The sequence below is a fragment of the Pseudomonas sp. Teo4 genome (genome assembly GCF_034387475.1).
In the GTDB taxonomy this organism is placed as follows: Bacteria; Pseudomonadota; Gammaproteobacteria; order Pseudomonadales; family Pseudomonadaceae; genus Aquipseudomonas.
On record NZ_JAXCIL010000001.1, the window covers coordinates 1,082,263 to 1,138,041 of the forward strand.

52 protein-coding genes and 1 riboswitch (2 of these 53 cut by a window edge) are annotated in these 55,779 nt (G+C 63.6%); of the genes, 28 read left to right on the plus strand and 24 right to left on the minus strand.

Translation table 11 applies throughout. The annotated features are described in order from the left end of the window. Together PspTeo4_RS05165 and PspTeo4_RS05170 are read right to left on the minus strand one after the other, a co-directional pair. A protein-coding gene (locus PspTeo4_RS05165) for a diguanylate cyclase (protein ID WP_322362668.1) crosses the window boundary here: on the minus strand, positions 1 to 927 show its 5' portion. Its footprint begins 657 nt before the window's first position; the window shows 927 of its 1,584 coding nt (coding positions 1–927); the start codon lies at positions 925 to 927; its stop codon lies beyond the left edge, outside the window. Positions 928 to 1,002: 75 nt separating this feature from the next. Beyond that, complete coding sequence (locus PspTeo4_RS05170; RefSeq protein ID WP_322362669.1) at positions 1,003 to 1,482, minus strand: hypothetical protein; 480 nt, start codon at positions 1,480 to 1,482, stop codon at positions 1,003 to 1,005. A gap of 515 nt (positions 1,483 to 1,997) precedes the next feature. Here PspTeo4_RS05170 and PspTeo4_RS05175 point away from each other — a divergent pair. Further along, complete coding sequence (locus PspTeo4_RS05175; RefSeq protein ID WP_322362636.1) at positions 1,998 to 3,122, plus strand: IS481 family transposase; 1,125 nt, start codon at positions 1,998 to 2,000, stop codon at positions 3,120 to 3,122. A gap of 314 nt (positions 3,123 to 3,436) precedes the next feature. On the opposite strand, the gene PspTeo4_RS05180 is transcribed toward PspTeo4_RS05175, so the two are convergent. Continuing rightward, positions 3,437 to 4,462, minus strand: coding sequence for an IS110 family transposase (locus PspTeo4_RS05180; protein WP_322362670.1), 1,026 nt, complete (start codon positions 4,460 to 4,462; stop codon positions 3,437 to 3,439). 751 nt (positions 4,463 to 5,213) lie between these two features. Here PspTeo4_RS05180 and PspTeo4_RS05185 point away from each other — a divergent pair. Further along, the gene (locus PspTeo4_RS05185) at positions 5,214 to 5,714 is read left to right on the plus strand and encodes a GNAT family N-acetyltransferase (protein ID WP_322364797.1); all 501 of its coding nucleotides are present in this window, start codon (positions 5,214 to 5,216) and stop codon (positions 5,712 to 5,714) included. Between the two features lie 108 nt (positions 5,715 to 5,822). Next, positions 5,823 to 6,122: a hypothetical protein gene (locus tag PspTeo4_RS05190; protein ID WP_322362671.1), complete on the plus strand. Its 300-nt coding sequence runs from the start codon at positions 5,823 to 5,825 to the stop codon at positions 6,120 to 6,122. Between the two features lie 52 nt (positions 6,123 to 6,174). Here PspTeo4_RS05190 and PspTeo4_RS05195 read toward each other — a convergent pair whose 3' ends face one another. From PspTeo4_RS05195 to PspTeo4_RS05215, 5 genes are all read right to left on the minus strand, one after another. Beyond that, positions 6,175 to 7,512: an OprD family porin gene (locus tag PspTeo4_RS05195; RefSeq protein WP_322362672.1), complete on the minus strand. Its 1,338-nt coding sequence runs from the start codon at positions 7,510 to 7,512 to the stop codon at positions 6,175 to 6,177. A gap of 100 nt (positions 7,513 to 7,612) precedes the next feature. Further along, positions 7,613 to 8,401 (minus strand): ABC transporter ATP-binding protein, encoded by a 789-nt coding sequence (locus tag PspTeo4_RS05200; RefSeq protein ID WP_322362673.1) that lies wholly within the window; start codon positions 8,399 to 8,401, stop codon positions 7,613 to 7,615. Next, positions 8,398 to 9,414, minus strand: a complete 1,017-nt coding sequence (locus PspTeo4_RS05205; protein ID WP_322362674.1) for a FecCD family ABC transporter permease — start codon at positions 9,412 to 9,414, stop codon at positions 8,398 to 8,400. The genes PspTeo4_RS05200 and PspTeo4_RS05205 overlap by 4 nt, the downstream gene beginning before the upstream one ends. Next, a complete protein-coding gene (locus tag PspTeo4_RS05210; protein WP_322364799.1) occupies positions 9,414 to 10,421 on the minus strand; it encodes an ABC transporter substrate-binding protein in 1,008 nt (335 codons plus the stop codon). Before PspTeo4_RS05210 ends, PspTeo4_RS05205 begins: the two co-directional genes overlap by 1 nt. Before the next feature lie 116 nt (positions 10,422 to 10,537). Further along, a riboswitch (cobalamin riboswitch) is annotated at positions 10,538 to 10,737 on the minus strand. A gap of 29 nt (positions 10,738 to 10,766) precedes the next feature. Next, positions 10,767 to 11,933 (minus strand): DUF1624 domain-containing protein, encoded by a 1,167-nt coding sequence (locus tag PspTeo4_RS05215; RefSeq protein ID WP_322362675.1) that lies wholly within the window; start codon positions 11,931 to 11,933, stop codon positions 10,767 to 10,769. Positions 11,934 to 12,153: 220 nt separating this feature from the next. On the opposite strand from PspTeo4_RS05215, the gene hemB reads away from it, so the two are divergent. Beyond that, complete coding sequence (gene hemB, locus PspTeo4_RS05220; RefSeq protein WP_322362676.1) at positions 12,154 to 13,128, plus strand: porphobilinogen synthase; 975 nt, start codon at positions 12,154 to 12,156, stop codon at positions 13,126 to 13,128. A gap of 21 nt (positions 13,129 to 13,149) precedes the next feature. On the opposite strand, the gene PspTeo4_RS05225 is transcribed toward hemB, so the two are convergent. The 3 genes from PspTeo4_RS05225 to PspTeo4_RS05235 form a co-directional block, all read right to left on the minus strand. Further along, positions 13,150 to 13,851 carry a YoaK family protein gene (locus tag PspTeo4_RS05225; protein ID WP_322362677.1) on the minus strand — a complete coding sequence of 234 codons (702 nt, stop codon included), beginning with the start codon at positions 13,849 to 13,851 and terminating at the stop codon, positions 13,150 to 13,152. A 9-nt stretch (positions 13,852 to 13,860) separates the two neighbouring features. After that, positions 13,861 to 14,490: a riboflavin synthase subunit alpha gene (locus PspTeo4_RS05230; protein ID WP_322362678.1), complete on the minus strand. Its 630-nt coding sequence runs from the start codon at positions 14,488 to 14,490 to the stop codon at positions 13,861 to 13,863. Between the two features lie 393 nt (positions 14,491 to 14,883). Further along, positions 14,884 to 15,810 (minus strand): LysR substrate-binding domain-containing protein, encoded by a 927-nt coding sequence (locus tag PspTeo4_RS05235; protein WP_322362679.1) that lies wholly within the window; start codon positions 15,808 to 15,810, stop codon positions 14,884 to 14,886. Between the two features lie 138 nt (positions 15,811 to 15,948). On the opposite strand from PspTeo4_RS05235, the gene gtdA reads away from it, so the two are divergent. The 5 genes from gtdA (at position 15,949) to PspTeo4_RS05260 (ending at position 21,047) form a co-directional block, all read left to right on the plus strand. Further along, a complete protein-coding gene (gtdA, locus tag PspTeo4_RS05240; RefSeq protein ID WP_322362680.1) occupies positions 15,949 to 17,004 on the plus strand; it encodes a gentisate 1,2-dioxygenase in 1,056 nt (351 codons plus the stop codon). A 17-nt stretch (positions 17,005 to 17,021) separates the two neighbouring features. Then, entirely contained in the window at positions 17,022 to 17,720 is a 699-nt protein-coding gene (locus PspTeo4_RS05245) for a fumarylacetoacetate hydrolase family protein (protein ID WP_322362681.1), read from the plus strand. An 82-nt stretch (positions 17,721 to 17,802) separates the two neighbouring features. Further along, a complete protein-coding gene (locus PspTeo4_RS05250; RefSeq protein ID WP_322362682.1) occupies positions 17,803 to 19,155 on the plus strand; it encodes an aromatic acid/H+ symport family MFS transporter in 1,353 nt (450 codons plus the stop codon). An 18-nt stretch (positions 19,156 to 19,173) separates the two neighbouring features. Next, positions 19,174 to 19,815: a maleylacetoacetate isomerase gene (gene maiA / locus PspTeo4_RS05255; protein WP_322362683.1), complete on the plus strand. Its 642-nt coding sequence runs from the start codon at positions 19,174 to 19,176 to the stop codon at positions 19,813 to 19,815. A 38-nt stretch (positions 19,816 to 19,853) separates the two neighbouring features. Next, positions 19,854 to 21,047: a 3-hydroxybenzoate 6-monooxygenase gene (locus tag PspTeo4_RS05260; protein WP_322362684.1), complete on the plus strand. Its 1,194-nt coding sequence runs from the start codon at positions 19,854 to 19,856 to the stop codon at positions 21,045 to 21,047. A 123-nt stretch (positions 21,048 to 21,170) separates the two neighbouring features. Here PspTeo4_RS05260 and PspTeo4_RS05265 read toward each other — a convergent pair whose 3' ends face one another. Further along, positions 21,171 to 21,965 (minus strand): DNA-binding transcriptional regulator, encoded by a 795-nt coding sequence (locus tag PspTeo4_RS05265; protein WP_322362685.1) that lies wholly within the window; start codon positions 21,963 to 21,965, stop codon positions 21,171 to 21,173. Positions 21,966 to 22,279: 314 nt separating this feature from the next. Here PspTeo4_RS05265 and PspTeo4_RS05270 point away from each other — a divergent pair, with 314 nt between their 5' ends. From PspTeo4_RS05270 to PspTeo4_RS05305, 8 genes are all read left to right on the plus strand, one after another. Next, positions 22,280 to 23,947 carry a bifunctional 3-(3-hydroxy-phenyl)propionate/3-hydroxycinnamic acid hydroxylase gene (locus PspTeo4_RS05270; RefSeq protein WP_322362686.1) on the plus strand — a complete coding sequence of 556 codons (1,668 nt, stop codon included), beginning with the start codon at positions 22,280 to 22,282 and terminating at the stop codon, positions 23,945 to 23,947. A 1-nt stretch (position 23,948) separates the two neighbouring features. Next, entirely contained in the window at positions 23,949 to 24,893 is a 945-nt protein-coding gene (gene mhpB / locus PspTeo4_RS05275) for a 3-carboxyethylcatechol 2,3-dioxygenase (protein WP_322362687.1), read from the plus strand. 19 nt (positions 24,894 to 24,912) lie between these two features. After that, positions 24,913 to 25,776, plus strand: a complete 864-nt coding sequence (locus PspTeo4_RS05280) for an alpha/beta fold hydrolase (protein WP_322362688.1) — start codon at positions 24,913 to 24,915, stop codon at positions 25,774 to 25,776. Between the two features lie 15 nt (positions 25,777 to 25,791). Continuing rightward, positions 25,792 to 26,586: a 2-keto-4-pentenoate hydratase gene (gene mhpD / locus PspTeo4_RS05285; RefSeq protein ID WP_322362689.1), complete on the plus strand. Its 795-nt coding sequence runs from the start codon at positions 25,792 to 25,794 to the stop codon at positions 26,584 to 26,586. An 11-nt stretch (positions 26,587 to 26,597) separates the two neighbouring features. Then, positions 26,598 to 27,539, plus strand: a complete 942-nt coding sequence (locus tag PspTeo4_RS05290; RefSeq protein ID WP_322362690.1) for an acetaldehyde dehydrogenase (acetylating) — start codon at positions 26,598 to 26,600, stop codon at positions 27,537 to 27,539. Further along, positions 27,536 to 28,546, plus strand: coding sequence for a 4-hydroxy-2-oxovalerate aldolase (gene mhpE, locus PspTeo4_RS05295; protein WP_322362691.1), 1,011 nt, complete (start codon positions 27,536 to 27,538; stop codon positions 28,544 to 28,546). The genes PspTeo4_RS05290 and mhpE overlap by 4 nt, the downstream gene beginning before the upstream one ends. 121 nt (positions 28,547 to 28,667) lie before the next feature. Then, complete coding sequence (mhpT, locus tag PspTeo4_RS05300) at positions 28,668 to 29,852, plus strand: 3-(3-hydroxy-phenyl)propionate transporter MhpT (RefSeq protein ID WP_322362692.1); 1,185 nt, start codon at positions 28,668 to 28,670, stop codon at positions 29,850 to 29,852. Between the two features lie 82 nt (positions 29,853 to 29,934). After that, positions 29,935 to 31,206 (plus strand): OprD family porin, encoded by a 1,272-nt coding sequence (locus tag PspTeo4_RS05305; protein ID WP_322362693.1) that lies wholly within the window; start codon positions 29,935 to 29,937, stop codon positions 31,204 to 31,206. A 150-nt stretch (positions 31,207 to 31,356) separates the two neighbouring features. Here PspTeo4_RS05305 and PspTeo4_RS05310 read toward each other — a convergent pair whose 3' ends face one another. After that, the gene (locus PspTeo4_RS05310; protein WP_322362694.1) at positions 31,357 to 32,274 is read right to left on the minus strand and encodes a LysR family transcriptional regulator; all 918 of its coding nucleotides are present in this window, start codon (positions 32,272 to 32,274) and stop codon (positions 31,357 to 31,359) included. A 120-nt stretch (positions 32,275 to 32,394) separates the two neighbouring features. On the opposite strand from PspTeo4_RS05310, the gene PspTeo4_RS05315 reads away from it, so the two are divergent. From PspTeo4_RS05315 to PspTeo4_RS05325, 3 genes are all read left to right on the plus strand, one after another. After that, positions 32,395 to 33,153 carry a 5-oxoprolinase subunit PxpA gene (locus PspTeo4_RS05315; RefSeq protein ID WP_322362695.1) on the plus strand — a complete coding sequence of 253 codons (759 nt, stop codon included), beginning with the start codon at positions 32,395 to 32,397 and terminating at the stop codon, positions 33,151 to 33,153. 90 nt (positions 33,154 to 33,243) lie between these two features. Continuing rightward, entirely contained in the window at positions 33,244 to 34,131 is an 888-nt protein-coding gene (locus PspTeo4_RS05320; RefSeq protein WP_322362696.1) for an allophanate hydrolase subunit 1, read from the plus strand. Next, entirely contained in the window at positions 34,128 to 35,102 is a 975-nt protein-coding gene (locus PspTeo4_RS05325; protein WP_322362697.1) for a biotin-dependent carboxyltransferase family protein, read from the plus strand. Before PspTeo4_RS05320 ends, PspTeo4_RS05325 begins: the two co-directional genes overlap by 4 nt. A gap of 3 nt (positions 35,103 to 35,105) precedes the next feature. Here PspTeo4_RS05325 and PspTeo4_RS05330 read toward each other — a convergent pair whose 3' ends face one another. Then, positions 35,106 to 35,951 carry a TIGR03915 family putative DNA repair protein gene (locus PspTeo4_RS05330; RefSeq protein ID WP_322362698.1) on the minus strand — a complete coding sequence of 282 codons (846 nt, stop codon included), beginning with the start codon at positions 35,949 to 35,951 and terminating at the stop codon, positions 35,106 to 35,108. Then, on the minus strand, positions 35,942 to 37,162 hold the full coding sequence (locus PspTeo4_RS05335; RefSeq protein WP_322362699.1) for a putative DNA modification/repair radical SAM protein: 1,221 nt from the start codon (positions 37,160 to 37,162) through the stop codon (positions 35,942 to 35,944). The genes PspTeo4_RS05330 and PspTeo4_RS05335 overlap by 10 nt, the downstream gene beginning before the upstream one ends. Positions 37,163 to 37,359: 197 nt before the next feature. Between PspTeo4_RS05335 and mqo the strand changes: the two genes are divergently transcribed. After that, positions 37,360 to 38,937 carry a malate dehydrogenase (quinone) gene (gene mqo, locus PspTeo4_RS05340; RefSeq protein WP_322362700.1) on the plus strand — a complete coding sequence of 526 codons (1,578 nt, stop codon included), beginning with the start codon at positions 37,360 to 37,362 and terminating at the stop codon, positions 38,935 to 38,937. 3 nt (positions 38,938 to 38,940) lie between these two features. On the opposite strand, the gene PspTeo4_RS05345 is transcribed toward mqo, so the two are convergent. After that, a complete protein-coding gene (locus tag PspTeo4_RS05345) occupies positions 38,941 to 39,849 on the minus strand; it encodes a LysR family transcriptional regulator (RefSeq protein ID WP_322362701.1) in 909 nt (302 codons plus the stop codon). A 94-nt stretch (positions 39,850 to 39,943) separates the two neighbouring features. Here PspTeo4_RS05345 and PspTeo4_RS05350 point away from each other — a divergent pair, with 94 nt between their 5' ends. Beyond that, the gene (locus PspTeo4_RS05350; RefSeq protein ID WP_322362702.1) at positions 39,944 to 40,795 is read left to right on the plus strand and encodes a type 1 glutamine amidotransferase domain-containing protein; all 852 of its coding nucleotides are present in this window, start codon (positions 39,944 to 39,946) and stop codon (positions 40,793 to 40,795) included. A gap of 43 nt (positions 40,796 to 40,838) precedes the next feature. Here PspTeo4_RS05350 and PspTeo4_RS05355 read toward each other — a convergent pair whose 3' ends face one another. Together PspTeo4_RS05355 and PspTeo4_RS05360 are read right to left on the minus strand one after the other, a co-directional pair. Continuing rightward, on the minus strand, positions 40,839 to 41,036 hold the full coding sequence (locus PspTeo4_RS05355; protein WP_322362703.1) for a hypothetical protein: 198 nt from the start codon (positions 41,034 to 41,036) through the stop codon (positions 40,839 to 40,841). Beyond that, a complete protein-coding gene (locus tag PspTeo4_RS05360; RefSeq protein ID WP_322362704.1) occupies positions 41,026 to 41,586 on the minus strand; it encodes a hypothetical protein in 561 nt (186 codons plus the stop codon). The genes PspTeo4_RS05355 and PspTeo4_RS05360 overlap by 11 nt, the downstream gene beginning before the upstream one ends. Positions 41,587 to 41,826: 240 nt before the next feature. Here PspTeo4_RS05360 and PspTeo4_RS05365 point away from each other — a divergent pair, with 240 nt between their 5' ends. Further along, complete coding sequence (locus PspTeo4_RS05365) at positions 41,827 to 42,873, plus strand: class I SAM-dependent methyltransferase (RefSeq protein WP_322362705.1); 1,047 nt, start codon at positions 41,827 to 41,829, stop codon at positions 42,871 to 42,873. A 160-nt stretch (positions 42,874 to 43,033) separates the two neighbouring features. On the opposite strand, the gene PspTeo4_RS05370 is transcribed toward PspTeo4_RS05365, so the two are convergent. From PspTeo4_RS05370 to PspTeo4_RS05390, 5 genes are all read right to left on the minus strand, one after another. Continuing rightward, positions 43,034 to 44,278: a saccharopine dehydrogenase family protein gene (locus PspTeo4_RS05370; RefSeq protein ID WP_322362706.1), complete on the minus strand. Its 1,245-nt coding sequence runs from the start codon at positions 44,276 to 44,278 to the stop codon at positions 43,034 to 43,036. 31 nt (positions 44,279 to 44,309) lie between these two features. Next, positions 44,310 to 45,407 (minus strand): carboxynorspermidine decarboxylase, encoded by a 1,098-nt coding sequence (locus tag PspTeo4_RS05375; protein WP_322362707.1) that lies wholly within the window; start codon positions 45,405 to 45,407, stop codon positions 44,310 to 44,312. A gap of 245 nt (positions 45,408 to 45,652) precedes the next feature. Then, positions 45,653 to 46,570, minus strand: coding sequence for a pyridoxal-phosphate dependent enzyme (locus tag PspTeo4_RS05380; RefSeq protein ID WP_322362708.1), 918 nt, complete (start codon positions 46,568 to 46,570; stop codon positions 45,653 to 45,655). A 15-nt stretch (positions 46,571 to 46,585) separates the two neighbouring features. Next, complete coding sequence (locus tag PspTeo4_RS05385) at positions 46,586 to 47,287, minus strand: helix-turn-helix transcriptional regulator (RefSeq protein WP_416196901.1); 702 nt, start codon at positions 47,285 to 47,287, stop codon at positions 46,586 to 46,588. A 61-nt stretch (positions 47,288 to 47,348) separates the two neighbouring features. Next, positions 47,349 to 48,218 (minus strand): LysR family transcriptional regulator, encoded by an 870-nt coding sequence (locus tag PspTeo4_RS05390; protein ID WP_322362709.1) that lies wholly within the window; start codon positions 48,216 to 48,218, stop codon positions 47,349 to 47,351. Between the two features lie 246 nt (positions 48,219 to 48,464). Here PspTeo4_RS05390 and PspTeo4_RS05395 point away from each other — a divergent pair, with 246 nt between their 5' ends. The 5 genes from PspTeo4_RS05395 (at position 48,465) to PspTeo4_RS05415 (ending at position 54,739) form a co-directional block, all read left to right on the plus strand. Then, a complete protein-coding gene (locus tag PspTeo4_RS05395) occupies positions 48,465 to 49,781 on the plus strand; it encodes an MFS transporter (protein ID WP_322362710.1) in 1,317 nt (438 codons plus the stop codon). Positions 49,782 to 49,794: 13 nt separating this feature from the next. Beyond that, complete coding sequence (locus PspTeo4_RS05400; protein ID WP_322362711.1) at positions 49,795 to 51,186, plus strand: FAD-dependent oxidoreductase; 1,392 nt, start codon at positions 49,795 to 49,797, stop codon at positions 51,184 to 51,186. A gap of 95 nt (positions 51,187 to 51,281) precedes the next feature. Then, complete coding sequence (locus PspTeo4_RS05405) at positions 51,282 to 51,992, plus strand: YebC/PmpR family DNA-binding transcriptional regulator (protein WP_322362712.1); 711 nt, start codon at positions 51,282 to 51,284, stop codon at positions 51,990 to 51,992. Positions 51,993 to 52,180: 188 nt separating this feature from the next. Beyond that, the gene (locus PspTeo4_RS05410) at positions 52,181 to 53,125 is read left to right on the plus strand and encodes a LysR family transcriptional regulator (RefSeq protein ID WP_322362713.1); all 945 of its coding nucleotides are present in this window, start codon (positions 52,181 to 52,183) and stop codon (positions 53,123 to 53,125) included. Positions 53,126 to 53,326: 201 nt separating this feature from the next. Further along, entirely contained in the window at positions 53,327 to 54,739 is a 1,413-nt protein-coding gene (locus tag PspTeo4_RS05415; protein WP_322362714.1) for a DOPA decarboxylase, read from the plus strand. Between the two features lie 35 nt (positions 54,740 to 54,774). Here the strand turns inward: PspTeo4_RS05415 and PspTeo4_RS05420 are convergent, their stop codons facing one another. After that, on the minus strand, positions 54,775 to 55,779 hold the 3' portion of the coding sequence (locus PspTeo4_RS05420) for an MFS transporter (protein ID WP_322362715.1). Its footprint extends 369 nt past the window's final position; 1,005 of the gene's 1,374 nt are visible here — the last part of the coding sequence; its start codon lies off the right edge, out of view; it ends in the stop codon at positions 54,775 to 54,777.

Sequence of the window (55,779 nt, forward strand, 5' to 3'; positions counted from 1 at the left end):
GGTCAGCGCCAGCCACCACAGCAGCACGCAGCCGAGCAATGCCAGCGGGGCGGAAATGCCCACCACACTGAGTATCAGGTGGCTCAGTGGGGCAACCGTTTGCGCCAGCGGCTGCTGGGCCACCACGCCCCAGCCCGCGCTAGGCACCGTGGCGAACCCGGCCAGCATCTCGATGCCGAGGCTGTTGGTCACCTGACGGGTGCCTTTGGGCACGGTCGCCAGCTGGTTCACCAGGGCATTGCTGTCCACCACCGTGCCGACACGCTGTGCATCGGGGTGGTAGAGCAGCCGGCGATTGCGATCGACCACGTAGAGGTACGAGCCGTCCTTGTAGAAGTGTTCACCCAATAGGCTGTTGAGGATGTTGCGCTCGCGCAGGTACAGGCTGCCGCCGACATAACCCAGGTAGCGGCCGTTGCCATCGAAAATGGGCTGCGACAGTGCCACCACCAGGTTGTTGGCTGCCGAAACGAATGGCGTCGATACCAGCGCTCGTCGTTCGCGCAGCGCCTCCTTGGCGCCGGGCGAATCGACATGGGTGCCGATGTACTGGCGCAGCGACGCAGGCGAAATGGCGCGCAGAATGCCGTCGGCATCGACCAGGAATGTGGAGTTGAAGGCCATGCTCTGCTGCAGCAAACGATCGGTTTCCGCAGCCGTGGCGCCGGCATCGCCCAACTGGCGTCCCTGTACGCTTGCGCTGAACGACAGCTGTTGCAGGGCATTGCTGATGAATGTCTCGGTGATGGCTGCCAGCTTTGCCGCATACACCCGGTTGGCTTCCAGGGCGTGGTCGATCAGCAACTGGCGTTGCACCCGATAGCTGGCGAAATAGCTGGTGCACAGCATCACCAGGGCGGTGAGGGCACAAAGGATGAGGATGAGCGTGCGCAGGTCCAGGCGCAGTCCATGCTTGGCGTGTGGCAATCCTGACCTCACTGACGCGGAAAAGGGAATAACCTTACTCGTTATGTGTATGAACGGCTATAGCGGGCCGGTGTTTCAGGAGCCGGCCTTTTCCAGCGCGCTCAGTTCATCCTCCACTTGCTGCATGCGTTGCTTGGCCAATGCCTGAACCTTTTCATCGCGGGCGGACTCACGCATCAAGGCGGTCAGCTTGCTGCTCAGTCGCTGGCCTTCCTCGGTCTCTTCCAGTGCCCTGGCCTTGGCCGGATCGCGGGTGGCCTCGACGATGGTGCTGAACTCGGCGTCGCTGAAGTTCTTTTCGCTGTAGAGCTTGTACAGGTCCTGGCGTTGGTCCTCGACGGTCAGGTGCTTGCGCAGTACGTCCCTGATGGTGGTTTCGGCCAGTTGTGGGTGGGTGCGGGTGAGCAGCGATGCCATGCGGTCGATGTTGTGTTCGTAGGCCTCCTGCAGGGGCAGGTTGGCCAGTATCTGCTCGTTACGGCTGGGCTTCTGGTCGCAGGCGGCGAGGGCGGCGGTGAACAGCAGGGGCAGCAGGAGCTTGGGGAAGCGGGGCATGGACTGGCCTTGGGCGCGGGGTATGGGGGAATTATAACGATGTCGGTGTGTCGGCGACGATAGCTTCGGCCGGAAGATCTGGAGTGGTTGCGTCAGCGCTGGTCAACCAGAAACTGGCGTCTCTCGCTCTCGCTCTCGCTCTCGCTCTCGCTCTCGCTCTCGCTCTCGCTCTCGCTCTCGCTCTCGCTCTCGCTCTCGCTCTGCTTTTGCTTCTAGCGCGCGATAGTTCAGACGCAGCAAATTGCGACTTCAGGAGGCCGAGTGTAGGTCTTGCGGAGGGAGGTGACGGGCATGGATGCCCGTCAAGCGCTGCGGCCCAGGATGGGCCGTACAGCGCGGTCCTCCCGGGAGCAAGACCGGAGCGAGGGGACCCCGGAGCGCAGCGTAGGGGCCGGATGTAGGAGCCGACGGTTTTGGTTACTTTGGCCACGATGTATAGACCGGACACATGGTGGACACGTGTACGGGGACATGGTTGACACTTTCCGGCGAGCTCACTTTGCCGGATTGCCATCATGCCCTGGAATACGAGAGATGCCATGAGCCTGAAAGAAGAGTTTATTGCCCTGGCGCGGCAACCCGGCAGCAACAAACGCCAACTGTGCCGGCTATTCGGTATCAGCCCTCAAACCGCCTACAAATGGCTCGAGCGCTATGAGGCTCAAGGCCGGTCAGGCCTTCAGGAGAAGTCCCGACGCCCCTTCAATAGTCCGAAACTGACTGAAGCCGCCTTGGAGGCAGAAGTCATAGCGCTTCGGCAAGAACATCCGGCATGGGGAGGACGCACGATCAGTAACCTGCTGCACAACCGTGTCGCGCCCAGCACCGTTACCAATATCCTCCGCCGCCATGGCCTGATTCTGCCTGCTCAAACGACGCGTGAGGCCATGCTGAGGTTTGAGCATGATGCTCCTAATGATCTATGGCAGATGGACTTCAAAGGACATTTCCCGACGCAACAAGGCCGATGCCATCCTTTGACCGTGCTGGATGACCATTCTCGCTTCAGCCTGGCCATACAGGCCTGTGACAGCGAACGGGGTGCGACGGTCAAGGAGAAGATGGTGGAAGTCTTCCAGCACTATGGTTTGCCGGCGCGAATCAACGTCGATAACGGTGCACCGTGGGGCTCACCGCGCAATCCTGGAGAGGTCACAGAGCTAAGTATCTGGCTGATTCAACTGGGGATCCGAATAAGTTTCAGTCGTCCCTATCATCCTCAAACCAATGGCAAGCTCGAGCGCTTCCATCGTTCTCTCAAAGCTGAGGTGCTCGATGGGCGCCAGTTTTCCACGCTGATGGAGGCTCAAGCTGCGTTTGATCGATGGCGCGATATCTATAACCTCCAACGGCCTCATCAAGCCTTGGGATACCAGGTGCCTATAGACCGATACCGCACCAGTACTTGGGCCTATCCGCAGCAGTTGAAGGCGTTTGAGTACGGGCCTGACGATGTAGTGGCCAAGGTCTATCACAGCCGGTTCCGTTTCCAGAAACGTTACTTCAGTATTGCGAAAGGCCTGGCTGGGCATGAAATTGCTATACGTCCTAATGCTGAAGGCGGGGGCTTGTTCAATGTCTACTTCTGCCATCATTTCCTGCGGACAATCGACGTGACCAAGCCGGATTACGGTTCATAATCTGTCAACCATGTCTCCGCACACGTGTCCACCATGTGTCCGGTCCGTACACCACGACCAATCTATGGTCACCCCGTTTTTTGCAATACTGTTCATTGGATGAAATGGATGGCTTGCTTCAATCTATCCGGCGTCTATTGGGCTGGTATCCCGCGCCACGATGAGTGTTCGCGCCTGGCGGTCCTAACAAAGTAAGCGGCTTCCAAGAGCCAATTGGTCGTTCAGGATCATCGCTAGGCCGACCGGCCGTTTATTTCATCTGTTGTTCAGCTATCGCAAAACCTGATGGTGAAACACGGTGCAGCACAACGGGGTCAGACGTTCATAGCGTCTGGCTCCGTTCTATATTGCGTGTGTCGAGTAGCAATGGCCCAAGCGATGCGGGCCAGTTTGTTGGCCAACGCGCAGGCCACCACGTTGGAGTGGCGTCGCGCTGACAGGGAACGTACCCAGTCGGCCATTGGGCCTTTCTGATACTTCAGGCGAAGCATGTAGACCCGGGCGCAGAGCACCAGCAAATGCCGAAGGTTCTTGTCGCCACGTTTGCTGATCCCCAGCAGAGCCGGTCTACCGCCAGTGCTGTATTGCCTGGGAACCAAGCCTACGGCGGCTGCAAAATCACGGCTGCTGCCGTACTGCTGAGCGTCTCCCATTTCTACAGCCAGCAGGCTGGCGGTGATCGGCCCGACACACGGGATACTCAGCAAACGGCTACCTAGATCATCGTCAGCAAGCTGGCTCTCAAGCTCTTTGTCCAACAACTTGATCTGCTCACTCAGGTAGGCGAAGTGATCATGCAGGCGCTGTAGCAATGCGACGAGGCGTACAGGCAAGTCGTGCTCTTCAAGCACTGAAGCGAGCCGTTTTATCACCGCCAGCCCTGTCGGTAGGCTGATGCCGAACTCGAGCAGAAATCCATGCATCTGATTCACCGTCTTGGTCCGATCGCGGATCAATGACTCACGCATCCTGTGAGAAACAGAAAGTGTTTGCTGGTCAGGCGATTTGGGCGTCACAAAGCGCATGGAAGGCCGGGAAGCGGCTTCGCAGATGGCCTGCGCATCGACGAAGTCATTTTTGTTGGTCTTGACGAAAGGTTTAACGAACTGAGGTGAGATCAGTTTGGCCTCATGCCCCATCGCCTTGAGTTGACGGGCCAGATAGTGCGAGCCGGCACAGGCCTCCATCACTACCGTGCAAGGGGGATGATTGGCGAGAAGCCGCATCATCTGCTGCCTTGAGCATTTTTTGCGCGACACCTCTTTGCCGAACTTGTCTTGGGCATGCAGATGGAAGGTATGTTTGCCGATGTCGATGCCGATCAAGGTCACGGTACTCATGATGACGGTCTCCGAAGTAAAAACACCCTGCGAAAGCGTACGCCTCGCAGGGTGCCGGGGTGACCATCTCATTAAGTAACCCGCCGGAAGGGCGGAAAGGTGAATAAGCGCCTCCATGGCAAATGGATATTCACGCGGTATAAATGCCAACGCTCAATTGTGTTTTTGTGTTTTTTTGTTTTTTGTTTTTTGTTTTGAAGTTGGTTTTTAAATTTGCAAGCAAATCCATTTGCCAAGGCGACGCTTAATCACCTTTCCGCTCTTACAGCGGGTCCCTTTTTGTCGTGGCTGTACGGACCGGACAGTCGTGGCAAAAAGGAACCAAAAACCGTCGGCTCCTACATCCGGCCCCTGCGCTCCGCTCCGGGGTTCCCTCGCTACGGTCTTGCTCCCGGGAGGACCGCGCTGTACGGCCCATCCTGGGCCGCAGCGCTTGACGGGCATCCATGCCCGTCACCTCCCTCCGCAAAACCTCCACTCGGCCTCCTGACGTCGCAATTCGCTGTGTCTGAACTAACGCGCACCTAGAAGCAAAAGCAGAGCAAAGAACAAACAGCAAACAGCAAACAGCAAACAGCAAACAGCAAACAGCAAACAGCAAACAGCAAACAGCAAACAGCAAACAGCAAACAGCAAGTGTCGACGACGATAGCTGATGGGGCTGCATTACGGCCCATCGCAGACAAGCCTTGTGCCGCTGGCCACACTCAAGTACAACCCTGGTCGCCCCAGCCATTGCCACCTGCTGCCCATGCCAGATTGGACCCTCCACACCCCCAGCCACGACGCCATCGCCGAAGTCGTCACCTTCGTCGACGCCGCACGCCGCGAGCTGTTTCCCATGCTCGCCAACGCGCCCTTGCCAAACGACCTTGCCCGCTTCGCTGAAACCTACCTGGAGGGCGCGGGGCACTTTCTCGTGGCCCGCGACGGGGGCCGGCTAGTCGCCGCCATTGGCTACCTGCCGTACGACCATCGCTTTCCCCAGCTCGACTACCAAGGCGTTCGCGTGGTCGAGGTGGTACGCCTGTTCGTGCTTCCCGAGTATCGCCGGCATGGGCTGGCTCGAACCTTGTTCTCGGCTCTGCGCGAGCAGGCCATGAACGCAGGTGTTGAATGCCTGTACCTGCACACCCATCCCTTCCTGCCCGGCGCGATCGCATTCTGGGAGCGGCAAGGTTTCACGGTGGTCGATGTCGAGGATGACCCTGTGTGGCACACCACCCATATGCAGCAATGGCAAGGTGCCTAGGAAAGCGCCTACATAGGCTGCCTGGTTAGGGCCATCACGTTCATTTCAATCCTGCGCTGCATTCCTTACCTTCCCGTCCCGTATCAACAAGACGAGGGAGCAACGTCCATGGCACACATGGCCCTTTACAAACTCAATCTGCTGGATCAATTCGAAAACCGTAGGGACGCCTGGACCTTCGCAGATTTCGAGAAAAGCTTGGTGGACGCATGGCGTGGGGTGGTACGCCAGGATGCCAAAAGCATCATCAACGCCGCGCACCAGGAAAAAAAATGGCCGAAGACGGTAAAGCGCTACCTGCTGACGAATTACAAGGCATTTGGCAATGTCAGTTCGGAGTTCGACAAGACGTTTGCCGATGTCGTGGCATCGATGAGCCCGCAGGAGAGGGCTACCTGGGGTCTATAGGCCGTTAGCTGAAAGGTGGTGGGCGCCGTTTGGCCCCGCCATCGAGGCAGGATCAGAACCCACCCGCCAACGGCCACTCCACCGCCAACCGTATCTGGTCCCCATCCAATTCCGCCTGGGCCGTGTTGCCCCGATGCACGTTATGCCGCAGGGAAAACGCAGTGCCCTTGGCCTTGCCACTCTGCACCACATACCGCGCTTCCAGGTCTCGCTCCCAGTGCTTGCCACCTTTGCCGTAGCCCAGGTAGGCATACCCGCCATTGGGGTCCACATGCGACCCGTCGATATCGAACCCGCGCACGTACAGCGCCGTCAGGTTCAAGCCAGGCACCCCGTAAGCGCCCATGTTCAGGTCGTACCGCGCCTGCCATGACTTTTCGTTGGGGGCATTGAAGTCGGACATCTGCACCGCGTTGGCAATGAAAATCGCCCCACGGGTGACGTAGTCGAACGGCGTGTTGCCGTCTACCTGTTGCCAGCCCAGGCTGAAACTGTGCGGGCCCTGGCTGTAGCGCGAGACCAGGCTCCAGGTGGTGTTGTCGATGTGCCCGGACAGCGCCTTGCCGGTGTCGGTGGTGCGATACAGGTTGAGGTCCAGGCTCAGGCTGCGGCGGTCGTCCAGGGCCTGGGTGAGGGTGCTGCCCAGATAGTGCTGGTTCCAAGTGTCTTCATAACGTGAGGTGTACAAGCTACCGCTGAACGCGGTGCCAGGGTTCCACACCACGCCGGCGAGGTCGAAGCTGTTGCCCTGGCGAGCATTGGAGTAGTTGACCACGAAGCCCTGGTCGTGGCTCGACGCGTTGCGGTCGGTGCTCTCGTTGAAATGGCCAGCCACCAGCTTGAGCGTGGCGAATTCGTTGCTGGTGAGGAAGAAGCCAGTGGCTGTTTCAGGCAGCAAGCGGCTGTCGGAAGAGCTGAACACTGGGGTCTTCACCCGCTGTTCGCCATAGGACAGCACCGTGTTGGAAACGCGCAGCTTGAGCGCAGCGCCCCCCCGGCTGTACTCGTTTTTCGGGTGGCCATCGTTGTCCACGCCAAGCAGGCGTGCCTTGCCGGCGCGTCCACCGCCACTGTCCAGTTGCACACCAAGATAGGCGTGCGCATCGACACCCACGCCGACCAGGCCTTGGCTAAAGCCGGAGGTGAACGTGCCCATCAGTCCGTAGGCCCATTCCTCGGCAAGCCCGTTGCGCTCGTCGCGAGGTTTGTAGGCATTGCGGGCGCTGCCGTTGCGGCCGCCATGCTTGTAGTCGCGTTGATCGTAGACCGTGCGGTTGAGCAGGTTCCAGGTGCTGTCCTCGATGAACCCGTTGCTCTGCGACTGCGCGGAATCGGCCACCGCGAAGGGGGCAAGGCCCAGCACTAGCGGGGCCAGCAGGAGGCGGTTCATCGTGTGGCCTCCGGCTTGTGCATCTGCGCCGCAAAGCGGTGTTGGGCGCTGGCGAGCAGCAGGGTGAGAGGGCGCAACGGCATGGTAGGAACTTCCTGGTTCAGGGGGCGCGCAAACGCAGGATGCGCGCGCCGTCGAAGGGGTCGGTGAGGTAATGGGCCTGTACACCGAAGGTGGTCAGCAGGCGCTCCGGGGTCAGCACGTCCAGCGGTTTGCCGAGGGCGACCAGGCGGCCTTTATCCAGCACGGCGACACGGTCGCAGGTGAGTGCCTGGTTAAGGTCGTGCAGGGCGATCAGGGTGGTGATCGGCAGGGCCTGAACCTGGCGCAGCAAGCTCAGTTGGTGCTGGATATCCAGGTGGTTGGTCGGCTCGTCGAGCAGCAGTACCTGTGGGCGTTGGGCCAGGGCGCGGGCGATGTGCACCCGCTGGCGCTCGCCACCGGACAGCGAACCCCAGATGCGCGTGCGCAGGTGTTCGGCGTCGAGGTCGGCCAGGGCCTGTTCGACGATGGCCCGGTCGGTGCCGGAGAACGGGGCCAGGGCCGACAACCAGGGGGTGCGCCCCAGGGCCACGGCGTCGAACACGCTGATGGCGTCGAGGGTGTCGGCCTGCTGTTCGACCAGCGCCAGGGCCTGGGCGATACGCCGCCGCGGAAGACGGGCCAGGGGTTCGCCGAGCAAGTGGACACTGCCGCTGGCCGGTGCGCGCAGCCCGGCCAGCACCTTGAGCAAAGACGACTTGCCGGAGCCATTGGGGCCGACGATACCCAGCGTTTCGCCGCTGACCAGCGTCAGGTTTATCTCGCTCAGCACGCGGTTGCCCGCAAGTCGAAGCTCCAGCCCCTGGCAGGCGAGGGGCGAGATTTGCAGTTGGCTCATGAGGGTCATGGGCGCCCCCGTCGGCTGACCAGAATCAGGGCGAACACGGGCGCGCCGATCAGTGCGGTGACCACGCCCACTGGAATCACCTGGCCAGGGATCAACGTGCGCGAAAGCACATCGGCGGCAATCAGAAACAGCGCGCCGCCCAGGGCGCTGGCTGGCAGCAGTTGGCTATGGCCGGGGCCGAGCAGCAAGCGCAGGGCGTGGGGAATCACCAGCCCGACGAAACCGATGGCACCGACGATGGACACCATCACCGCTGTCACCAATGCGGCGCAGCTGATCAGCAGCAACTGCGTGCGACGCACCGCGATGCCCAGTGACGCCGCCGAGTCGACGCCGAAGGTGAAGGCGTCCAGCGTACGCCGGTGCCACAGGCATACCACCAGTCCGAACAGCGCCACCGGCACCGCCAGCCATACCGATGGCCAGCGCACGCCACTGAGGTTGCCCAGCAGCCAGAACAGGATGCCGCGTGCCTGCTCGGCGGTGGCTGACTTGGTAATCAGGAAGGCGGTAAGGGCATTGAACAGCTGCGAACCGGCAATGCCCGCCAGAATCACCTGGGCGTTGTTGCCACTGGGGCCGCTGGCGCGGGCCAGCACCAGCACCAGCGCGAAGGCGGCGAGCGCACCCAGGAAGGCCCCCGCCGACATGCTCAGCGCCATGCCGCCAAGGCCCAGCAGCCCCACCAGCACCGCGCCGGTCGAGGCACCCGCCGACAGCCCAAGCAGGTACGGCTCGGCCAGTGGGTTGCGCAGCAATGCCTGCAGAATCACCCCACAGGTCGCCAGCCCGGCGCCACAGGCGGCCGCCACCAGGGTGCGAGTGAGGCGGTAGTTCCAGACGATGCCAGCATCGATTGGGTCGACCGGGTAACCGGCTTGCCACAAGTGGTTGGCCAGCACCTGATAAACCACACGGGGGGACAGATTGGCTTCACCGATGGCGGTACCCGCCAGAAGGGCGGCAAGCAGGGCGGCCAGAGCCACGATGCTCAAGGGCAACAAACGCTTCATCACTGTGCTGCTTTACCGCTGGCGAAGGCTGCGGACAAAGTCTGCAGGCCCCGGAACAGGCGAATGCCGGCCTGCATGGCATCGGCGTCGAGGATGATGATGCGGTTGTTCTTCACCGCGTCCATGTTGCGGGTCACCGGGTCGCTGTGCAGGAAGTCGAGTTTTTTCTGGTAGTCGTCGGCCGGGAAGCGGCGGCGGTCCATGCGGGCGATGATCAGCCAGGTCGGGTTGGCCTTGGCCAGGGTCTCCCAGCCCAGGGTTGGCCATTCCTCGTTGGACTCGACCACATTGCGCACGCCGAGGGTGCGTAGCATGAAGTCGGCCACACCCTGGCGACCGGCCACGTAAGGGTCAATCTGAAGGTCGGCGCTGGAGAACCAGAACAGCGCGTTGGTGTTGGACAGGTCCTTGCCAGCAAGTTGTTGCCTGGCGCTGTCCAGGCGTGCCTTGAGGTCGGCGTTCAATGCAGCACCACGGTCCTGCACGTCGAAGATTTCGGCCAGCTGGCTGACGCTCTTGTAGATGCTCTGGACCTGGAACGCCTGCAGGCGGGTACCGTCGGCGCCGACCAGGTTGTCCTTGCCTTCGCAGTCCGAAGGCAGCAGGTAGGTGGGAATCTGCAGCTCAGCGAACTGCTCGCGGGTGCCCACGACGCCCTGGGCGCCAACCATCCATTCGAACTGCACCGCCACCAGTTGCGGGCGCTTGCCTACCACCGCTTCGAAGCTGGGCTCATTGTCGGCCAGGCGCTCGACCTTGTCGTTCACCGCCTTGTACTCGGGCAGCACGTTGTTGAACCACAGCGAAGTCCCGGCCACTTTGTCACCCAACCCCAGGGCATAGAGAATCTCGGTACCCGCCTGGCCGATGGTGACGGCGCGCTCGGGGGCCTGGGTGAAGGTCTGCGGCATGCCACAGTTGTCGATGGTGAGCGGGTAGTGGGTGGCGGCCTGGGCCAGGCCAGTAAGGCTCAGGCCTGCGAACAGGATGGCGAAGCGCAGCAGCATGGTCGGGCGATCTCCTATCGGTCGGTTCACGGCATGAACGCACGGACAGGCATCGCCAAGCCCCTTGCGCACGGCGCGGGGCAGCACCCTGAAACGGGTGGAGATGGCCATCCCGGACACCCCGCCGGTGGGCCGGCAGGTCTCCTGACTGGTGCGTCCTGGCCCAGCTCCGGCCTTCCCGGGTCGGCAGACCCAGTGGCGTGGTTGGAGCGGGCTCGGCACCTACAGTTGCGGGGGCAGTTCCGTTTGGCCTGTGCAGACAGGCCCGGGATTCCCTATTAATTCCGTGGTGGAAACCGGCGGGCCGCATGGTAGACCATTCGGCCGCCGGGTGAAAACGTCATTTCAGAAGTACTTAAGCCAGCTGATGTCTCGGCGGCGCGCCTTCAGCCGGCCGAACGCACGCACCGGCAGGTACAGCGCCACCGCCAGCAGCACGGCCACCAGCCACACTGCACCAATGCCGTCGAAGCCGAAATAGTCGCCATGGTTCAAGCCGAACAGGGCAACGCAGGCCAGGTACAGCAGCTTCAGCACATATAGATGCAACAGGTAGAAGAACATGGGGGCTGCGCCGAACACGGCCAGGGCAGTAATCCAGCGCGCTTGGCCGGCGCGTTCGAAGGTGCGCAATAGCAGCAGGCCGCAGCCTAGGGTCAGCGCCAGGAACAGCAGCGAAGGCGGGTACTTGGTGATGTTGAAGAAGCTCATCAAGGTTTGGCTCAGGGTCGGATAGCCGCTCCAGGGCGCCTCGCCGTAACCGTTGAGCATGCGCAGCACGACAAAGCCCAGCAGGACGAACACGCCGGTCATCAACAGGCGGTGCTGGCGTTGCCCAGCCTCGCTGGCGCGGGCGAACCATGGGCCGATGCCATAGCCCAGGGCGATCACCCCGATCCATGGCAGCACCGGGTACGACGTGCGCAGGCGCAGGCTGTCGGAGAACTCAAGCCAGCCACGGTCATGCAGGATGGCCCACGGCACATGCAGGGCCGACTCCGGGCCAAAGTGCAGGCCATCGAGCAAGTTGTGGCCGGCCACCAGGGCCGCACCCAGGGCAAGCAGGGCAGGGCGTGGCAGCCACACCAACAGCGACAGCGCAATCATGCTGACGCCGATGGCCCAGATCACCTGCAGGTAGATCACGGTGGGCGGGAACTGGAAGGTCCAGGCGAAGTTCACCAGGGTGAACTCCAGCGCCACCAGGAACAGACCGCGCTTGAACAGGAACGCCGACACATCACTGCGGCCCTGGTGCTTTTCACCGTAAAGCCAGGCCGAAAGGCCAGTAAGCAGCACGAACACGGGCGCACACAGGTGCGCCAGCGTGCGGCTGACGAACAGCGACGGCTCGGTGGTGTCGATGCTCATCGGGTCGCTGACCTGGCGGTGCAGGAAGAAGGTTTCGCGGACGTGATCCAGCAACATGAACACGATCACCAGGCCGCGCAGGGCATCGATGCTGTGCAGGCGCTGGGTGAGCAGGGCGGGGGTGGCGGAGGCGCTTGTCATGGGTTATCGCAGGCAGGAATTATTATCAAGTGAAACGTTATCTTATAACTATTTAATGAGGCGTGAACAGGCCTTTTCTGCCGGGTGACGTTTTGTCGCGCCCAGGCCAGCCCTGATTAATCGTTATTGCCCGGCACGCAAGAGACAATCTCGTCATTTCGGCTTTTCAGTCACGCACGACAGGCTTATGGTGTAGGTCGTCAAATTCCCCGGAGCTTCCATGTCCAACCGTTTTCCCGCCGTTCGCCCTCGTCGCCTGCGCCAGAACGAGTCCCTGCGTACCCTGTTCCAGGAGACGGAGTTCCGCCTCGAAGACCTGATCCTGCCGATCTTCGTCGAGGAAGGCATCGATGATTTCGTCCCGATAACCAGCATGCCTGGCGTCAATCGCATCCCGGAAAAACTGCTTGCCCAGGAAATCGAGCGTTACGCCCGTGCCGGTATCAAGTCGGTGATGACCTTCGGCGTCTCCCACCACCTGGACGAAACCGGCAGCGACACCTGGAACGAGAACGGCCTGGTCGCACGCATGGCCCGCATCTGCAAGGACACCGTGCCGGAAATGGTGGTCATGTCCGACACCTGCTTCTGTGAATACACCAGCCACGGCCACTGCGGCGTGCTGCACAACCACGGCGTGGACAACGACGCCACCCTGGTCAACCTTGGCAAACAGGCGGTGATTGCCGCTGCGGCAGGCGCCGACTTCATTGCACCTTCGGCTGCAATGGACGGCCAGGTCCAGGCGATTCGCAGCGCGCTCGATGGCGCAGGCTTCCATGACACCGCCATCATGGCCTACTCGACCAAGTTCGCCTCGTCGCTTTACGGCCCGTTCCGTGAAGCCGGTGGCACCGCGCTCAAGGGCGACCGCAAGAGCTACCAGATGAACCCGATGAACCGCCGCGAAGCCGTGCGCGAATCGTTGCTCGACGAGCAGGAAGGCGCTGACGTGCTGATGGTCAAGCCGGCCGGTGCCTATCTGGACGTGATCGCCGACATTCGCGCGGCCTCGCGCCTGCCGCTGGCGGCCTACCAGGTCAGCGGCGAGTACGCGATGATCAAGTTCGGCGGCCTGGCCGGTGCCATCGATGAAGGGCGTGTGGTGCGCGAAAGCATTGGCGCCATCAAGCGTGCCGGTGCCGACCTGATCCTCACCTACTTCGCCATGGACCTGGCCCGCGAAGGCATCTGAGGTTCGCCACCCGCCAACGGCTCAGCGGGGCATGTAGCCCCGTTGCCATGAGCGCGGAATGAACCGCGTCACCAGGGCCAGCAGGCAGGCCAGGGCACAACTGCCCGCCAGTGCCTGCAGGCCCAGGTGATGTTGCAACCAACCGCCCAGCGCGGCGCCCAGCAGCATCCCGCTCCACGGCACCAGCTGCACCCGCCAGCCGTTGCGCCGTTCACCCAGCAACCAGCGCCCCAGGCCGCGACCGAAACGCGACAGCGCGCCGGTCACGTAAGTCAGGCCGATCGGCAGGCCATTCACCTGTTCGACCACCGCATTGATCATGCCCATGGCCAGGATCGCCGCGATCAGTGGCGGCCAGGTCGTAGCCCCGACCCAGGCTGCCGCCAGGGCAAGCAAGGCGGCGACCACCACCAGCACAGGCCAGGCACGTTGCCTGAAACCACGGGCCAGCACGATCCCCAGGGCATTGCCGAGCACAAAGCTGAGAATGGCGCCGCTCAGGCGTAGCACCATGGCCAGGTCCGCCTGGCTGATAGCCACGGCCAGGCGGGTGGTGTTGCCGCTCATGAACGAGACGAAATCACCCAGCGCCAACAAGCCGATGGCATCGGTCATGCCCGCCAGTACCGACAGGCCGGCGACCAGGCCCAGGCCGACCCGGCCACGCAATATCTGCAGCCTCAGCCGCCTGGCACTGCGCGAGGGCAGGGCATTGGGCAACATGTCAGTGGCTCAGGGCAGCAGTTTTTCGCGGGCCAGGGTGCCCTTCAAGGTGCGTTCGACCACATCGACCAGCACCATGGTCTGGTGGTCCACCTCGATGTTGATCAGGTCACCGGCCTTGTAGGTGGCGAAGGTGGTCTGGCGCAGGGTTTCGGGGATCAGGTTGATGGTGATGACCGTGTCTTCGACATCGGCGACCGTCAGGCTGCAGCCGTTGACGCCGAGGAACCCACGAGGGAACACGTATTTGGCCCACTCCGGCGGCATGCGGAACTTGATGAAGGCGCCGGTTTCCTTGATCGACAGCTCGACGATCTCGGCGGTGCTGGCGATGTGGCCAGCCATCAGGTGGCCGCCGATTTCGGCGTTCATCTTCGCCGAACGTTCGATGTTCACGCCCTGGCCGGCCCTGAAGTAGCGCAGGTTGGTGCGTTCGAGGGTGGCGGTCATGGCGTCGAACTTCACCTGGCTGCCGTTGATTTCAGTGACTGACAGGCAGGTGCCTTCGACGCTGACGCTGGCGCCGATCTTGAGTTCGTCGAGCAACTCGGGGGTGAGGTCGATGGTGAACTGGTTGTGGCCCGGGTAGCTGGTCACATCAAGCAGAGGGCGAACGGCCTGGACGATGCCGGTGTACATGGAGGTGCTCCTGGGCACGGAAAATGAAAACCCCTTCCCGGAATGCTGGGGAAGAGGCCTGACTTGGGCTTTGAGGTGGTGCGTAAATCGAGCGCCGCCCGCGCGGCGCATCGCGAGCAAGGCTCGCTCCTACGTTTGTTTACGGCCAGTAACGCCTGTGGCAGGCGCGCGCGACCGCCTTGTGTTGACGACGCGATATCGCGCCATGCGCAAAGAACGGTCGCGCGAAAATCTCACAGGAACAATTGGCCTGAAACAAACGTAGGAGCGAGCCTTGCTCGCGATGCGCCGCGCGGGCGGCGCTCGATCTGCCAAGCGCCAAAAAATGTGTGGCAAGCCCAAAAAATAAAACCCCCTGAAACCTATGCCCGTGGAGCGGTAAAAGCAAGCCTGTCAGGGTTTGCGAATCGGCTCGCGCGCCGCCTTGCGCAGGCTCTCCAGCAGGTCCAGCACCGCCCCTTCGATATGCGGCTCGTCCCGCCAGCACATGCCGATAGAGCCTTCCGCCTCCAGCTCGAAGTCCAGCCGCCGCAGCAAGCCGCGCCCGTGGAAGTGCTCGGCCACCCGCCCGGAGGCCACCGACAGCATGTCGCTGTTCTGCATCAGCCACAGGTTGGCCATCAGCGATGACGACTCGATCCGGCAGGGCAGCGGCTTGCGCCCGGCGTTGCTCAAGGCGGTGTCCAGGCGGTTGCGGATGGGTGTCGCCGGCGGCCACAACACCCAGTCGTACTGGTACAGGTCGTCCCAGCCAAGGCCGCTGCGTTGGGCCAAGGGGTGGTCGGGCCGGGCCACCACCTGCATCGGTTCGCGAAACAGCATCTCGCTGTTCAGGGCCTGGCTCGGCTGGTAGTTGTCGACGCGCCCGACCACCACATCCAGCTGGCCCAGCCGCAGGCGTTCGAGCAGCACGTTCATGGTGCTTTCCTGCAGGGAAATCTGCGCTTTGGGGTGCTGCTCCAGGTAATACAGGATGGCATCGGGCACCAGGCTGGGCGCCGAAGCGGGTGAGGTGCCGATGGCCACATTGGGCGTGTTGCCTTCGCGCAGGGCGTCGAGGCTGCCCTGTGCGCGCTCCATTTCGCTGAGGATGCGCCGCGCGTGGTTGATCAGCAGGGTGCCTTCGGCGGTCGGACGCAGGCCGCGGGCATGGCGTTCGAACAGCAGGGCGCCGGCGTCTTCTTCGAGGTCCTTGAGGAATTTCGACAGCCCCGGCTGGGTGGTGTAGGCCAGCCGTGCGGTGTCACTGAGGTTACCGGTTTCGGCCAGCATCACCAGCAGTTGCAAGTGGCGCGGGCGCAGGCGGCGGGTCCAGTGCATGGCGGGGTCTCCCATCATCTTTCAGGTATGAGTGCATAAGAAAATATCATTTTTTCTGTATGGCTTGTGGGCGTTTAATCGAGTGGACAACGGGGGCTGCCACCGCCACCCCTTTCACAGCCCACCACAGGTGAAGCGATGAATAACAACGACAACATCGGCAAGGCCCGCGCCGACTTCTATCAACGGATCGACAACCAGGCGCTGTTCCCGCTGTGGGAGCAACTGCACAACCTGGTGCCGGCCAAGCCCACCACCGAGTGCGTGCCCGCGCTCTGGCGCTTCAGCGAAGTGCGGCCGTACCTGATGGAAGCCGGTCAGCTGATCAGCGCCGAAGAGGCCGTGCGCCGCGTGCTGGTGCTGGAGAACCCTGGCATCCGTGGCCAAGCCTCGATCACCCCGAGCCTGTACGCCGGCCTGCAGCTGATTCTGCCGGGCGAGATCGCCCCCAGCCATCGCCACAGCCAGTCTGCCCTGCGTTTCGTCGTCGATGGCCGCGGCGCCTACACCGCGGTGGACGGCGAGCGCACCACCATGCAGCCGGGCGACTTCATCATCACCCCGTCCTGGACTTGGCACGACCATGGCAACCCGAGCGAAGCCGAAGGAGGCGAGCCGGTGATCTGGCTCGACGGGCTGGACATTCCCACCGTGCGTTTCTACGGCGCAGGCTTTGCCGAGAACTACCCCGAAGCGGTACAGCCGGTCAGCCGCCCGGAAGGCAACAGCCTGGCCCGTTACGGCGCCAACATGCTGCCGCTGCGCCATGAAGTGCATGACGCCACGTCGCCGATCTTCAGCTACCCCTACGAGCGCACCCGCGAAGCGCTGGCAACCCTGGAGCGCCACGGCGAAGTGGATGCCTGGGATGGCGTGAAGCTGCGCTACGTCAACCCGGCCACTGGCGGCTGGGCGATGCCAACCATCGGCACCTGCATGCAACTGCTGCCGCGCGGCTTCGTCGGCAAGACCGCCCGCTGCACCGACGCCACCGTGTACTCGGTGGTCGAAGGGCGGGGCCGCGCCATCATCGGTGGGCAAACCTTCCATTTCGAGCCCAAGGACACCTTCGTGGTGCCGAGCTGGGCTGGGTTGAGCCTGCAAGCCGACGACGAGTGCGTGCTGTTCAGCTATTCCGACCGGCCCGTCCAGCAAGCCCTGGGGCTGCTGCGTGAAGCCCGCGAAAACCATTGATCCAAGGAACCCCTGCCATGACTTACCTGTTCGAACCTGCCGCCACCACTTGCCTGCCGATTGCCGGTAGCGACCAGCAATTCCCTGTCCGCCGCGTGTACTGCGTGGGCCGCAACTACGCCGCCCATGCCCGTGAGATGGGCTTCGACCCTGACCGCGAGCCGCCGTTCTTCTTCTGCAAACCGGCCGATGCAGTGGTCGCGGTGGGCGACGGCCAGACCCTGGAGCTGCCGTACCCGGCCGAGACCAGCAACTACCACTACGAGATCGAACTGGTTGCCGCTATCGGCAAGGGCGGCCGTGACATTCCTCTGGAACAGGCCAACGAGCACGTCTTCGGTTATGCCGTCGGCCTGGACATGACCCGCCGCGACCTGCAGATGAAGATGCGCGAGATGGGCCGCCCATGGGAAATCGGCAAGGCGTTCGACGCTTCCGCGCCAATTGCCCCGCTGTACCCGGCCAGCCAGGTCGGCCACCCCGCGCAGGCCGGTATCTGGCTGCAGGTCGAAGGCCAGGACCGTCAGCGCAGCGACATCGACAAGCTGATCTGGTCGGTGCCGGAAACCATCGCCTACCTGTCGCGCTTCTTCGAGTTGCAGCCAGGTGACCTGATCATGACCGGCACGCCCGAAGGGGTCGGCCCGGTGGTGGCCGGCGAGCTGATGGTTGGCGGCGTCGATGGCCTGGGCGAGATTCGCGTGCGCGTCATCTGATTGGCCAGGGCCGGCGCATCCGGCCCTTGCTCCCGGTTTTACACGAGGCCTGCGCCTGTGCGCCGGTCCGGAGGTTTCGCCCATGTCTTCCACCGACAAAAACAACACAGTGGATGTACAAGCTTTCATCGACAGCCAGCCAGTCAGTGCCTTCCAGTGGCGCATCCTGCTGTTGTGTTTTCTGGTCACGGCCATCGACGGCCTGGACACCGCTGCCATCGGTTTCATCGCCCCGGCCTTGCGTGAGAGCTGGCAGATCGGCGCCGCCGACCTCGCCCCGGTGCTGGGGGCGGCACTGATCGGCCTGATGCTCGGCGCGTTCATGGCAGGCCCCTTGGCCGACCGCTTTGGTCGCAAGCGTGTGCTGCTGCTGTCGGTTGCCTGTTTCGGCACTTTCAGCCTGGCCGCCGCATTCGCCCAGGACCTGCACAGCCTCGCCCTGTTGCGCTTGCTGACCGGCCTGGGCCTGGGTGGTGCGATGCCCAACGCCATCACCCTGACGTCCGAATACTGCCCGCAACGTCGCCGCTCGCTGATGGTCACCGGCATGTTCTGCGGTTTCACCCTGGGCTCGGCCTTGGGCGGTGTGGTGGCGGCGCAGTTACTGCCGTTGTTCGGCTGGCGCAGCGTGTTGCTGCTGGGCGGGTTGCTGCCGTTGGTGTTGTTGCCGGTGCTGATGCTGTTGCTGCCCGAGTCGGTGCGCTTCTGGGCGCGGCGCGACCCGCGTGATCCGCGTGCGCTGGCGACCCTGCAACGCATTGGCAGCTTGCCGGCAGGCTGCCAGGGGCTGCGTCTCGAAGAGACGGTCGAGGGGCACTCGCCTGTACGGCAGATTCTTTCCGCGCCCCTGCGTCGCGGCACCCTGGCACTGTGGCTGGCGTTCTTCATGAGCCTGCTGATCATCTACGGCATGACCAACTGGCTGCCGCTGCTGGTCAAGGACACCGGGCTGAGCTTGAGCCAGGCAGCGCTGATCAGCGCACTGTTCCAGATCGGCGGCACCGTCGGCGCCCTGTGCCTGGGGGCGGCCATGGATCGCTTCGAACCGCACCGGGTGCTGGTACTGGCCTTGCTGGGTGGCGCGGCCTGCCTGTACGCCATCGGCCAGAGCCACGGCGACTACCTGTGGCTGGGGCTGAGCGTGGCCGGCATGGGCTTTTGCATCAGTGGCTCGCAAGTCGGCGCCAATGCCCTGGCCGCGGCGTACTACCCCACCAGCAGCCGCGCCACGGGCGTGAGCTGGGCCCATGGGGTAGGGCGCATTGGTTCGGTCTGCGGCACGTTCGGCGGCGCACTGCTGATGGATGCCGGGCTGTCCTTCGAGGCGCTGTTCGCTGTGCTGATGCTGCCCGCCGTGCTGGCCGCCGCAGCGATCTTCTTCAAACGTGCACGGCAGGCCAGCGCGCTGCCCGCCAACACCCACATCACGCTCTGATCGAGCAGGAAATCCGCCATGCAGCTCTACAGTTTCTTCAACAGTTCCACCTCGTACCGGGTGCGTATCGCCCTGGCGCTCAAGGGCCTGGAGGTGGACTACCACGGCGTCAACCTGCGCGCCGGCGAGCAGCGCCAGCCCCAGCACCGTGAACTCAGCCCGATTGGCGGCGTGCCGGTGCTGGTGCGTGACGATGGCATCAGCCTGACCCAGTCGCTGGCCATCATCGATTACCTGGACGGCCTGTACCCCCAGGCTCCGCTGCTGCCCAGCGAGCCGCTGCTGCGGGCGCGGGTGCTGGAAGTGGCCCAGTTGATCGCCTGCGATATTCACCCGCTGAACAACGTGCGCGTGCTCGGTTACCTGCAGCGGGTGCTGGAAGTCAGCGCCGAGGAAAAAGACCGTTGGTACGCGCACTGGGTCGCCGAAGGCCTGGCGGCGCTGGAAGCCCTGCTGCAGCGTCATCGCTACGGCCCGTATTGCTTCGGCGACACGCCAACGCTTGCCGACTGCTGCCTGGTGCCTCAGGTGGCCAATGCCGAACGCATGGGCTGCGACCTGACGGCGTATCCGAGGGTCATGGCGGTGTACGACCACTGCCAGTCGCAACCCGCTTTCCAGCGCGCCGCCCCAGGCCGCCAACCCGATTTCATTCAATAAGAAACGCAGGCCCCCGTACCTGCACGGAGATCCAGACCATGACTGCCCAACAACAAAAAATCATCATCGTCGGTGGTGGCATTGGCGGCCTTGCAGCCGCCCAGGCCCTGACTGCCCAAGGCATCCAGGTGCTGCTGCTGGAACAGGCCGACCATATCGGCGAGATCGGCGCCGGCATCCAGCTTGGCCCGAACGCCTATGCGGCGCTCGATGCGCTGGGCGTCGGTGAAGCAGCGCGCAACCGTTCGGTGTTCACCGACCACCTGATCATGATGGACGCCATCGACGCCCATGAAGTGGCGCGGATCGAAGTTGGCGAGCGTTTCCGTCAGCGCTTTGGCAACCCCTATGGGGTGATTCACCGTGCCGACATCCACCTGTCGATTCTCGAGGCAGTTCAGCAGAACCCGTTGATCCGCTTCCAGACCTCCACCCATATCGCCAGCATGGAAATGGATGACCAGGGTGTGACGCTGACCGACAGCAAGGGCAACCAGTACCAGGCCGATGCGGTGATTGGCTGCGACGGGGTCAAGTCGGTAGTCCGCGAGCGCATGATCGGTGACGCGGCGCGGGTGACCGGGCATGTGGTGTACCGCGCGGTGGTGGATGCCGAAAACATGCCCGAAGACCTGCGCGTCAATGCGCCTATGCTGTGGGCCGGCCCGCGTTGCCACCTGGTGCACTACCCGCTGCGCGGTGGCAAGCAGTACAACCTGGTGGTGACCTTCCACAGCCGCAACGAAGAGCAGTGGGGCGTGACCGAAGGCAGCAAGGAGGAAGTGCTGTCGTACTTCGAAGGCATCCACGAGCGCCCACGGCAGATGCTCGATCGGCCAACCTCCTGGCGCCGCTGGGCCACGGCCGACCGTGACCCGGTGGAGCACTGGGGAGAAGGGCGGGCAACGCTGCTTGGCGATGCTGCCCACCCGATGACCCAGTACCTGGCCCAGGGTGCCTGTATGGCGTTGGAAGATGCTGTGGTGCTGGGGCAGGCAGTGAAGGCCTGTGAGCATGACCTGCAGGCAGCGTTCCGCCTCTACGAGTCGATTCGCATACCACGCACCGCGCGGGTGCTGTGGTCGGCCCGCGAGATGGGTCGTCTGTACCATGCCAAAGGGGTTGAACGCCTGGTGCGCAACCAGCTGTGGGAAGGGCGTGGCCAGGAGCAGTTCTATGATGCGGTGCAGTGGTTGTACGGCTGGAACATCGACAACTGCATGAAGCGCTGAGGCAGTACCGGCCGCTTCGCGGGCAAACCCGCCCTTACAGGTATCTCGCTACCTTCAATGGCAACGCAGCACCTGTGGGAGCGGGTTTACCCGCGAAGAGGCCAGACCTGCCAGGGCATCCTCTCAAGCGTCGACCCCCAACAGTTCATCGATCTTCCCGGCGAAGCGCTGCAACGCCGGCAAGTACTTCTGCGCGGCCTGCTCGATGCTCATCGCTTTGCCCACATAGACCAGGTTCAAGCACCCCAGCAGGCGCTCGCCCGCGTGCAACGGCACGGCGATGGATGCTGTCTTCTCTTCCTGGTTCCAGCCCATGAAATTCTCCGCATAACCCCTGTGGCGCACTTTGCGCAGCAGGTTGTCGAGCGTCACCGGGTCCCGTGCCAGGCGGTACTCGGGCCCCTCACGGCTGGCTAGCAGGGCAATTACCTGCTCACGCTCGGCATCGGCGCAAAATGCCAGGTAAGCCAGCCCGGTGGCCGTTTCCAGCAACGGCAGGCGGCGCCCGACCATGGAGCGGTGGAACGACAGGCGGCTGAAGCGGTGGGTGGTTTCGCGCACCACCATGGCATCGACATCGAATGTGCTGATATCGGTCGGCCACACCACTTCCTGCAACAGCTCGGCCAGCAATGGCGCGGCGGTGGCGCTGATCCACTGCTCGTCGCGGAACCCTTCGCTCAGCTCGCGCACCTTGAGGGTCAGGCGGAAGCTGTCGTCGGAGTCGCTGCGCCTTACGTAGCCTTCCTCCTGCAGCGTTTCCAGCAGCCGACGCACGGTGGTGCGATGCAGCCCTGTAAGTTCTGCCAGGCGAGTGGGGCTGGCGCCGCCGTCCAGGCGGTTCAGGGCATTGAGCAGCGCCAGGCCACGGGTCAGGCCGCGCACGGTCTTGTAATCGGAGTCACGGTCAATGTTCATAAAAACCTTTATAAAACAATGATGTGCACATAGTGCGCGGTGCGGCGGTTTTTCATTGTAGGGCAATCGGCGCCATTCCTATACTCGGCGCAACAACTACAAATGCCCTGACAGGGGAACACAAAATGCACCATGCCTGCCTGCCGTCCTTACCCAGTACCTGCGTCTTCTCACCCCGAAGCGTAGCGACGCTCCGCTAGACCCCGAACCAGCCAAAACGCCCATTCACCGACTTGCGCCTGCCTGCGCGAGGACGGCATCGGCTTGCCTGCAGGTTTCCCGGGCGCCGTCGGGCCGTGTCGAGGATTACAACAATGAACACGCCACATCCAGATCACATTCAGGCCGACTACACCGCAGACGTGGTGGTCATCGGTGCCGGCCCGGTAGGCCTTGCGATTGCCAATTACCTGGGCCAGGCCGGTGTGCAGGTCTTGCAGATCGAGAAGCTCGACCAGCTGATCGACTACCCACGCGCCATCGGCATCGATGACGAATCGCTGCGCACCGTGCAGGCCATTGGCCTGGTCGAACAGGTACTGCCACACACCACGCCGTGGCATGCCATGCGCTTTCTGACCCCCAAGGGCCGCTGCTTCGCCGACATCCAGCCGATGACCGACGAGTTCGGTTGGTCGCGGCGCAACGCGTTCATCCAGCCCCAGGTCGATGCCGTGCTGTACAAGGGCCTGGCGCGCTTTGCCAATGTGCGCACGCTGTTCTCCCGCGATGTGGTGGAGTTCCGCCAGGACGAGCAGGGCGTAAGCCTGCGCATGACCGCAGCCGAGGGCCGCGAAGAAACCGTGCGGGCGCGCTACCTGGTGGCGTGCGACGGCGGCAACAGCCTGATTCGCCGCACCCTGGGCGTGAGCTTCGAAGGCAAGACCGCGCCCAACCAGTGGATCGTCATCGACATCGCCAACGACCCGCTCGGCACCCCCAACGTGTACCTGTGCTGCGACCCGGTGCGCCCCTATGTGTCCGCCGCGCTGCCCCATGGCGTACGCCGCTTCGAGTTCATGGTGATGCCGGGCGAAACCGAAGAGGAACTGGGCAAGCCCGAGAACATGCGCAAGCTGCTGGCCAAGGTGCTGCCGGACCCGGACCGCGTCGAGCTGATCCGCAAGCGTGTGTACACCCACAACGCCCGCCTGGCCGGGCAGTTCCGGGTCAAGCGCGTGCTGTTGGCTGGCGATGCGGCGCACATCATGCCGGTGTGGCAGGGCCAGGGTTACAACAGCGGCATGCGCGATGCCAGCAACCTGGGTTGGAAACTGGCCCTGGTGGCCAAGGGGCTGGCCGGCGAGGCGCTGCTCGACACCTACGAGCAGGAACGCCGCGACCATGCCAAGGCGATGATCGACCTGTCGGTGCTAGCTGGCCATGTGCTGGCACCGCCCAAGCGTTGGCAGGGCGCGTTGCGTGACGGTGTGTCCTGGGCGCTGAACTACCTGCCGGCGGTCAAGCGTTACTTTCTCGAAATGCGCTTCAAGCCGATGCCGCAGTACGCCAAGGGTGCTCTGGTGGCCGAGGAAGGCGTCAAGGCCTCGCCGGTGGGGCGCATGTTCATCCAGCCCAAGGTGATTACCGAAACCGGCCAGACCCAGCTGCTGGACGACGTGATTGGCAGCCACTTCGCCTTCATTGCCTGGGGCAACGACCCGCTGTGGGGCTTGAGCGCTGCTCAGGTCGAGGCGTGGCGCGCGTTGGGCGCACGTTTCATTCAGGTGCTGCCTGAAGTGCAGCTCAAGGCTGGCCGCGAAGTGCCGGACGGAGTGATCCGCGTGGGCGACAGCACCGGCCGCCTGAAGGAATGGTTTGGCCGTTACCCCGTGTCCATCGCCGTGTTGCGGCCAGACCGCTTCGTCGGTGCCGTGGCCATCCCGCAGACCATCGGCAAGGCCAGCGACGCACTGCTCAGGGCGCTTGCCGCCCAGCCGCAGGCCAACCAGCAGGCGCCGCTGGCGTCCAAGGTGGCCTGAGATGAGTGCCTACCTGCACTGCCTGTCGCACACACCGCTGGTGGGTTATGTCGACCCACCGCAAGCGTTGCTGGATGAAGTGGACGAAGTGGTCGCCGCCGCCCGGGCGCGCATCGAAGCCTTCGACCCCGAGCTGGTGGTCCTGTTCGCCCCAGACCACTACAACGGTTTTTTCTACGATGTGATGCCGTCGTTCTGCATCGGCATGTCGGCCACCGCCATCGGCGACTTCCAGAGCGCCGCTGGCCCATTCGATGTGCCGCGTGATCTCGCCGAAGCTTGCGCCGACGCGGTGCTCGAAGCGGGCGTGGACGCCGCCGTGTCGTACCGCATGCAGGTCGACCATGGCTTCGCCCAGCCGCTGGAGCTGTTGCTCGGTGGCCTCGACGCCAAGCCGGTGATCCCGGTGTTCATCAACAGCGTCGCCGTGCCGCTGCCGGGCTTTGCCCGCGCCCGTCTGCTGGGCGAAGCCATTGGCCGATTCGCCCGTGGCACCGGCAAGCGAGTGCTGTTTCTTGGCTCTGGCGGGCTTTCGCACCAACCGCCGGTGCCGGAGCTGGCCCATGTCGATGCGCGCATGGCCGACCGCCTGATGGGCAGCGGTCGCAACCTGCCGGCCAACGAGCGCCAGGCCCGCCAGCAGCGGGTGATTTGCGCCGCCGAAGGCTTCGTCCGCGACCAGAACACCCTGCACCCGCTCAACCCCGCCTGGGACAACCACTTCCTCGACCTGCTGGTGCAGCGCCGTTTCGGCGAGCTCGACGGCATGGCCAATGCCGAGCTGTCGGCGCTGGCCGGCAAGTCGACCCACGAGGTTAAAACCTGGGTGGCCGCCTTCGCCGCGCTGAGTGCGTTCGGCGACTACCAGGCCAGCGCGCGTTACTACCGGCCGATCCCTGAGTGGATCGCCGGGTTCGGCTCGCTCAGCGCCCAATCCCTAATTTGATGACCGGAGGATTCACGCCATGACCGCTACCCCCATCAGCGAAACCGCAAGCAGCCGTTTTGCCCGTATCCGTGAAGGCGAGCTTGACCTGCAACTGCACTACAACGACCTCGGTGACGGCGCCGAAACCGTGGTCATGCTCCACGGCTCCGGCCCAGGTGCCAGTGGCTGGGCCAACTTCAACCGCAACCTCGAACCGTTGCTGGTCGCCGGTTACCGCGTGGTGCTCATGGACTGCCCGGGCTGGAGCAAGAGCGACCCGATTGTCTGCCGTGGCTCACGTTCCGACCTCAATGCCACCGCGCTCAAAGGCTTGCTGGATGTCCTGAGCCTTGAGCGGGTGCACATTCTGGGCAATTCCATGGGCGGCCACAGCGCCGTGGCCTTTGCCCTCAACTACCCCGAGCGTGTCGGCAAACTGGTGTTGATGGGCGGCGGTACAGGTGGCGCCAGCCCGTTCGTGCCAATGCCCACCGAGGGCATCAAGCTGCTCAACGGCCTGTACCGCGAACCGACCATCGACAACCTGAAGAAGATGATGAACGTCTTCGTCTATGACCCGAGCGACCTGACCGAGGCACTGTTCCAGACCCGCCTGGACAACATGCTCAGCCGCCGCGATCACCTGGACAACTTCGTCGCCAGCCTTGCCGCCAACCCTCGCCAGTTCCCTGACTTTGGCCCGCGCCTGCACGAAATCCGCGCGCGCAGCCTGATCATCTGGGGCCGCAACGACCGCTTCGTGCCGATGGATGCCGGCCTGCGCCTGCTGGCCGGTATTCCGGATTCCTCCCTGCACGTGTTCAACAACTGTGGCCACTGGGCCCAGTGGGAACACGCCGACACCTTCAACCGCCTGGTGCTGGATTTCCTGCAGCACTGACCTGAGGTAGCCCTAATGACCATCGATTCGCAAACCCTCGAACGCCTGGCCGCCGACCTGCGTCGCGCCCAGCAGCAAGGCGAAGCCATCGCCCCGCTGCGTGACGTCATCGGTGCCGAGAATGGCGAGGCGGCCTATGCCATCCAGCGCTTGAACGTTGCCCACGCCCTGGCCGACGGCCGTCGCCTGGTGGGCCGCAAGATCGGCCTGACCAACCCCAAGGTGCAGGCCCAGCTGGGCGTTGACCAACCCGACTTCGGCAGCCTGTTCGCTGACATGTGCTTCGGCGACAACGAAACCGTGCCCTACGCCAGCGTGATGCAACCGAAGATCGAGGCCGAGATCGCCCTGGTGCTGGCCCGCGACCTGCCCAGCGCGCAGACCACCTTCGCCGATGTGCTGGCCGCCACCGGTTACGTGTTGCCAGCGCTGGAAATCGTCGGCAGCCGCGTGCAGGGCTGGAACATCCGTTTCGCCGACACCGTGGCTGACAACGCCTCCAGCGGCTGCTTCGTGCTTGGCGGCCCGGCGCGCCAGCTCACGGACCTCGACCTGCGCGGCGCCGCCATGCGCATGACCCGCAACGGCGAGCTGGCCTCCAGCGGCAGCGGCGCCGAGTGCCTGGGCCACCCGCTGAACGCGGCGGTGTGGCTGGCACGCACCATGGCACGCCTGGGCGAGCCGCTGCGTGCGGGCGACATCATCCTCACCGGCGCCCTGGGGCCGATGGTGGCGGTGGCGCCTGGCGACCATTTCGAAGCCGAAATAGACGGCCTGGGCCGCGTCGGCGTGACCTTCAGCGGCGAATGATGGAGAGCCCCATGAGCCATAAACGCAAAGTCGCCATCATCGGTTCCGGCAACATCGGCACCGACTTGATGATCAAGATCCTGCGCAACTCGCAGCACCTGGAGATGGCCGCGATGGTCGGCATCGACCCAGCCTCCGATGGCCTGGCGCGGGCGGCGCGAATGGGCGTTGTCACGACTCACGAAGGCGTGGAAGGCCTGACCCGCCTGCCGGTATTCAGCGAGATCGACTTCGTCTTCGACGCCACCAGTGCCGGCGCCCATGTGAAGAACGACGCCTTTCTGCGCCAGCACAAGCCTGGCCTGCGCATCATCGACCTGACCCCGGCTGCCATCGGCCCTTACTGTGTGCCGGTGGTCAACCTCGAGCAGCACCTGCAGGCGCTGAACGTGAACATGGTCACCTGCGGCGGCCAGGCCACCATCCCGATGGTGGCGGCGGTGTCACGGGTGGCCAAGGTGCATTACGCCGAGATCATCGCCTCCATCGCCTCGAAATCGGCCGGCCCCGGCACCCGCGCCAACATCGACGAGTTCACCGAAACCACCAGCAAGGCCATCGAAGTGATCGGCGGCGCGGCCAAGGGCAAGGCGATCATCGTCATGAACCCGGCCGAGCCGCCGCTGATGATGCGCGACACCGTGTATGTACTGTCGGAAGCGGCCGACCAAGCTGAAGTCGAAGCCTCCATTCTGGAAATGGCCGTCGCCGTGCAGGCCTACGTGCCGGGCTATCGCCTCAAACAGCACGTGCAGTTCGACCTGATCCCAGAAGACGCGCCACTGAACATTCCCGGCCACGGCCGCTTCAGCGGGCTGAAGACTTCGGTGTTCCTCGAAGTCGAAGGCGCCGCCCACTACCTGCCGGCCTACGCCGGCAACCTCGACATCATGACCTCCGCCGCGCTGGCCACCGCCGAGCGCATGGCACGGGCGATGGGAGCACAGGCATGAACGGCAAGAAACTCTATATTTCCGACGTGACCCTGCGCGATGGCATGCACGCCATCCGCCACCAGTATTCGCTGGACGACGTGCAGGCCATCGCCCGTGCGCTGGACCTCGCCAAGGTCGACTCCATCGAAGTCGCCCACGGTGATGGCCTGCAGGGTTCGAGCTTCAACTACGGTTTCGGTGCCCATACCGACCTCGAATGGATCGAAGCAGCCGCCGATGCGGTCAGCCACGCCCAGATCGCCACGCTGCTGCTGCCAGGGATCGGCACCCTCCATGACCTCAAGGCCGCCTACAACGCCGGTGCCCGCATCGTGCGGGTGGCCACCCACTGCACCGAGGCGGACGTGTCGCGCCAGCACATCGAGTACGCCCGTGAGCTGGGCATGGACACGGTGGGCTTCCTGATGATGAGCCATATGCAAACGCCCGAAGGCCTGGCCCAACAGGCCAAGCTGATGGAAGGCTACGGCGCCACCTGCATCTATGTAGTGGACTCGGGCGGGGCGATGAACATGGATGACATCCGTGCCCGTTTCCGTGCGGTGAAGGCGGTGCTTGACCCCGCCACCCACACTGGCATTCACGCCCACCACAACCTCAGCCTCGGCGTGGCCAACTCCATCGCCGCGGTGGAGGAGGGTTGCGACCGCATCGATGCCAGCCTCTCTGGCATGGGCGCCGGTGCGGGTAACGCGCCGCTGGAAGTGTTCATCGCCGCCGCCGACAAGCTGGGCTGGAACCACGGCACCGACCTGTATGCGCTGATGGACGCTGCCGACGATTTGGTGCGCCCACTGCAGGACCGCCCGGTACGGGTCGACCGTGAAACCCTGGCGCTGGGCTATGCGGGCGTGTACTCGAGCTTTTTGCGCCATGCCGAAGTGGCCTCGGCCAAGTACGGCATCAAGGCGGTGGACATCCTCGTCGAGCTGGGCAAGCGGCGCATGGTCGGTGGCCAGGAAGACATGATCGTCGATGTGGCGCTGGACCTGCTAAAGCGCTAAGTCCACCACTGGCTCCATCGCCGGCAAGCCGGCTCCCACAAAGGATTGCGCCGCGATACGTGTGGGAGCCGGCTTGCCGGCGATGGGGCACCCCATTACAAAAACAATACGGGTGAATCCCATGACTACTTCCGCACACAACCCGCCGCGCGTCGCCCTTACCATCGGCTTGTGCTTTCTCGTCGCCCTGCTCGAAGGCCTTGACCTGCAAGCCGCCGGTATCGCCGCCCCCGGTATGGCCGCTGCCTTCGGCCTGGACAAACTGCAAATGGGCTGGGTGTTCAGCGCCGGCATCCTCGGCCTGCTGCCCGGAGCCCTGGTCGGCGGCTGGCTGGCCGACCGTTTGGGCCGCAAGCGCGTGCTGATCGGCTCGGTGGCGTTGTTCGGCCTGTTCTCCCTGGCGACGGCCCATGCCTGGAGCCTGCCCAGCCTGTTGCTGGCCCGCCTGCTCACCGGCGTGGGCCTGGGCGCCGCGCTGCCCAACCTGATCGCGCTCACTTCCGAGGCCGCCGGCCAGCGCCTGCGCGGCAGTGCGGTCAGCCTCATGTACTGCGGCGTGCCGCTGGGCGCAGCGATAGCCGCGGGTATCGGTATCGCGGGTTACAGCGGCGACTGGCAGCGGGCCTTCCATGTGGGGGGAGCCGGGCCGCTGCTGATTCTGCCGCTGCTGGCGCTGTACCTGCCGGAGTCCGCGCAGTTCGGGCAACCGGCTCAGGACGGCGCACGCGTCAGCCTGCGCCGTGAGCTGTTTGGCCAGGGTGCCACCTGGCTGCTATGGCTCAGCTACTTCTTCACCTTGATGGTGGTGTACATCCTGATCAACTGGCTGCCGAGCCTGTTGGTGGGCCAGGGCTTCAGCAGCGCTGATGCCAGCTGGGTGATGTTCGCCCTGCAGATCGGCGCCGCCATCGGCACCCTGGCGCTGGGCCTGGTGCTGGAGCGGTTGCCTGCCTGGGCCACCGCTGCACTGGTTTACCTGGGCATCCTGGTGGCCCTGGGTGGGCTGGGGCTGGCCAGCGACCTGCGGAGCATGCTGGTGGCCGGGTTTGCCGCCGGCTTCTTCGCCACCGGTGGGCAGGGCGTGCTGTATGCCCTGGCACCGCATTTCTACCCCGTGCAAGTGCGTGCCACCGGCGTGGGCGCTGCCGTTGCGGTAGGGCGCCTGGGGGCCATGAGTGGGCCTTTGGTTGCCGGGCAGATGTTGGCCTTGGGCGCAGGTTCCGCCGGGGTACTGCTGGCCTCGGCCCCCGGTGTGGTGATTGCCGCCCTGGCGCTGTTCCGCCTGATCGGCCGCCGCCCCGCATAAACCCGGCTGCTGTTTCCCCTTGCTTGCTCCCTGCTGCCTGGCGCGGCAGGGCTTCCTACAACTACAAGAAAGTGAAGACCTCATGCACAAGGCCCCTAATACCTGCCTGGCCCTGGCCGTTTGCCTGCTCTGCAGTGGCCCTGCCTCAGCGGCAGGCTTCGTCGACGACAGCCATGCTGAGCTGGTACTGCGCAACTACTACTTCGACCGCAATTACCTGGGCGAGACACCGCAGGCAGCTGCTCGGGAATGGGCTCAGGGTTTCATCCTGAATGTGAGCTCCGGGTTCACCGAGGGGCCCATCGGCTTCGGCCTGGATGCCAAGGGCATGCTCGGGGTGAAACTGGACTCCTCGCCGGACCGTGCCGGCACCGGCTTGCTGCCGTTCGACCGGACCACGCGGGAGCCGGCCGATGAGTATTCCGAGCTGGGCCTGACCGGCAAGGTCAAGGTCTCGCGCACCGAGCTGCAGGGCGGCACCATCAGTACCTTCCTGCCCATCGCCTTCGCCAGCCCCACGCGCTTGCTGCCGCAAACCTTCCGTGGCGCCTACCTGCGCTCCACCGACATCGACCGCTTGAGCCTGCATGCCGGCTGGCTCGACCGGATCAACCTGCGTGACTCCACCGACTACCAGAAAATGAGCATCGGTGCGCCCAATGGCCGCTTCAACGCGGCTGCAACATCCGACCGTTTCACCTTCCTGGGGGGCGACTATGCCTGGTCCGACGCCTTGACCCTGCGCTACTACCACGCCGAACTGGACCAGCTGTACCGCAAGGACTACTTCGGCTTCGTCGACGAGCGCAAGGTGGGGGCAGGGCGGTTGAAAAGCGATTTTCGCCTGTTCGTCACCGGTGAAGATGGCGCCGCCAAGGCGGGCAAGGTCGACAACCGCAACACCGCGCTGATGCTCACCTATGCCTGGGCCAGCCACAGCCTGGGTGTGGGCTACATGCGCCTGGATGGCGATACGGCGATGCCTTACCTGTATGGCACCGAGCCGCTGGTGATCACCGAGGGCACCTTGAGCTCGGAGTTTCTCAACCCGAAGGAGCGCAGCTGGCAGGTCAAGTTCGACCAGGACTTTGCGCCATTCGGGGTACCGGGGCTCAAGGGCATGTTGCGCTATGTGCGCGGCGACAACATCGAACTGGCCAAGTTTGGCGGCACTGGCCTGAACGAGAGCGAGAAGGATGTGGAGCTGTCGTACACGGTGCAGCAAGGCACGTTCAAGGGCGTGGCGCTGCGCCTGCGTCATGCCTGGTACCGCAATGACTTTGCGGCGGGGGCGAGCCACCGGGATGACAACGAGCTACGGGTGAATGTGGATTACACCGTCAAGCTGTGGTGAGTTTTGCGGGATTAGTTGTTGTTGATTCAGTGAAATTCCCTGTGGGAGCGGGTTTACCCGCGAATGGGTCGCTGAGCCCGCCGCCGCATTTGCGGGTAAACCCGCTCCCACAGGGGCTCATCCAAACCGGATGGGCGATGTGCTTTTCCATCACCGCCGAGCCGACAGCTGCTGCGGTGCCAGAAACGCCCCATGGAAGTAGTTGCGCACCGCCTGCATCGCTGGGCTGAATGCCCGCCCACGGTGCCAGGCCAGCCCCACGCTCATGGGCGTGACCGGGTCGCTGATGGTGACGGTTTCGATCCGCTTGCCCTCCAGTGACCAGGGACGATGCACCAGGTCGGACAAGATCGCCACACCGCTACCGTTGGCCACCATGCTGCGCACTGCTTCGACCGAGCTGGTGCGCACACGCACGCGTGGCCGCTGCCCAGCCTGCTCCCAATACCGCAGGGCACTTTGCTCGGCTTCGTCCACGGTCAGCTGGATGTACGGCTCGTCAGCCACATCCGCCAGGCTCACCGCCGAGCGCTCGCACAACGGGTGATGGCTGGGCAGCCACAGCCGGCGCTCGGAGTTGAACAGGGTCTCGGACACGATGTCCGGGTGGGTGAGGTTGGCGGTCAGCACCACAGCCATGTCGAAGTCACCCTCCAGCAAGCCTTGTTCGATGGCGCTGCGCTCTTGCTCGTGCACTTCCAGCGTCACGTCCGGATGCCAATGCTCCAGGCGCTGCAGGTGGTGTGGCAGGAAGTAGCCAATCACCGTGTAGCTGGCGGCCAGGCGCAATACCCCGCTGGCGCGCAGGTCGGGCAGCGGGCTGTTCAGCGCGTCATCGACGCTGCGCAAAATTACATAGGCGCGGTTGAGAAAATGCCGGCCCGCCTCGGTCAGCGTCATGCCCTGGGCCGAGCGCTGGAACAACAGCGCACCGAGCATTGCCTCCAGCTCCTTGATAGCGGTGGTTACCGCAGACTGGGAGATGTTGAGGTGGATCGCCGCCTGGGAAATCTGGCCGATTTCGGCAGTGGCGACGAAGTAGCGAACCTGGCGCAGGGTCAGTGACACGACGTGCTCCTGTTGTATCTGTTTTTCAGAAGACACCCTATCTGTTTATAAATCTTCCCAAGGGGTCAGGGAGAATCTAACGTGGCTGGCATGCAGTCACAAGCGCCAGGAGAACAGGGTATGCATGCGGTGGATTTCAACTCTGACATGGGGGAAGGCTTTGGCCCGTGGACCATCGGCGACGGTGTCGACAACGAGCTGATGGCGTTTATCAGTTCGGCCAACATCGCCACCGGCTTCCATGCTGGCGACCCCAGTACCATGCGTCGCACCGTGGCGCGGGCCAAGGCATTGGGTGTGGCGGTCGGTGCCCACCCAGGCTTTCGTGACCTTGTGGGCTTCGGCCGCCGCCACATCAACGCGCCGGCTCAGGAGTTGGTCGACGACATGCTCTACCAACTGGGTGCGCTACGTGAAATTGCCCGTGCCCAGGGCGTAACCTTGCAGCACATCAAGCCCCATGGCGCGCTGTACATGCACCTTGCCCGTGACGAAGAGGCTGCGCGCCTGCTGGTCGAAAACCTCCAGGTGATCGAGCCTGAGTTGTTGCTGTATTGCATGCCCGGCTCGGTGATCTGCCGTATCGCCCAGGACCTCGGGCAGCCGGTGGTGCGTGAGTTCTACGCTGATCGTGAATACGACATGAGTGGCTCCATCGTGTTTACCCGCCATGTGCGCGGCTATGAGCCCCAGCGGGTCGCCGAGCGGGTCCTGCGGGCCTGCCAGGAAGGCGTGGTGCGCACGGTCGAAGGCCAGGACCTGGCTATCAGTTTCGATTCCATTTGCCTGCACAGCGACACGCCCGGCGCCCTTGACCTGGTCGAGGCCACCCGCAAGGCACTGGACGGGGCCGGCATCACGGTGCGTGCACCGCGCTGAGCACTGCGGTACCCGGCGCCGACAAGCCGGGGCCGCCCGAAGCACTGAATTTCGCCTGCCTTTGTATAAAGATTCCAAAAAGGAACAGAGATGGCCGAGCCGCATGCAACTTCCCCGATTCGCTACAGCTTTGGTGCCGACGAGCACTTGTTTGCCGAGGTCAGTGACAGCATGTCGCTGGAGGCTTTCTTCAAGGGCATGGCCGTCACCCGTGCGGTGGAGCGCCTGGCGCTCGACGGTGTGCTCGACGTGTGCCTGGCCAACGCCTCGTTCCAGGTCCGCTTCGACCCCGACCGCATAGCCCCGCAGGCGCTGCTGGAGGCGGTACGTGGTGCCGAGGCCGAAGCGGTGGCCGAGCGCTCGCTGCACACGCGGATCATCGAGATTCCAGTGCTGTACAACGACCCCTGGACCCACGAAACCCTGATGCGCTTTCGTGACCGTCACCAGGACCCGAACAGCACCGACCTTGAGTATGCGGCGCGGGTCAACGGCCTGGCCGATGTCGAGGCATTCATCGCCGCGCACAGCGGCGCGCCCTGGTTCGTGTCCATGGTCGGCTTCGTTGCCGGTTTGCCGTTCATGTTCCAGATGGTCGAGCGCGAACGGCAGTTGCAGGTGCCCAAGTACCTGCGTCCGCGCACCGATACGCCGAAGCTGACCCTCGGCCATGGCGGGTGTTTCGGCTGCATCTACTCGGTGCGCGGGGCAGGGGGCTACCAGATGTTCGGTGTGACTCCGGCGCCGATCTATGACCCGCAGCAAAGCCTGGCCTACCTCAAGGAGCACATGGTGTTCTTCCGTCCAGGCGACATCGTGCAGTTCAAGCCCATCGATCGGGCCACTTACGACCAGGCGGTGTCCGATGTAGAGGAAGGGCGCTTCAACCTGCGCATCCGGCCCGTGGAGTTTTCCCTTGATGCCTTCCTGGCCGACCCGGTGGGCTACCCCAAATCGCTGCAGGAGGTGCTGGCATGATCAAGGTGCTCAAACCTGGCCTGGCCACTTCAGTACAGGACCTTGGCCGTGAGGGTTACTACCATCTGGGCATCCCGCCCTCCGGCGCGCTGGACCAGTATGCCCTGAGCGCAGTCAACCACCTGGTCGGCAACCCGGCAGGTGCCGCGGGGCTTGAGTGTGCCCTGGTGGGGCCGGAGCTGGAGTTCCAGCACGATGCTCTGGTGGCGGTGTGTGGGGCGCAGATGCCGGTGCTGCTGGATGGCCGCCTGCAGCCCCCAGACACGGCGTTCGCGGTCCGCGCCGGGCAGGTGCTGCGGTTCGGCTTCCCCACGGCGGGTGCGCGCGCTTACCTGGCGGTGGCGGGCGGTATCCAGGTGCCCGAGGTGCTTGGCAGCCGCTCGACTTACGCATTGGGGGCGCTGGGCGGCTTTCACGGTCGCAAGCTGCTCGCCGGCGATGTGCTGCCGGTCGGCGTACCCAGTGGCAAATCCAGGGCGGGTGCGAGCTTGCCCATGGCGCTGCGTCAGTCGCTGGGTGGCGAGGTGGTGCTGAGGGTGGTGCCGGGGCTGTACTTCCACCGTCTGACCGAGGCGGCGGCGAAGAGCTTCTTCACCGATGCCTGGACAGTGGGTTCCGAGGCCGACCGTATCGGTTACCGCTACAAAGGCGGGAGTGCGCTGAGCTTCCAGCCGCGTGAGCAACCTTTTGGCGCCGGGTCGGACCCATCGAATATCGTCGACAGCTGCTACCCCATTGGCTCGATCCAGGTGCCGGCGGGGCTGGAACCGATCATTCTGCACCGGGACGCGGTGTCAGGTGGCGGGTACGCCATGATTGGCACGGTCATCAGCGCCGACCTCGACCTGATCGGGCAGATGCAGCCGAACCAGCAGGCACGCTTCCTGGCTGTCAGCCTTGAAGATGCATTGGAGGCGCGGCGCTCTTACAAGAAGAAACTTGCCTGCCTGGGTCGATTGTTTGGCGGCTGAGTTCTATTTGCTGGACGCGGGGTTGATCTGCTTGCCCCGCTGTCCCGCTACTTCCTGCGCCTGACCATCCCGCTGCTTGCCCTGGCGTGCCAGGCCCTCCAACTGCGGAATCAGCATCCCCTCCGGCAAATGCCGCCAGAACCGCCCCGGCATGTGCATGCGCAAGGCATCGGGGTTCAGCCGCGCAGGGTTGAAGGTGTGACGGTAATAGGTGCGCCACAGTTCGGCGTCCGGGTCATCGGCGTTGCGCGCCCACTGCTGCCAGTCCGGTGGGCAACGGCGTTGGTAGTCGAAGTGCTGGCCGTCGAAACGAATGCCATCCTGGGGCGTTGCGATCAGCCAGCGTTGGCGACCCAGGCGGTCGGCGAAGTGCGCACTGGCAGTTTCAAGAATATCGTGTGCCGGCTCATGGTAAGCCACCAGGTCCAGTTGCAACTGCGCGGCCAGCGTTTCGGGCAACGGCACGAAACGCACGAAGGCATGCAGGTGATGCGCTTCACGACTGACTTGCTTGATCCGACGGTGCAATTCGCTGCCCAGACGGTCGCCCGCAAGCATGGCAGTGCGGTCGCCGTGGGCCACGCGCCAGAGCACTTCGTAGAGCAGATTCCAGCGTTGCTCGCCGCGGTAGCGAGCGGCTTGTTTAAGCTGTGTCAGCAGCTCGGGCGGTACCCGTGCGCGAAACGGGCCGGGGCCTTCGGGCAGGGGTGTCGGTAGCGCCAGCAGGTCACCCATCGGCCCCTGGGCCCAGGTCACCTCGGCCGGGTCGATGCCATGGCCAAGCAGGGTTCGGGCCTGGCCGCGCCAGGTGGCGAAGTGGTTGTCGCAGTCGAGCGCGATCATCCCCACAACCCCATCTGCACCGGTGCCTGGGGTTCACGCAGGCGAGCCCGCAGCAGGCCACTGCGCAACTCGGCCTGCGCGGGCCGGTAGTCGCTGGTGACGATGAACGGCCGCGCCTTGTCCAGCACGCAGCGCAGCTGGATCAGGTCGTCGTAGCGGATGCGCCGCTCCCGGCGCAGCGCCACCAGCCGTTGCACGCTGCGCAGGCCAATGCCGGGAATGCGTGCCAGCAGGGCCGGTTCAGCGCGGTTCACATCCAGCGGGAACACCTCGCGGTTGGCCAGCGCCCAGGCCAGCTTGGGGTCGATGTCCAGCGCCAGGTTGGCGTCCTGGCCCAGCAGTTCGCCGGCCTTGTAACCGTAACCTCTGAGCAGAAAGTCGGCCTGGTACAGGCGATGCTCGCGCAGCAGTGGTGGCGCCGCCAGCGGCACGCTGTTGGGGCTGTCCGGAATCGGGCTGAACGCCGAGTAATACACGCGCTTGAGTCCATAACCCTGGTAGAGCGCCTCGGCGTTGCGCAGCAAGGTGCTGTCGTCGGTGGCATCGGCGCCGACGATCACCTGGGTGCTTTGCCCGGCCGGGGTGAAGCGCGGGGCCTTGGGTTCGTTGGCCACGGCCTGTTGCCCCTGATGGATCACCCCCATCGCCTGGCGGATGGTATGCGCGTGTTTTTCCGGTGCCAGGCGTTTGAGGCTGGCGTCGGTGGGCAGCTCGATATTGACGCTCAGGCGGTCGGCCAGGCGTCCGGCTTCCTCGATCAGCAGAGGGTCGGCATCGGGGATGGTCTTGAGGTGGATGTAACCACGGAAGTTATGCGTTTCCCGCAGTAGCCGGGCCACTCGGATCAGCTGCTCCATGGTGTAGTCGGCCGAGCGGATGATGCCCGAGCTCAGGAACAGGCCGCTGATGCAATTACGCCGGTAGAAGTCCAGGGTCAGGCGCACCACTTCCTCAGGCGTGAAACGGGCACGGGGAACGTTGCTGGAGCGGCGATTGACGCAGTACTGGCAGTCATACAGGCAAAAATTGGTCAGCAGCACCTTGAGCAGCGAAACGCAGCGTCCATCGGGGGTAAAGCTGTGGCAGATACCCGTGCCATTGGTTGCCCCCAGGCCATCGCCGCCACGCGAATTGCGCTTGGGCGCACCGCTGCTGGCGCAGGAGGCGTCGTACTTGGCGGCGTCGGCGAGGATGCCGAGTTTGGCGATGAGTTGCATGGCGCTGTTCTCGTGATACTGAGTATTCATACAGTATTTTGAGAATGCCCGGTTTGCAAGTGATGCCCGACTAAAACCCTCAGCTAAGCTTGTGCAGGACTTCAGGCGACGGACCGACCCCAGGATGCTGGTGTCGGTAAACGGAAAGGAAACCCTACGGATCACAGCAAGGTGTGTACGGCCTTGCGGGAGCGAACATGAAGATCACGATCAAGTCGAGATGGCTGATTGCCGGCCTGACGCTGGCCTGCGGCATGCTAGGTGCCCAGGCCGCCGAGACCAAGCGGGTCGACGTGCTGTTGGTGGGTGGCGGCATCATGAGTTCGACCTTGGCCATCTGGCTCAACGAACTGGAGCCGGGCTGGTCGATGGAGATGGTCGAGCGCCTGGACAAGGTGGCCGAGGAAAGCTCCAACGGCTGGAACAACGCTGGCACTGGGCATTCGGCCCTGGCCGAACTGAACTACACCCCGGAGAAAGACGGCAAGATCGACATCAGCAAGGCGGTGGAGATCAATGAATCGTTCCAGATCACCCGGCAGTTTCTGGCCTGGCAGGTCAAGCAGGGGGTGCTGAAGAACCCGCATTCGTTCATCAACACCACGCCGCACATGAGCTTTGTCTGGGGCGACGATAACATCCGTTTCCTGAAGAAACGCTACGAAGCGCTGCAGGCCAGCCCTCTGTTCAAGCCCATGCAGTATTCCGAGGACCACGAGCAGATCCGCAAGTGGGTGCCGCTGATGATGGAGGGGCGCGACCCCAATCAGAAGCTGGCCGTCACCTGGACGCCTATCGGCACGGACGTCAATTTTGGCGAGATCACCCGGCAATACGTGGGCTACCTGAAAACCCGCCCGAATTTCGACCTCAAGCTGTCGACCGAAGTGGAGAGCATCACGCGCAACGAAGATGGCTCCTGGCACGTCGAGTACAAGAACCTCAAGGATGGCAGCTCCGCGGCCACCGACACCAAGTTCCTGTTCATCGGCGCCGGTGGTGCCGCGTTGCCGCTGCTGCAGAAATCGGGCATCGACGAAGCCAAGGATTATGCAGGCTTCCCGGTGGGGGGCTCGTTCCTGGTGACCGACAACCCAGCCCTCGCCCAGCGCCACATGGCCAAGGCCTATGGCATTGCCGCGACCGGCGCTCCGCCGATGTCGGTGCCGCACCTGGACACCCGGGTGCTCGACGGCAAGCGCATGATCCTGTTCGGGCCGTTCGCGACGTTCTCCACCAAGTTCCTCAAGCAGGGCTCATTGCTTGACCTGTTCGCCAGCGTCAGCGTGCACAACACCTGGCCGATGGTGCGGGTGGGCGTGCGTGAATTCGACCTGGTGCAATACCTGATTGGCCAGGTGCTGCAATCGGACGATGACCGTTTCGAGGCGCTGCGCACCTACTTCCCTGAAGCGAAGAAGGAGGACTGGCGCCTGTGGCAGGCCGGCCAGCGGGTGCAGATCATCAAGAAGGACGAGAACCAGGGCGGCGTGCTCAAGCTCGGTACCGAGATCGTCACCTCCAAGGATGGCAGCATCGCTGGGCTGCTGGGGGCATCGCCGGGCGCTTCGACCGCGCCGCCGATCATGCTCGATCTGCTGAACAAGGTATTCAAGGACAAGGTTGCCTCCGCGCCGTGGCAGAAGAAGATCAAGCAGATCATTCCGTCGTACGGCATTCGCCTGAATGACCATCCGGACAAGGTGCTGGAGGAATGGAGCTACACCAACGAAGTGTTGCAGCTCGACCCGCCATCCGCTGCCGGTACGCCTTGAGCCTCAGGGTTGGGCCGCGGCCCACACCTGCTGGCGAAACCAGCGCCGCATCGGGTCTGCATGGGTCCGCTCGTGCCAGATCTGCATCACCTCCACCTGCGGCAGCGCCAATGGTAGCGGGTGAAAGCACAGGTCCTGATCGCGCTCGGTGGCTTCCTCTGCCACCGAGCGCAGGCAGGTGAGCAGCAGGTCGGTACCCCGTACGAGCCTTGCCGGCGCCAGGAAACTGGAAAGCCCCGCCACCACCTTGCGGCTGCGCCCCTGGGCGTGCAAGGCGCGGTCGACCAGGCCGTCGAGGTCGCCTGTCAGCGTAGTCAGCAGGTGATCGCAGCGCAGAAACCCATCCAGGTCCAGACCTTGGGCCAGGTGCGGGTTGTGTTTCCACGCCAATACCACGAAGTCCTCACTGAGCAGACGCTGCTGGTGGAAGGTGTCTGGCAGGTCGGTGTAAAAGCCGGCGATGGCCAGGTCGCAACTGCCTTTCTCCAGCGCCTCGCGGGGGAGCTGGCCGCGGGTGTTATGGGTGATCAGCACCAGGTTCGGCGCTTGTTCGCGCAGAACCGGCAGCAGTTTTGGCAGCAAGGTCTGCTCGATGTAGTCGGTGCTGTACAGGTGCAGCCGGGCAGGGCGGGCGAGGAAGTCCTGGCCATCGCAGCGCTCGTAGAACGCTTCCAGCCCCTCCACCAGCCGTTGTACCTCGGGCGCCAGTTCGTGGGCCCGTGGCGTTGGGGTAAGGCCACGGGGGGCGCGGACGAACAGTGGGTCGCCAAACTGGTGGCGCAACTTGTTGAGCTTGTGGCTGAGTGCGGGCTGGCTCAGGGCCATGCGCTCGGCGGCAAGGGTGGCATTGCGCTCCTGGTACAGCACGTGGAACAGGTGCAGCAGGTTCAGGTCTTTGTTGCTGATATTCATTTTGCGAATCACAGACATGAAAGCTTTCGAATAAACGAATCATAGCGCGCTGGGTAGGATGGGCCCACTTTTCGCTTGATCGGGAGATCGCTGCATGAACAAGACATTTACCCTGGCGCTGGCCGTGGCGGGCGCATTGCTTGCCGGCACCGTCAATGCCGCACCTAAAGGTGAAGTGCTGGTGCTGCTGTCCAGCGAGCACCAGCTGCCGCTGCAGGGCGGCAAAGGTTACGCCACCGGTTACTACCTCAACGAGTTCGGTGTACCTGCCGACCAGTTGCTCAAGGCTGGCTACAAACTGGTGCTGGTCACGCCCAAGGGCAATGCGCCGAGCGTCGACCAGCGCTCGATCGACCCTCAATACTTCGGTGGCGACTCGGCCGAGATGCAGCGAATTCAGAAGGTCGTGCAGGGCTTGCCGGACATTGGTGACACCTTGTCGGTGAAGCAGGTGCTGGCGGGTGATCTGGATCGCTACGCCGGGCTGTTCATCCCGGGTGGCCATGCGCCGCTGATCGACCTGGCGAACAACCCCGAGGTCGGCGCCTTGCTGCGTCACTTCCATCAGGCGGGCAAGCCGACGGCTGCGATCTGCCATGGCCCGATCGCCTTGCTGTCGGCACAAAAGGACCCGGCCAGTTACCAGGCAGCGCTGGCCCGAGGTGAAAAGCCGGCAGCTAGCGACTGGGTTTATCAGGGCTACAAGATGACCATCTTCTCCGACCCGGAAGAGCAGGTGTTCGAAGGCTCGCTCAAGGATGACCGCCTGCTGTTCTACCCGGCCAAGGCCATGGCCGGGGCCGGTGGTGACATGCGCTACGCCACGGCCTGGCAGCCGAACGTGGTGGTGGACCGTGAACTGATTACCGGGCAGAACCCGTTCTCTGACAAGGTGCTGGCCAAGGCATTGCTGGAGAAGCTGGCGGCGCGTGCGCTCCAAAACTGACGGAAACGCCCAAGGTGCTGGCTGGGAGGGGCCAGCACGTTACTCAGGGGCATGTGGCTCTGCGTTTTTTCAGCGGACGGCCAGCATAAGCAGAGCCTTCGACCTTGCTGAACGCTTCGATGGCTTCGTCAGTGAGGAAGCCATCGAAGCGTACCGACTCGCGCAGCCTTGAAAGCTTCTCGTCGGCAATGGCCTTGTAATGCGCAACATTTGCGCTGAAATCGCAGTGCTTAGTCGCCATCGCGGTGCTCCTCGTGGTTGATTGCAGAATAAGTAGGGGACAAGTCGTAGGCAAGGCCGACGCCTTTTACCTGGCGGAAACCATTCATTTGATAGGCTACCCGAGCTTCAGGGAGCGGGTCCTTGACCACAACCCAGCGCAGGCCGAGCAAGATGGCGTAATAGCGAACGCCACTCATGCACAAGGGGGCCACGTAACCACGAGTGGCCAGGCTGTCGTCCGGGTTGCGCTGCAAGTACAGAACCATGATCTTCTCCCTGCTGCCCTGTGGAGAAGCCCAACAGAGGCCAGCCAGTTGATCGTCGTGCCAGAGGGCAATGTCGAGCGCATAGGCGTGCGCATGCCTGGACTTCCAGTGCAGGACGCGTTGCCAGCCGAAGTCATGTGGGTCGGGGTGCCAGTGCTCATGGGCGACGATGGCCCTATCATCGATTTCTGCGACCTTCAGCCTGATACCGAGCGACGCGTTCCTGCGGGCAGTTGCCTGGATGACCTGGTCTCGAGCAGCTTGTTTGAAGCCGATGAGTTCAGCCAACTTTTCATCGTCCATGTTGAAATACTTCACGGTCCGGTTGATAGGCCGTTGATGGTATTGCTCAATTGCACCGGAAGGGGCCGAGAGCCTTGGTCCGCTCTCCGACAGACTCTGTAGTCCAAAGCCCTTTGCACCTGGAAATGGACATCTAAACTTACATTCAGCTCACAGCGGCGAGCTTACATCCATCCGACCACCGCCCCCGGACAGGACTGCCCTCGTTGACGGTGGCCTTCTTGCAGAGGAGGGCTGTTTATGGACGAGGCAAGGCTTCACGATTTCATGGGCAAGCTGGTCGGCGACATGGGCGCGGCGGCGACGCTGGCCAATGTCATTCTTGGCGATGAGCTGGGGCTGTACCGCGCCATGGCCGACAGTCAACCGACAACCCCCGAGGCGCTTGCAGCCAAGACTGGCTGTCACCCACGGTTGGTGCGCGAATGGCTGAACGCCCAAGCGGCCTCTGGCTACATGGTTCATGAAAAGGGCAGCTTCGTATTGCCTGAAGAGCAGGCCATGGCCCTGGCGCTGGAGGATTCCCCGGCCTACATGGCTGGCGGGGCGGCGGTGATCGCGGCGCTGTTCCATGACAAGGACAAGCTAGTGGCGGCCATGCGCGGGGACGGTGGCCTGGCCTGGGGTGACCATCACCCGTGCATGTTCAGTGGTACGGAGCGGTTCTTCCGCCCGGGTTACCGAACCTTCCTGGTCGCTGAATGGCTGCCGGCGCTGGACGGTGTGGTGGCCAAACTGCAGGCAGGGGCGAAGGTGGCGGATGTGGGATGTGGCCACGGGGCTTCGACGCTGGTCATGGCCCAGGCGTTTGCAAACTCGACCTTCACCGGTTACGACTATCATGCGCCGTCCATTACCACCGCTACCGAACGTGCCCGCGAGGCCGGGCTGAGCGAGCGGGTGAGCTTCCACAAAGCTTCGGCCAAGGACTACCCAGGGCATGACCATGACCTGGTGTGCTTCTTCGACTGCCTGCATGACATGGGCGACCCGGTGGGCGCGGCGCGGCATGCCTATCGGGCGCTCAAACCAGATGGCACGGTGATGCTGGTTGAGCCTTATGCCGAGGATTCGCTGGACGGCAACCTGACGCCGGTCGGGCGGTTGTTCTATGCGGCTTCGACGTTCATCTGCACGCCGAATTCGCTGTCCCAGGAAGTGGGGCTGGGGCTTGGCGCGCAAGCCGGGGAGGCGCGTTTGCGGGCGGTGTTCGAGGAGGCGGGGTTCACTCGGTTCCGGCGGGCGACGCAGACGCCGTTCAACTTGATTCTGGAAGCGCGTAAGTAAGCGGTGAGCCTGTACCGGCCACTTCGCGGGTAAACCCGCTCCCACAGGTGCACCACTGTATTCCAGACCTGTGCGATTCCTGTGGGAGCGGGTTTACCCGCGAAGTGGCCGACGCTGGAAACAGAAGGGGCGCCATTTCGGCGCCCCTTCGTGTTGCTGCTTAGGCTTCAGCGTCCCAAGGACGGTCGCCTTTTTCGTCTTTCACGCGGGTGGGCAGGCCCATCACGTCCAGCGCCTTGAGGAACGGCTCGGCTGGCAGTTCCTCGACGTTGACCATGCGCTTGGCATCCCACTCACCACGAGCGACCAGCAGGGCTGCAGCCACTGGCGGTACGCCAGCGGTGTAGGAAATGCCTTGGCTGTCGGTTTCGGCGTAGGCTTCTTCGTGGTCCGCGACGTTGTAGATGAACACTTCGCGTGGCTGGCCATCCTTGGTGCCCTTGACCAGGTCGCCGATGCAGGTCTTGCCGGTGTAGCCCGGGGCCAGGGAGGCCGGGTCAGGCAGCACGGCCTTGACCACTTTCAGCGGCACCACTTCCAGACCTTCGGCGGTTTTCACCGGTTGCTCGGAGAGCAGGCCGAGGTTCTTCAGCACGGTGAACACGTTGATGTAGTGCTCGCCGAAGCTCATCCAGAAACGCACGTTCGGCACGTTGAGGTTCTTCGAGATCGAGTGAACTTCGTCGTGACCGGTCAGGTACAGGTTCTGCGAACCTACCACCGGCAGGTCGTCGGTACGCTTGACCTCGAACATGGTGTTGCTGGTCCACTGGCTGTTCTGCCAGCTCCATACTTGACCGGTGAACTCGCGGAAGTTGATTTCCGGGTCGAAGTTGGTGGCGAAGTACTTGCCATGGGAACCGGCGTTGACGTCGAGAATGTCGATCGACTCGATGGTGTCGAAGTATTGCTGCTGCGCGAGTTTCGCGTAGCTGTTCACCACACCCGGGTCGAAGCCGACACCAAGAATGGCGGTAATGTTCTTTTGTTGGCACTCTTCGAGGTGTTTCCACTCGTAGTTGCCGTACCAGGGCGGCGTCTCGCAGATTTTGCCCGGTTCTTCGTGAATGGCGGTGTCCAGGTAGGCGACACCAGTATCGATGCAGGCACGCAGCACCGACATGTTGAGGAAGGCGGACCCCACGTTGATGACGATCTGCGATTCGGTCTCGCGGATCAGTGCCTTGGTTGCCTCGACATCGAGGGCATTGAGCGAGAAGGCCTGGATGTCGGCGGGTACCTTGAGGCTACCCTTGGCCTTGACGCTGTCGATGATGGCCTGGCATTTGGAGATGTTCCGCGACGCAATGGCAATACGACCGAGTTCGTCGTTATGCTGCGCGCACTTGTGGGCCACCACCTTGGCGACACCTCCTGCACCAATGATAAGAACGTTCTTCTTCAATTTATCCCTTGCTCCTTACTGAAAGCCGGTCTTACGACAGGCTGGAAACGTAGTCTTCGAAACCGAACTCGCGGACGACCTCGACGCTGCCGTCGAGCTGCTTGACCACGATGGCCGGCATTTTCAGACCGTTGAACCAGTTTTTCTTGACCATGGTGTAACCCGCCGCGTCGATGAACGACAGGCGATCGCCGATGGCCAGCGGACGGTCGAATTGGTACTCGCCGAAGATGTCACCGGCCAGGCACGACTTACCGCAGACCATGTAGGTGTGCTCGCCGTCGTTGGGGGCCATCTTGGCGTTGAGGCGGTAGATCAGCAGGTCGAGCATGTGCGCTTCGATGGAGCTGTCGACCACGGCCAGGTGCTTGCCGTTGTACAGGGTGTCGAGCACTGTCACTTCCAGCGAGGCGCTGTTGGTGATGGCGGCTTCGCCCGGCTCCAGGTAGACCTGCACGCCGTATTTTTCCGAGAAGGCTTTCAGGCGCGCGCAGAAGGCGTCCAGTGCGTAGTCTTCGCCGGTGAAGTGAATGCCGCCACCGAGGCTGACCCACTGAACCTTGTGCAACAGGTGGCCGAAGCGTTCCTCGATGTGCGAGAGCATCTTGTCGAACAGGCTGAAGTCGCCGTTCTCGCAGTTGTTGTGGAACATGAAACCGGAGATCTGCTCGATGACCTGCTCGATCTTTGCCGGGTCCCATTCGCCCAGGCGGCTGAACGGGCGGGCCGGGTCGGCCAGCAGGTAGTCGGAGCTGCTCACCTGCGGGTTGACGCGCAGGCCGCGAACCTTGCCTTCGGACTGCTCGGCGAAGCGTTGCAACTGGCCGATCGAGTTGAAGATGATCTTGTCGCAGTTCTCGAGCATTTCTTCGACTTCGTCGTCGGCCCAGGCCACGCTGTAGGCGTGGGTTTCACCGGCGAACTTCTGGCGGCCGAGCTTGAGCTCGTACAGCGACGACGAGGTGGTGCCGTCCATGTACTGCTGCATCAGGTCGAAGACCGACCAGGTGGCGAAGCACTTGAGGGCGAGCAGGGCCTTGGCACCGGAGTGTTCGCGCACGTAGGCGATCTTCTCCATGTTGCCCAGCAGCTTGGTTTTATCGATGAGGTAGTACGGCGTCTTGATCATTTAAAGGCCCCCGGCCAGGCCGGCCAAAAAAAGGACACGCATTGTGCCTTCACTTTCCGCATATCGAAAGGGCGGAAGACGCATTTCGTCAGAGTTATGTGGCGGGAAGTAACCGATGTGCCATCAGTCTTTCGCGCGGGCCAGTTGAACAGACGAATATGACTATCCTAATCGCCGCTTCCGGTGGCTGGCGGGAATCTGATCGACGACCCGTACCACACCACCGAAAGGGCGCGAGCGGCGGACTACTGCGCCGCCGCCAACCAGGCCTGGATCTGCTCCAGGGTCGCCGTGGCTCCACCACAGACCACCACCAGCACATTGCGGTACTGCGCCAATGCCTGCGGGGCATATGCCAAGGCCAGCGCAGCGCCGCAGGCGGGCTCGACCAGCACCCGGTGATCGAGTAGGAAGCGCTCGCAGGCCAGCAGTGCGTCGCGGTCGCTGACCAGGAGGCTGTGCACCGGATGGCTGCGCACGCATTGCAACGCCTGATCGGCCACGCGCTTGGCGCCCAACGAAGTGGCCACCGAGGCGATGCGTTCCAGCTCCACCGAGTGGCCAGCCTGCATGGCCGCGTTCAGCGATGCGGCGCCTTCGGTTTCCACCGCCAGCACCGGTACATCGTTCCAGCCGTTGCGCTTGAGCCCTTCGACCACGCCGCTGAGCAGGCCGCCACCGCCGACCGACAGCACCACCGCATCGGGTTTGAAACCGGCCTGGGCCAGCTCATCGACCAGGCTGGCGTGGCCGGCCCACAACAGTGGGTCGTCGAACGGGTGGATGAAGGCGTCGCTCGGCCCGACCAGGGTCTGCGCCAGTTCGTTGGCCTCTTGCCAGGAACTGCCGTGCACCACCACCTTGGCGTCCTCCAGACGCAGCAGTTCCTTGGCGCGTTCGGTGGTGGTTTCAGGCACCACCACCGTTACCGGTACGCCCAGCTTGCGGCCTGCATAGGCCACGGCCAGGCCAGCGTTGCCGCCCGAGGACGACACGAAGTGCCGCGCACCACGCGCATGGTGCGTTTCGCAGGCGTGGCCGACCCCGCGCAACTTGAACGAGCCGCAGGGCTGCAAGGCTTCGAGCTTGAGCCACACCGACCGGCCGGCAGCGAGCGACAAAGGCCGGGATTCGATCAGGGGGGTATGAATGTGCAAGGTCATGGGTAGCTCCGCAGGTCAATCGTCACGGGCAGCCGCGTTGCTCTCGCCGCGCAGTTGCTCCAGGTAGTTGTAAATGGTGTAACGGGTGACGCCCAACGCCGTGGCAGCCTTCTCCACGCCACCCTTGACGATGAACAGGCCACGTTCCTGCATCACCCGCACGGCTTCGACCTTGGCCTGCTTGTTCATCCGCCCGTGGCCGCTACGCTGCAGGGCGCCCTGGATGATCTCGGCCATCAGTTCTTCCATGGCAGCGGGCTCGCCAGCCGGGGCCGGGGCACTGGCGCCTAGTGGCTTGAGTTGCTGGAGGAAGGCCAGTGCGGCGTCCAGGTCGGTCACGTCGGTGTTCACGCACAGGCTGGCAAAGGGGTGGCCGCTGCTGTCACGGAAGATCGCCGTGGCGCTGCGCAGGGTTCGGCCCTTGAGTGTGGTGGGGTAATCGGGCACCACGACAGGCGTACTGCCGGGTTGGTCGACCGTGGCCTGCATCAGGGCCTTGAAACCTTGGTCCTGTTCCGGGGCTGCGAGAATCGGGCTGCCCAGCGTCCGGCCTGAAAGGTGGCCGTTGACGATAGCCACCACCGAACGCTCCGGATGATCCAGGTCGTGCAGGAGAATTTCCATATTGCGTGCCGCAACGCTGCCCAAGGCCTGCAGGGCGGCTTTGAGCACGTTGAGGGTGAGTTGGCGCTCTTGAAGCAAAGGCATAGGAGGCATGGCGAGCTGTTAAGTAAACATTTTGTGTATTTTTACACATAACGTTGAAAAACGCGACGGCTCACAATGCCTCTTGCACCATTTGTAGAAAAGTCGCCACCACCCGCCGTGTGCGTTGTTCGCTCAAGCAAACGAGCGTTTCGGTCAAATGCCGTTGGCAATCGACGATCGGCAACGCGCACACCCGGGCATCGGCACCGAACTCGGCAGCCGATACGACCCCCACGCCAATCCCCACGACCACCGCCTCCCGTGCGGCTTCCCGGCCCTCGACTTGAATCGCCGGACGAATGCGCAGGCCGGCGCGCTGCATCTCTTCTTCCAGTGTTTGCCGGGTCACCGAGCCGGGCTCGCGAAGCACCAGTGGCGTGTCGTCCAGGTCGGCCAGGCTGATCGAGCCACGGCTGGCCCAGGGGTGGTGGTGGGAGACAAACGCCACCATCGGGTCGCGCCGCAATGGCACGCAGTACAGGCGCTCGTCGTCGACGTCGCGGCCCAGCAGCGCCAGATCGGCCTGGTAGCTGAACAAGCGGGCCAGGGACTCATCGGTGTTGCCGGTTTCGATCTTCACCTGAATGCCTGGGTAGCGCTGGCAGAAACGGGCGATCTGCGGCAGCACGTGGACCGGTGCATCCACCGCCAGGACCAGGCTGCCGGTGTGCAGGGCTTGGGAGTCCTGCAGCAGTTCATGGGCCTCGGCCTCGCAGGCGAACAGGCGCTGGCTGATGCCCAGCAGGCGTTCGCCCAGGTCGGTCAGCTGTACCGAACGTTTGTTGCGATGAAACAGCAGCACGCCGAAGCGCTCTTCGAGTTTGCGTACCTGGTCGGACACCGCCGGCTGGGTCAGGAACAGTTTTTCTGCCGCGCGGGTGAAGCTGCCGTGCACCGCCACGGCATGGAAGGCCTTGAGTTGAGCGTGGGAAACCGACATGACGTCTCCAGTAACAAGCTGGGCTTATGTGTGAAATACCTTAAATCGATTTTATTTATCAGTCAGTAGCTGTTTCCATACCGATCAGCCCGAGCCCACCGCCACAAGCGGATGCCTGTGGCCATGGTGCCCACACGGCGCCATCTGACCAGATGACGAGCCACCGTCATGCAGTGCGCAACACAAAAACAAGACAGGCGTTTATTCACATTCTGCCGGCACACTTGAGCAAGAGGTCAGAGTCAAATGAATCAATCCCTAGCCGCGATGAAGCGTTGGCGTGTCCAGATTTTTGCAATCACCTGGCTGGCTTACGCCGCCTTCTATTTCACCCGCAAAGCCTTCTCGGTGGCCAAACTCGGCATCGGTGAAGACCCGAATTTCATGCTCGACAAGGCCGCCATGGCCAACCTCGACGCGATCTACCTGGCTGCCTACGCCGTGGGCCAGTTCACCTGGGGCATGCTCGCCGACCGCTACGGTCCCCGTGTCGTGGTACTGGGCGGCCTGCTGATTTCGGCCGCCGCGGCGGTGGTGATGGGCAGCTACGCGACCTTCCCGATCTTCGCCACCTGCATGCTGATCCAAGGCCTGGCGCAGTCCACCGGTTGGGCGGGGCTGTGCAAGAACATCGGCAGTTTCTTCCCGGCGTCGCAGCGGGGCCGGGTACTGGGGCTGTGGAGTTCCTGCTATGCCTTTGGCGGCCTGGTCGCATCGCCGTTCGCCGGCTGGTGGGCCTATACCCTGGTCGGCACCTGGCATGCGGCGTTCTTTTCCAGTGCCGCCGTGGTAGCTGCTGTCGCAGTGCTGTTCTTCTTCCTGCAGCGCAACAAGCCCGAGGACGTCGGCCTGCCCGCAGTGGAACCCGAGCCCCAGAGCATGGCGCCGGGTTCGAACCTGCGCAGCGTCTGGGCGCCCCTGCGCGAAATCCTGCGCAACCGTACCGTGCTGACCTTGGGCCTGGCGTACTTCCTGCTCAAGCCCGCGCGCTACGCCATCTTGCTGTGGGGGCCGGTGATCGTGTTCGAGCAGATGCCTTCGGTGGGCAAGGTGGGTGCGGCGATCATTCCGACGGCCTTCGAACTGGCCGGTTTGCTCGGCCCGATCATGATCGGCCTGGCCTCGGACAAGCTGTTCGGTGCGCGGCGCATGCCGGCTTGCGTGATCAGCCTGGTGTTGCTGACCGTGGCCCTGGCGGCGTTCATGGCGGCGATGCACAGCGGCAGTGTGGTGCTGGTGGTGAGCCTGTTGTTCGTCATGGGCCTGACCCTGTACGGGCCGGACTCGATGATCAGCGGCGCGGCGGCCATCGATTTCGGCACGGCCAAGGCCGGCGCCACGGCGGCCGGTTTCGTCAACGGCTGCGGCTCGGTCGGCGCGGTACTAGGCGGCCTGCTGCCGGGCTACTTCGACAGCGTCACGGTGTTCATCGTGTTCGCCGGCTGTGCGCTGTTCTCGGCACTGGTGCTGCTGCCGCACTGGAACAGCCGTCCAGCCAGTGTCGCCCAGGCCAGTGACGTGGCCCCTAACACCAGCATGGCAATCAAGCCACTGCGTACTTGAAGGAAAGAAACCCATGAGACCCTTCTGGCTGCAACAGGCCCTGGATTCGGAACAGGCCGCCGTGTGCCCGCCACTGCAAGGCGATGCCCGTTGCGATGTGTGCATCGTCGGCGGTGGCTACACCGGGCTGTGGACTGCGCTGATGCTCAAGGAGGCCGTGCCGGCACTGGATGTGTTGCTGATCGAGGCAGACATCTGCGGTGCCGGTGCCAGTGGGCGCAACGGCGGTTGCGCACTGTCCTGGTCGGCCAAGTACTTCACCCTGGAGCGGCTGTTCGGGGTGGCCGAGGCGGTGCGCCTGGTGCGCGAGTCGGAACGCAGCATCGGTGCCATCGGCGCGTTCTGCGCCGAGAATGGCATCGACTGCGACTACCGTCTGGACGGCACGCTGTACACCGCCACCAACCAGGCTCAGGTCGGCGCCACCGATGCGGTGATCGCGGCGCTGGAGCAGAAGGGGGTCAATTCATTCCAGCGCCTGCCTCTGGATGAGGTGCAGCGCCTGGCAGGTTCCGCGCGACACCTCGAAGGCTGGTTCTCGCCGGCCGCCGCCACCGTGCAGCCGGGCCAGCTGGTGCGCGGTTTGCGCCGGGTGGCCCTGCAGCGCGGGGTGCGGATCCATGAGGGCACGGCCATGACCGGCCTCGAACACGGCGCCCAGGTACAGGTGCGCACTGCCCAAGGCACGGTACGCGCCGACCGCGTGGTGCTCGGCCTCAATGCCTGGATGGCGCGCGCATTCCCGCAGTTCGAGCGTAGTGTGGCCATCGTTTCGAGCGATATGGTGATTACCGAGCCTTGTCCCGATCTGCTTCGCGATATTGGCTTGGATAACGGCATCAGCGTGCTCGATTCGCGCATTTTCGTGCATTACTACCACAACACTTCCGATGGCCGGCTGATGCTCGGTAAAGGAGGCAACACATTCGCCTATGGTGGCCGCATGTTGCCAGTGTTCGACCAACCGTCGCCCTACCGGCCACTGCTGCGCGAAAGCCTGGGCGAGTTCTTCCCGGCGCTGGCCGAGGTGCCGCTGGCGGCCAGCTGGAACGGGCCGTCGGACCGTTCGGTGACGGGCCTACCGTTCTTTGGGCGGTTGGACGGGCAGGGCAACGTGTTCTACGGCTTTGGCTATTCCGGCAGTGGCGTGGGGCCGTGTCACATGGGCGGGCAGATTCTCTCGTCGCTGGCGCTGGGGATGGACAACCCGTGGACCCGCTCGCCGCTGGTCAAGGGGCCGCTGGGGCTGTTCCCGCCGGAGCCAATTCGTTACTTGGGGTCGCTGATGGTGCGCAACGCCATCCGTCGCAAGGAGCGCGCCGAGGACCGTGGTGTGCGGCCACGGCGGCTGGATGAGCGGCTGGCACGGTTTGCAGCGGCGGCGGGGAAGGCCGACAAAGCATGAGATTACTTGTCGATACACGGCTTGAGGGCGTATAAACTGCACCCACTTTTGGCCGGTCGCTTCCTGAACCGGCCGCTGAAACAAAGAGAGTCGACATGGGCGCACAGTGGAAAGCCAAACATAAAGAAGCCGCGGCCAACGCCAAAGGCAAGGTCATGGGCAAGCTGTCCAAAGAGATCCAGATCGCCGCCAAGTCCGGCGCCGACCCTGACATGAACCCGCGCCTGCGCCTGGCCATCGAACAGGCCAAGAAAGCCTCGATGACCCGTGAAACCCTGGAGCGGGCGATTCGCAAGGGCGCCGGGCTCGATGGCGATACCGTGCAGTACCAGGCGGTGAGCTACGAGGGCTTCGCGCCTCACCAGGTGCCGCTGATCGTCGAGTGCCTGACCGACAACGTCAACCGCACCGTTGCCCAGATTCGCGTGCTGTTCCGCAAGGGCCAGCTGGGTGCCAGCGGTTCGGTGGCCTGGGACTTCAACCACGTCGGCCTGATCGAGGCTACCCCGAGTGGTGATGCCGACCCGGAAATGGCGGCCATCGAAGCCGGCGCCCAGGACTTCGAAGAAGGCGAAGAAGAGGGTTCGACCCTGTTCATCACCGACACCACCGACCTGGATGCCGTGCAGAAGGCCCTGCCAGACCACGGTTTCACCGTGACCTCGGCGAAAATCGGCTATACCCCGAAGAACCCGGTAAGCGCTGCCAGCCTGAGCGCTGAAGCCCTGGCCGAGGTCGAAGCGTTCCTTGAGGCGATCGACGAAAACGACGACGTACAGAACGTCTACGTTGGCCTGACTGCTTAAACGCTGGGGCCGCTTTGCGGCCTTTCGCAGGCTTCGCCAGCTCCCACACACCTGAACTGCCCCAAGAAGTTGGACACAAATCCAGCCCTTGGGGACAGTCCACACCCTCTAGGTTCGGACGCCGGTGGGAGCTGGCGCAGCCTGCGATCGAGGGCAAAGCCCTCGCCAGCGTCTCGGAGCCGATACCGATGAACCCCACCTTCGCCTCCCTCAGCCTTGCCCACCTGCGCACCCTCGACTGCCTGCTGCAGCTCAAGAACCTCAGCCACGCGGCCGAGCGCCTGGGTGTCAGCCAGTCAGCCCTGAGCCGTCAATTGGCCCATCTGCGCGAGGCCTTCGACGACCCGCTGTTGGTGCGCCAAGGCCGTGGCTATGTGCTCAGCGAACACGCCGAAGCATTGGTCGAGCCCTTGCGCCAGGTGCTGGAAGAGCTTCAGGCCTTGCGCCAGCCCGCCACCTTCGACCCAGCCCGCTGTGAACGCCGCTTCTGCCTGGCTGCCTCCGATTACGTCGCCGAGCACATGCTGCCCTTGCTGGTGGCAGCGCTGGAGCACGAAGCCCCCGGCGTGACCCTGGAGTACCGCACCTGGAAGGCCGGCCAGTACGCGCTGCTGGCCAGTGGTGAAATCGACCTGGCCACCACCTTGTTCGACGAGTCTCCGCCCAACCTGCACGGCCGCCTGTTGGGCGAGGACCGTGCGGTATGCCTGATGCGCCAGGACCATCCGTTGGCTGCATTGGAAACACTGAGCCAGGACGACTACCTGGCGTTCAAACATGTGCGTATCTCCGGTGGCGGCGATAAGGACAGCTTCATCGATCGCCACCTGCGCGCCCAAGGCCTGCAGCGGCGGGTTGGTCTTGAGGTGCCGTTTTTCTCCGCCACCGTGCAGGTGGTTGGCAACAGCCAGGCCGTGGCGACTGTCCCTGAGCACATTGCCCGCCAATTGTGCCGGCTGCACGCGCTGGTGTGGCGGCCGTTGGGCTTTATCGAGCACACCCAGCGCTATTGGGTGGTGTGGCATCAGCGCCTGCAGGCGTCGGCCGAGCACCGCTGGTTGCGCAACCGGGTATTCGAGCTGTGGCGGCAATCGCAGTTCGGTGTGCAGGGCGGGCATGCGCCTTTGCCATAGGAGGTATGCGCGAAGCGGGGTTATTCGCGCAGGCATAGGCGCCTAGACTGGGGGCATTGTGTTGCTAGTGCCGGCCCTTTCGCGGGCAAGCCCGCTCCCACAGGATCACCACACATCATGAGAGCTGTGTTGTACCTGTGGGAGCGGGCTTGCCCGCGAAGAGGCCGGTACTGGCGATAGACAACCCACAGGAGTGCGCACGTGACCCCCGAACAATTCCGCCAGTACGGCCACCAACTGATCGACCTGATCGCAGACTATCGCCAAGGCATCGCCGAGCGCCCGGTCATGGCACAGGTAGAGCCTGGCTACCTCAAGGCGTCGCTGCCCAGCGCCGCGCCCCAGCAAGCCGAGCCGTTCGAGGCGATTCTCGACGACGTCAACCAACTGGTCATGCCTGGCCTGTCGCACTGGCAGCACCCGAATTTCTACGGCTACTTCCCGTCCAACGGCACGCTGTCATCGGTACTGGGCGATTTCCTCAGCACTGGTCTGGGCGTCCTGGGCCTGTCATGGCAATCCAGCCCAGCACTGAGCGAGCTGGAAGAAACCACCCTGGATTGGCTGCGCCAGCTGTTGGGTCTGTCGGACCAATGGAGCGGGGTGATCCAGGACACCGCATCGACCAGTACCCTGGTGGCGTTGATCTGCGCCCGCGAACGGGCCACCGATTACGCCCTGGTCCGAGGCGGCCTGCAGGCCGAAGCGAAACCGCTGATCGTCTATGTCAGCGCCCACGCCCACAGCTCGGTGGACAAGGCCGCGCTGCTGGCAGGTTTCGGACGCGACAACATTCGCCTGATCGCCGTTGACGAGCAGTTCGCCATGCGCCCCGAGGCGCTGCGTGCGGCCATCGAGCAAGACCTGGCGGCCGGCAACCAGCCCTGCGCGGTCGTCGCTACCACCGGCACTACCGCCACCACCGCACTCGACCCGCTACGCCCGATCGGCGAGGTGGCCCAGGCGCACGGCCTGTGGCTGCACGTCGATTCGGCCATGGCCGGTTCGGCGATGATCCTCCCGGAATGCCGCTGGATGTGGGATGGCATCGAGCTGGCCGATTCGGTGGTGGTCAATGCCCACAAGTGGCTGGGCGTGGCCTTCGATTGTTCGATCTACTACGTGCGTGACCCGCAGCACCTGATCCGGGTAATGAGCACCAACCCCAGCTACCTGCAGTCGGCGGTGGATGGCGAAGTGAAGAATCTGCGCGACTGGGGCATTCCGCTTGGCCGCCGTTTCCGTGCCTTGAAGCTGTGGTTCATGCTGCGCAGCGAAGGGGTAGAAGCCCTGCAGCAACGTCTGCGTCGGGACCTGGACAATGCCCGCTGGCTGGCCGAGCAGGTGGAGGCAATGGCGGAGTGGGAGCTGTTGGCACCGGTGCAATTGCAGACGCTGTGCATCCGCCATCGGCCGGCAGGGTTGGAAGGTGAGGCGCTGGATGCCCATACCAGAAGCTGGGCTGAGCGGCTCAATGGTTCCGGGGATGCTTACGTGACACCTGCCACGCTGGATGGGCGCTGGATGGTGCGGGTATCGGTGGGGGCGCTGCCGACCGAGCGTGAGCATGTCGAGCAGTTGTGGGGGCGCTTGCAGGAAATCGTCAACGGCTGAAAAAGCTGGGGGCCGCTAAGCGGCCCCCTTGTGTATCAGTGACCTACTGCCTGAAAGCTGCCTTTGCGGCTGGCCTCGTAGGCTTCTTTTTCCATCGGTTTGGCCTGTGGGTTACCCAGGTCTTCCATGGCCAGGCGATGGGTCTCCGGTGCCAGGTAGGCGGCGAAGGCGCATACGCAGGTGATGAAGAACGCCAGCCCGCCGATCACCAGTGGGATGTTGTCCGAACCTGGTGGGGCAACGAAGGCGAACAGCGCAGGCAGCATGGCGGTGAGCATGGTGCCGATGTTCTGTGCGATGGCCATGGCCGACACACGGTAGCGGGTTTGGAACAGCTCTGGGTAGAAGCTTGGGAACACTGCGTTGTAGCCCTGGTACACCAGGCCCCACATCACGATCGAGGCGGCGAAGGCCAGCGGTACGTTCTGGATGCTGATCGCGTAGAGGTAGACGAAGGCCAGCAGACCCGAGCCCAGGCAACCGGTAATCATTGTCGGGCGGCGGCCGATCTTGTCCGACAGGTTACCCACGAACGGAATCACCAGCACCGCAACGATGTTGCCCACCACCGGAATCCACAGGTACACGCTCTTGTCGAAGCCGATGCCGTAGGCCGGTTGTACTGCGTAGGCCGCACCGAAGATGGTGGCCACCACCGGGATCACGTTCATCAGCGCCATGAACATCACCAGCACCATGTGCTTCCAGCTGTGACGGAACGCTTCGCTGATGGGCGACTTGGCGACTTTGTCCTGCTTCTCTTCTTTGACGAAGGCCGGGGTCTCATGCACTTCCTTACGGATGATGAAGCCTGCCACCAAGACAAATGCGCTCATCAGGAACGGAATACGCCAGCCCCAGTCGTTGAAGGCTTCGCTAGGCATGAAGTAGGCCAGTGGCAGGAATACCGCCGCCGCCATCACCTGGCCAGCCTGTACGCCCTGCAAGGTGTAGCTGGCGTAGTAGCCACGCCGGCCGAACGGTGCGTGCTCCATGATCATCGAGCTGGCACCGGAAATCTCGCCGGCCACGGCAAAGCC

Excerpts from the sequence above, each read along its gene's own strand:
- PspTeo4_RS05170 (WP_322362669.1), bottom strand. The coding sequence starts at position 1,482 with ATGCCCCGCTTCCCCAAGCTCCTGCTGCCCCTGCTGTTCACCGCCGCC.
- PspTeo4_RS05175 (WP_322362636.1), top strand. The coding sequence starts at position 1,998 with ATGCCCTGGAATACGAGAGATGCCATGAGCCTGAAAGAAGAGTTTATT.
- PspTeo4_RS05180 (WP_322362670.1), bottom strand. The coding sequence starts at position 4,462 with ATGAGTACCGTGACCTTGATCGGCATCGACATCGGCAAACATACCTTC.
- PspTeo4_RS05185 (WP_322364797.1), top strand. The coding sequence starts at position 5,214 with ATGCCAGATTGGACCCTCCACACCCCCAGCCACGACGCCATCGCCGAA.
- PspTeo4_RS05190 (WP_322362671.1), top strand. The coding sequence starts at position 5,823 with ATGGCACACATGGCCCTTTACAAACTCAATCTGCTGGATCAATTCGAA.
- PspTeo4_RS05195 (WP_322362672.1), bottom strand. The coding sequence starts at position 7,512 with ATGAACCGCCTCCTGCTGGCCCCGCTAGTGCTGGGCCTTGCCCCCTTC.
- PspTeo4_RS05200 (WP_322362673.1), bottom strand. The coding sequence starts at position 8,401 with ATGACCCTCATGAGCCAACTGCAAATCTCGCCCCTCGCCTGCCAGGGG.
- PspTeo4_RS05205 (WP_322362674.1), bottom strand. The coding sequence starts at position 9,414 with ATGAAGCGTTTGTTGCCCTTGAGCATCGTGGCTCTGGCCGCCCTGCTT.
- PspTeo4_RS05210 (WP_322364799.1), bottom strand. The coding sequence starts at position 10,421 with ATGCTGCTGCGCTTCGCCATCCTGTTCGCAGGCCTGAGCCTTACTGGC.
- PspTeo4_RS05215 (WP_322362675.1), bottom strand. The coding sequence starts at position 11,933 with ATGACAAGCGCCTCCGCCACCCCCGCCCTGCTCACCCAGCGCCTGCAC.
- hemB (WP_322362676.1), top strand. The coding sequence starts at position 12,154 with ATGTCCAACCGTTTTCCCGCCGTTCGCCCTCGTCGCCTGCGCCAGAAC.
- PspTeo4_RS05225 (WP_322362677.1), bottom strand. The coding sequence starts at position 13,851 with ATGTTGCCCAATGCCCTGCCCTCGCGCAGTGCCAGGCGGCTGAGGCTG.
- PspTeo4_RS05230 (WP_322362678.1), bottom strand. The coding sequence starts at position 14,490 with ATGTACACCGGCATCGTCCAGGCCGTTCGCCCTCTGCTTGATGTGACC.
- PspTeo4_RS05235 (WP_322362679.1), bottom strand. The coding sequence starts at position 15,810 with ATGCACTGGACCCGCCGCCTGCGCCCGCGCCACTTGCAACTGCTGGTG.
- gtdA (WP_322362680.1), top strand. The coding sequence starts at position 15,949 with ATGAATAACAACGACAACATCGGCAAGGCCCGCGCCGACTTCTATCAA.
- PspTeo4_RS05245 (WP_322362681.1), top strand. The coding sequence starts at position 17,022 with ATGACTTACCTGTTCGAACCTGCCGCCACCACTTGCCTGCCGATTGCC.
- PspTeo4_RS05250 (WP_322362682.1), top strand. The coding sequence starts at position 17,803 with ATGTCTTCCACCGACAAAAACAACACAGTGGATGTACAAGCTTTCATC.
- maiA (WP_322362683.1), top strand. The coding sequence starts at position 19,174 with ATGCAGCTCTACAGTTTCTTCAACAGTTCCACCTCGTACCGGGTGCGT.
- PspTeo4_RS05260 (WP_322362684.1), top strand. The coding sequence starts at position 19,854 with ATGACTGCCCAACAACAAAAAATCATCATCGTCGGTGGTGGCATTGGC.
- PspTeo4_RS05265 (WP_322362685.1), bottom strand. The coding sequence starts at position 21,965 with ATGAACATTGACCGTGACTCCGATTACAAGACCGTGCGCGGCCTGACC.
- PspTeo4_RS05270 (WP_322362686.1), top strand. The coding sequence starts at position 22,280 with ATGAACACGCCACATCCAGATCACATTCAGGCCGACTACACCGCAGAC.
- mhpB (WP_322362687.1), top strand. The coding sequence starts at position 23,949 with ATGAGTGCCTACCTGCACTGCCTGTCGCACACACCGCTGGTGGGTTAT.
- PspTeo4_RS05280 (WP_322362688.1), top strand. The coding sequence starts at position 24,913 with ATGACCGCTACCCCCATCAGCGAAACCGCAAGCAGCCGTTTTGCCCGT.
- mhpD (WP_322362689.1), top strand. The coding sequence starts at position 25,792 with ATGACCATCGATTCGCAAACCCTCGAACGCCTGGCCGCCGACCTGCGT.
- PspTeo4_RS05290 (WP_322362690.1), top strand. The coding sequence starts at position 26,598 with ATGAGCCATAAACGCAAAGTCGCCATCATCGGTTCCGGCAACATCGGC.
- mhpE (WP_322362691.1), top strand. The coding sequence starts at position 27,536 with ATGAACGGCAAGAAACTCTATATTTCCGACGTGACCCTGCGCGATGGC.
- mhpT (WP_322362692.1), top strand. The coding sequence starts at position 28,668 with ATGACTACTTCCGCACACAACCCGCCGCGCGTCGCCCTTACCATCGGC.
- PspTeo4_RS05305 (WP_322362693.1), top strand. The coding sequence starts at position 29,935 with ATGCACAAGGCCCCTAATACCTGCCTGGCCCTGGCCGTTTGCCTGCTC.
- PspTeo4_RS05315 (WP_322362695.1), top strand. The coding sequence starts at position 32,395 with ATGCATGCGGTGGATTTCAACTCTGACATGGGGGAAGGCTTTGGCCCG.
- PspTeo4_RS05320 (WP_322362696.1), top strand. The coding sequence starts at position 33,244 with ATGGCCGAGCCGCATGCAACTTCCCCGATTCGCTACAGCTTTGGTGCC.
- PspTeo4_RS05325 (WP_322362697.1), top strand. The coding sequence starts at position 34,128 with ATGATCAAGGTGCTCAAACCTGGCCTGGCCACTTCAGTACAGGACCTT.
- PspTeo4_RS05335 (WP_322362699.1), bottom strand. The coding sequence starts at position 37,162 with ATGCAACTCATCGCCAAACTCGGCATCCTCGCCGACGCCGCCAAGTAC.
- mqo (WP_322362700.1), top strand. The coding sequence starts at position 37,360 with ATGAAGATCACGATCAAGTCGAGATGGCTGATTGCCGGCCTGACGCTG.
- PspTeo4_RS05345 (WP_322362701.1), bottom strand. The coding sequence starts at position 39,849 with ATGAATATCAGCAACAAAGACCTGAACCTGCTGCACCTGTTCCACGTG.
- PspTeo4_RS05350 (WP_322362702.1), top strand. The coding sequence starts at position 39,944 with ATGAACAAGACATTTACCCTGGCGCTGGCCGTGGCGGGCGCATTGCTT.
- PspTeo4_RS05355 (WP_322362703.1), bottom strand. The coding sequence starts at position 41,036 with ATGGCGACTAAGCACTGCGATTTCAGCGCAAATGTTGCGCATTACAAG.
- PspTeo4_RS05360 (WP_322362704.1), bottom strand. The coding sequence starts at position 41,586 with ATGGACGATGAAAAGTTGGCTGAACTCATCGGCTTCAAACAAGCTGCT.
- PspTeo4_RS05365 (WP_322362705.1), top strand. The coding sequence starts at position 41,827 with ATGGACGAGGCAAGGCTTCACGATTTCATGGGCAAGCTGGTCGGCGAC.
- PspTeo4_RS05375 (WP_322362707.1), bottom strand. The coding sequence starts at position 45,407 with ATGATCAAGACGCCGTACTACCTCATCGATAAAACCAAGCTGCTGGGC.
- PspTeo4_RS05380 (WP_322362708.1), bottom strand. The coding sequence starts at position 46,570 with ATGACCTTGCACATTCATACCCCCCTGATCGAATCCCGGCCTTTGTCG.
- PspTeo4_RS05385 (WP_416196901.1), bottom strand. The coding sequence starts at position 47,287 with ATGCCTCCTATGCCTTTGCTTCAAGAGCGCCAACTCACCCTCAACGTG.
- PspTeo4_RS05390 (WP_322362709.1), bottom strand. The coding sequence starts at position 48,218 with ATGTCGGTTTCCCACGCTCAACTCAAGGCCTTCCATGCCGTGGCGGTG.
- PspTeo4_RS05395 (WP_322362710.1), top strand. The coding sequence starts at position 48,465 with ATGAATCAATCCCTAGCCGCGATGAAGCGTTGGCGTGTCCAGATTTTT.
- PspTeo4_RS05400 (WP_322362711.1), top strand. The coding sequence starts at position 49,795 with ATGAGACCCTTCTGGCTGCAACAGGCCCTGGATTCGGAACAGGCCGCC.
- PspTeo4_RS05405 (WP_322362712.1), top strand. The coding sequence starts at position 51,282 with ATGGGCGCACAGTGGAAAGCCAAACATAAAGAAGCCGCGGCCAACGCC.
- PspTeo4_RS05410 (WP_322362713.1), top strand. The coding sequence starts at position 52,181 with ATGAACCCCACCTTCGCCTCCCTCAGCCTTGCCCACCTGCGCACCCTC.